The sequence below is a fragment of the Escherichia sp. MOD1-EC5189 genome (assembly GCF_002966045.1).
Lineage (GTDB): Bacteria > Pseudomonadota > Gammaproteobacteria > Enterobacterales > Enterobacteriaceae > Escherichia > Escherichia coli_F.
In genome coordinates, this window is record NZ_PTRX01000004.1 from 1 (window position 1) to 57,671 (window position 57,671).

Here is a 57,671-nt window from a genome sequence, read left to right on the forward strand (position 1 = left end):
CTAGTCTAAAAACTAGTATTAAGACTATCACTTAAATAAGTGATATTGGTTGTCTGGAGATTCAGGGGGCCAGTCTAGTGTCTTTGGCAACCGATAGCTGTATTTTATCTTTTTTGTATAATGTCTCCTGTGAAAAATCTCTTTCCACATTATTTAAATAAACAGAGATCCAGATTAAATACCTGAGTATAAAATCTCTTCTGATGTTTGATTGATTTGAATGTTCGTAAGCTATATCACTTACTCAATCCATTTTACCCAGAGTCATAAAATAGAGTGTCTGTTGATCTCATTTTCATATTCCTTTCAGACTGAAGTGCATTTTCATCACCCGATGTGAAAGAACTGAAGTGATGTTTGCCATAGATTACGAGATGCCCAGTCTCATTGACTATCGTGGTGCACCTTTATACCTGTTATACCAGATCAAAAATCACGCAATCCATACAACAAAACCAGATTTGCAATTCGCGTCACAAAATATGTCGATCTTTTTCTAAGAGGAAGATGCCATGTGAAGCCAGACGAACACTTGCGGTGGTCTTCAAAAACTAAAGGTTTTCTTTTAACCATCTGTTTTATAGATAATTTATTTAGAATCTAAACAAGGAAAGCTTTGCAAGCTAACTCAGTGAGCTTGGTGAAAATAAGTGTTTACCCGCCATCAGGCTGAGCATAATTCTCATCATGAAATATGTTTCCAGGTTTGTGGCTTGTAACTGGTCACTTCTGAAGTCGATCTGGAGAGGCTTGTTGATGATGGTGTTTTCAGGATGATGCTTCACTTAGTTTGTTTGCCGTATCGCCCGGCGAATAGCTGTGATTGAGGAAGGTTTAAGTCGTAGTGACCAAAGCCATATTTACCAATGAATGTAGATGAAAAAGCGTCGCCTGCTTTCCCCCATATCTCCATGATAAAAAGGAATATAACAATCTCATGGCGTGAGTTGACGAACCAGGCAGGAATAATCGCTAGGGACCTAAGAATTAGCATGATAATAGACGCTAAGAAATTACTGCGTTCCATGAAATAGCCATTTTGTGGCAAATGCAGTTGACTAATAATGTCATATGTGAGACGGCTAGTTGAACGAATATTAAATTTTGCTGAATTTTTTATGTTGATTTTACTTGTTACAGAACATATCACATGATATATAGATAAGATTAGTTGCATTAATGATGAGGGTTATTATTAGATTCGTATCACATTGATAAATATATAAAGGTACATAGCATGCAAGAGCATGGCGTTTGTATGGCAAAGTTATTATAAGTAACTATCGCTACTCCATTTAAGTTCACTCAGAAGAACTGGTCCACTTACGTTAATTATTAAGCAAACGTTCGCTTTTATAAACATAATCAGGATTAAAATGTTGGATTATTGCTAACCCAGCACAGCTAGTGCGCGTCTGTAATTATAAGGGAAAACGATGAAGAATAAGGCTGATAACAAAAAAAGGAACTTCCTGACCCATAGTGAAATCGAGTCACTCCTTAAAGCAGCAAATACCGGGCCTCATGCAGCACGTAATTATTGTCTGACTTTGCTTTGTTTTATTCATGGTTTCCGGGCGAGTGAAATTTGCCGATTGAGGATTTCGGATATTGATCTTAAGGCAAAGTGTATCTATATCCATCGATTAAAAAAAGGCTTTTCAACAACGCACCCGCTATTGAACAAAGAAGTTCAGGCTTTAAAAAACTGGTTGAGTATACGTACTTCTTATCCGCATGCTGAGAGCGAGTGGGTATTTTTATCACGTAAGGGGAACCCGCTTTCTCGGCAACAGTTTTACCATATTATCTCGACTTCTGGTGGTAATGCTGGGTTATCACTGGAGATTCATCCGCATATGTTACGCCATTCGTGTGGTTTTGCTTTGGCGAATATGGGAATAGATACACGACTTATCCAGGATTATCTTGGGCATCGCAATATTCGTCATACTGTCTGGTATACCGCCAGCAATGCAGGGCGTTTTTACGGCATCTGGGATAGAGCCAGAGGACGACAGCATCACGCTGTTTTATAGAGATAGATGAGATACCAGGGATGGTGTTAAAAAATACATTATTCTTACGATATATCAAAAATGATTAACCATTTATTAATTGATGTTATTGTAAGTGTGATTCTTAATTATCATAATAAACATTAAGTTAACCATATCCATACAAAATACAATGGTTTATGTTCTTCAAAATAAATAAACAAAATAATTCATAAATTTACACATCACTCAAGTTCTCCTGTTTCTGCACTTTTTTCTTTATTTTTTAAGCAACTGGAAGTTAATCCGCTGCAATCTATTGTTATATTGAATCAAATCAATGAAAATAGATGTTGTCACATCAGTGATATTTTATTTTTGTATGATATTTAATGTAATTGACTGATAGCCACATAACTTCCTGTGTGGTTATCTTTTTATCTATTGGGCTAATTTTAACCGATCGAGGTTTCCTATAGGTATTCATTCAAATATATCTCAGTCAGGAGTACTACTATTGTGAGTAAACGTCGTTATCTTACCGGTAAAGAAGTTCAGGACATGATGCAGGCGGTTTGTTACGGGGCAACGGGAGCCAGAGATTATTGCCTAATTTTGTTGGCATATCGGCATGGGATGCGTATTAGTGAACTGCTTGATCTGCATTATCAGGATCTTGACCTTAACGAAGGTCGAATAAATATTCGCCGACTGAAGAACGGATTTTCTACCGTTCACCCGTTACGTTTTGATGAGCGTGAAGCTGTGGAGCGCTGGACCCAGGAACGTATTAACTGGAAAGGCGCTGACCAGACCGACGCCATATTTATTTCTCGCCGCGGGAGTCGACTTTCTCGCCAGCAGGCCTATCGCATTATTCGCGATGCCGGTATTGAAGCTGGAACCGTGACGCAGACTCATCCTCATATGTTAAGGCATGCTTGCGGTTATGAACTGGCGGAGCGTGGTGCAGATACCCGTTTAATTCAGGATTATCTCGGGCATCGAAATATTCGCCATACTGTGCGTTATACCGCCAGTAATGCTGCACGTTTTGCCGGATTATGGGAAAGAAATAATCTCATAAACGAAAAATTAAAAAGAGAAGATGCCTGATGTAACTTATTGATAATAATATGAAAAGATAAAGAAATATAAGACAATTGGGGCCATTTTGACTCATAGAGGAAAGCATTACGCACGAACTTTCTTAGTTTATTATTTGGATTTATATTCTGTTAATACATTATTTTATAGATTTTTATATTGAACGCGGTAGTTTTTGGAGAGATGAATGAGGAAGTTGCTTCGAGACACAGAAACGTTAGCTTTACCTATAGCGGAGGTGATGTGAAATTAATTTATAAGAGAAACAATTTACATATCAAACAGTTAGTTGCTTTATGTCGTTTTTTTATATTTTTATGCTTGAGAACAAATACAAAACTTTTTTATGATATGGACAGTTTGGCCCCAAATGTTTCATCTTTTGGGGAAGAACTGTGCAGTGTTGGCAGTCCAATTCGTTTCAAAACAAAGTGTACAGAACGACTGCCCATGTCGATTTAGAAACAGTTTTTTTAAAGGAAAGCAGCATGAAAATTAAAACTTTGGCGATCGTTGTTCTGTCGGCTCTGTCCCTCAGTTCCGCAGCGGCTCTGGCCGATACTACGACGGTAAATGGTGGGACCGTTCACTTCAAAGGGGAAGTTGTTAACGCCGCTTGCGCAGTTGATGCAGGCTCTGTTGATCAAACCGTTCAGTTAGGACAGGTTCGTACCGCTAGCCTGAAGCAGACTGGAGCAACCAGCGCTGCCGTTGGTTTTAACATTCAGCTGAATGATTGCGATACCACTGTTGCTACAAAAGCCGCTGTTGCCTTCTTAGGTACGGCAATTGATGCTACGCATACTGATGTACTGGCTCTGCAGAGTTCTGCTGCAGGTAGCGCAACAAACGTTGGTGTGCAAATTCTGGACAGAACCGGTGCTGCGCTGGCGCTGGACGGTGCGACATTTAGTGCAGAATCAACCCTGAATAACGGTACTAACACCATTCCGTTCCAGGCGCGTTACTTTGCAACCGGTGCCGCAACCCCAGGTGCTGCTAATGCGGATGCGACCTTCAAGGTTCAGTATCAATAACCTACCCAGGTTCAGGGACGTCATTACGGGCAGGGATGCCCACCCTTGTGCGATAAAAATAACGATGAAAAGGAAGAGATTATTTCTATTAGCGTCGTTGCTGCCAATGTTTGCTCTGGCCGGAAATAAATGGAACACCACGTTGCCCGGCGGAAATATGCAATTTCAGGGCGTCATTATTGCAGAAGCTTGCCGGATTGAAGCTGGTGATAAACAAATGACGGTCAATATGGGGCAAATCAGCAGTAACCGGTTTCATGCGGTTGGGGAAGATAGCGCACCGGTGCCTTTTGTTATTCATTTACGGGAATGTAGCACGGTGGTGAGTGAACGTGTGGGGGTGGCGTTTCACGGTGTCGCGGATGGTAAAAATCCGGATGTGCTTTCCGTGGGAGAGGGGCCAGGGATTGCCACCAATATTGGCGTAGCGTTGTTTGATGATGAAGGAAACCTTGTACCGATTAATCGTCCTCCAGCAAACTGGAAACGGCTTTACTCAGGCTCTACGTCGTTACATTTCATCGCCAAATATCGTGCTACCGGGCGTCGGGTTACTGGCGGCATCGCCAATGCTCAGGCCTGGTTCTCTTTAACCTATCAGTAATTGTTCAGCAGATAATGTGATAACAGGAACAGGACAGTGAGTAATAAAAACGTCAATGTAAGGAAATTGCAGGAAATAACATTCTGCTTGCTGGCAGGTATCCTGATGATCATGGCAATGATGGCTGCCGGACGCGCGGAAGCAGGAGTGGCCTTAGGTGCGACTCGCGTTATTTATCCGGCAGGGCAAAAACAAGTACAACTTGCCGTGACAAATAATGATGAAAATAGCACCTATTTAATTCAATCATGGGTAGAAAATGCCGATGGTGTAAAGGATGGTCGTTTTATCGTAACGCCACCTCTGTTTGCGATGAAGGGGAAAAAAGAGAATACCTTGCGTATTCTTGATGCCACAAATAACCAATTGCCACAGGATCGGGAAAGTTTATTCTGGATGAACGTTAAAGCGATTCCGTCAATGGATAAATCAAAATTGACTGAGAATACGCTACAGCTCGCAATTATCAGCCGCATTAAATTGTACTATCGCCCGGCTAAATTAGCGTTGCCACCCGATCAGGCCGCAGAAAAGTTAAGATTTCGTCGTAGCGCGAATTCTCTGACGCTGATTAACCCGACACCCTATTACCTGACGGTAACAGAGTTGAATGCCGGAACTCGGGTTCTTGAAAATGCATTGGTGCCTCCAATGGGCGAAAGCACAGTTAAATTACCTTCTGATGCAGGAAGCAACATTACTTACCGAACAATAAATGATTATGGCGCACTTACTCCAAAAATGACGGGCGTAATGGAATAACGCAGGGGGAATTTTTCGCCTGAATAAAAAAAATTGACTGCCGGGTAATTTTAAACCGGAGGAATAATGTCATATCTGAATTTAAGACTTTACCAGCGAAACACACAATGCTTGCATATTCGTAAGCCTCGTCTGGCTGGTTTTTTTGTTCGGCTCTCTGTTGCCTGTGTTTTTGCCACACAGGCACCTTTGTCATCTGCTGAACTCTATTTTAACCCGCGTTTTTTAGCGGATGATCCCCTGGCTGTGGCTGATTTATCGCGTTTTGAGAATGGTCAAGAATTACCACCAGGGACGTATCGCGTCGATATCTATTTGAATAATGGTTATATGGCAACGCGTGATGTCACCTTTAATACGGGCGACAGTGAACAAGGGATTGTTCCCTGCCTGACGCGCGCGCAACTTGCCAGTATGGGGCTGAATACGGCTTCTGTCTCCGGTATGAATCTGCTGGCGGATGATGCCTGCGTGCCATTAACCTCAATGATCCATGACGCTACTGCGCATCTGGATGTTGGTCAGCAGCGACTCAACCTGACGATCCCTCAGGCATTTATGAGTAATCGCGCGCGTGGTTATATTCCTCCTGAGTTATGGGATCCCGGTATTAATGCCGGATTGCTCAATTATAATTTCAGCGGAAATAGTGTACAGAATCGGATTGGTGGTAACAGCCATTATGCATATTTAAACCTACAGAGTGGGTTAAATATTGGTGCATGGCGTTTACGCGACAATACCACCTGGAGTTATAACAGTAGCGACAGTTCATCAGGTAGCAAAAATAAATGGCAGCATATCAATACCTGGCTTGAGCGAGACATAATACCGTTGCGTTCCCGGCTGACGCTGGGTGATGGTTATACTCAGGGCGATATTTTTGATGGTATTAACTTCCGCGGCGCACAATTGGCCTCAGATGACAATATGTTACCCGATAGCCAAAGAGGATTTGCCCCGGTGATCCACGGTATTGCTCGTGGCACTGCACAGGTCACTATTAAACAAAATGGGTATGACATTTATAATAGTACGGTGCCACCGGGGCCTTTTACCATCAACGATATCTATGCCGCAGGTAATAGTGGTGACTTGCAGGTAACGATTAAAGAGGCTGACGGTAGCACGCAGATCTTTACCGTACCCTATTCGTCAGTCCCGCTTTTGCAACGTGAAGGGCATACTCGTTATTCCATTACGGCAGGAGAATACCGTAGTGGAAATGCGCAACAGGATAAACCCCGTTTTTTCCAGAGTACATTACTCCACGGCCTTCCGGCTGGCTGGACAATATATGGTGGAACGCAACTGGCGGATCGTTATCGCGCTTTTAATTTCGGTATCGGGAAAAACATGGGGGCACTGGGCGCTCTGTCCGTGGATATGACGCAGGCTAATTCCACACTTCCTGATGACAGTCAGCATGACGGGCAATCGGTGCGTTTTCTCTATAACAAATCGCTCAATGAGTCAGGTACGAATTTTCAGTTAGTGGGTTACCGTTACTCGACCAGCGGGTATTTTAATTTCGCTGATACAACATACAGCCGAATGAGTGGCTACAACATCGAAACACAGGATGGTGTTATTCAGGTTAAGCCGAAATTTACCGACTATTACAATCTCGCTTATAACAAACGCGGGAAATTACAGCTCACTGTTACTCAGCAACTCGGACGCACATCAACACTGTATTTGAGTGGTAGCCATCAAACTTATTGGGGAACGAGTAATGTCGATGAGCAATTCCAGGCTGGATTAAATACTGCTTTCGAAGATATCAACTGGACGCTCAGCTATAGCCTGACGAAAAACGCGTGGCAAAAAGGACGGGATCAGATGTTGGCTCTTAACATCAATATTCCTTTCAGCCACTGGCTGCGTTCTGACAGTAAATCTCAGTGGCGACATGCCAGTGCCAGCTACAGCATGTCACACGATCTCAACGGTCGGATGACCAACCTTGCGGGCGTATACGGTACGTTGCTGGAAGACAATAACCTCAGCTATAGCGTGCAAACCGGCTATGCCGGGGGAGGCGATGGTAATAGCGGAAGTACAGGCTACGCCGCGCTGAATTATCGCGGTGGCTACGGCAATGCCAACATTGGTTACAGCCATAGCGATGATATTAAGCAGCTCTATTACGGAATCAGCGGTGGGGTATTGGCTCATGCCAATGGCGTAACGCTGGGGCAGCCGTTAAACGATACGGTGGTGCTTGTTAAAGCACCCGGCGCAAAAGATGCAAAAGTTGAAAACCAGACGGGGGTGCGTACCGACTGGCGCGGCTATGCCGTGCTGCCTTATGCCACAGAATATCGGGAAAATAGAGTGGCGCTGGATACCAATACCCTGGCTGATAACGTCGATTTAGATAACGCGGTCGCTAACGTTGTTCCCACCCGTGGGGCAATTGTGCGAGCAGAGTTTAAAGCGCGTGTTGGGATAAAACTGCTCATGACGCTAACCCACAATAATAAGCCGCTGCCGTTTGGGGCGATGGTCACATCAGAGAGTAGTCAGAGTAGCGGCATTGTTGCGGATAATGGTCAGGTTTATCTCAGCGGGATGCCTTTAGCGGGAAAAGTTCAGGTGAAATGGGGAGAAGAGGAAAATGCTCACTGTGTCGCCAATTATCAACTGCCACCAGAGAGTCAGCAGCAGTTATTAACCCAGCTATCAGCTGAATGTCGTTAAGGGGGCGTGATGAAAAGCAAACCTTTTTATCTTCTGTGCGCTTTTTTGTGGCTGGCGGTAAGTCACGCTTTGGCTGCGGATAGCACGATTACTATCCGCGGCTATGTCAGAGATAACGGCTGTAGTGTGGCCGCTGAATCAACCAATTTTACTGTTGATCTGATGGAAAACGCGGCGAAGCAATTTAACAACATTGGCGCGACGACTCCTGTCGTTCCATTTCGTATTTTGCTGTCACCCTGTGGTAATGCCGTTTCTGCCGTAAAGGTTGGGTTTACCGGCGTTGCAGATAGTCACAATGCCAACCTGCTTGCACTTGAAAATACGGTGTCAGCGGCTGCGGGGCTGGGAATACAGCTTCTGAATGAGCAACAAAATCAGATCCCCCTTAATGCGCCATCCTCCGCGATTTCGTGGACGACCCTGACGCCGGGTAAACCAAATACGCTGAATTTTTACGCCCGGCTAATGGCGACACAGGTGCCTGTCACTGCGGGGCATATCAATGCCACGGCTACCTTCACTCTTGAATATCAGTAACTGGAGATGCTCATGAAATGGCGCAAACGTGGGTATTTATTGGCGGCAATGTTGGCGCTCGCAAGTGCGACGATACAGGCCGCCGATGTCACCATCACGGTGAACGGTAAGGTCGTCGCCAAACCGTGCACGGTTTCCACCACTAATGCCACGGTTGATCTCGGCGATCTTTATTCTTTCAGTCTCGTGTCTGCTGGTGCGGCATCGGCCTGGCATGATGTTGCGCTTGAGTTGACTCATTGTCCGGTGGGAACATCGAGGGTCACCGCCAGCTTCAGCGGGGCAGCCGACAGTACCGGATATTATAAAAACCAGGGGACCGCGCAAAACATCCAGTTAGAGCTGCAAGATGACAGTGGCAACACATTGAATACTGGCGCAACCAAAACAGTTCAGGTGGATGATTCCTCACAATCAGCGCACTTCCCGTTACAGGTCAGAGCATTGACGGTAAATGGCGGAGCCACTCAGGGAACCATTCAGGCAGTGATTAGCATCACCTATACCTACAGCTGAAGCCGAAGAGATGATTGTAATGAAACGAGTTATTACCCTGTTTGCTGTACTGCTGATGGGCTGGTCGGTAAATGCCTGGTCATTCGCCTGTAAAACCGCCAATGGCACCGCTATCCCTATTGGCGGTGGCAGCGCCAATGTTTATGTAAACCTTGCGCCCGCCGTGAATGTGGGGCAAAACCTGGTCGTAGATCTTTCGACGCAAATCTTTTGCCATAACGATTACCCGGAAACCATTACAGACTATGTCACACTGCAACGAGGTTCGGCTTATGGCGGCGTGTTATCTAATTTTTCCGGGACCGTAAAATATAGTGGCAGTAGCTATCCATTTCCTACCACCAGCGAAACGCCGCGCGTTGTTTATAATTCGAGAACGGATAAGCCGTGGCCGGTGGCGCTTTATTTGACGCCTGTGAGCAGTGCGGGCGGGGTGGCGATTAAAGCTGGCTCATTAATTGCCGTGCTTATTTTGCGACAGACCAACAACTATAACAGCGATGATTTCCAGTTTGTGTGGAATATTTACGCCAATAATGATGTGGTGGTGCCTACTGGCGGCTGCGATGTTTCTGCTCGTGATGTCACCGTTACTCTGCCAGACTACCCTGGTTCAGTGCCGATTCCTCTTACCGTTTATTGTGCGAAAAGCCAAAACCTGGGGTATTACCTCTCCGGCACAACCGCAGATGCGGGCAACTCGATTTTCACCAATACCGCGTCGTTTACACCAGCACAGGGCGTCGGCGTACAGTTAACGCGCAACGGTACGATTATTCCAGCGAATAACACGGTATCGTTAGGAGCAGTAGGGACTTCGGCGGTAAGTCTGGGATTAACGGCAAATTACGCACGTACCGGAGGGCAGGTGACTGCAGGGAATGTGCAATCGATTATTGGCGTGACTTTTGTTTATCAATAAAGAAATCACAGGGCTTTGCTAATGCTGGTACCTGAGGCGCTACGCTATCAGACCTAAAAAACCTGCACGTTAGCCCTTTGTAGGCCAGATAAGACGCGGCAGCGTCGCATCTGGCATAAACAAGGCGAATCTGAACAGAGCCTGCCATTGGCAGGCTCTGGTGTTCTTTTACGCTACCATGCTAATAATCAACACAATAATCAGCCCAACCACGGAGTTGACCAGCTCCAGCAGACCCCATGTTTTCAACGTGTCTTTTACTGACAGGTCAAAGTAACCTTTGAACAACCAGAATGAGGCATCGTTAATGTGGGTGAGGGTGTTGGAACCCGCAGCCGTCGCCAGTACCAGCAGCGCCGGATTCACGCCAACCAGTTGACCGGTTGCTGGATCAAGGATTGCAGCACTGATAATCCCGGCGGCAGTCATCGCCGAAACCACACCTTGACCCGTCGCCAGACGAATTAGCACAGTGATCAGCCATGCCATGATGTAGGGCGAGATATTGCCGTGGGACATCAACATGCCGATGGTGTCACCAATGCCGGTGTCGATGATGGTCTGCTTCAGCACGCCGCCCGCGCCAATGATCAGAATCACCATCGCAATGCTTTTTACCGCGCTTTCAAAGGCGTTCATCACCCACTGCATGTCATGACCACGCGCGGTGCCAAAGAGTACGAATGCAACCACCATCGCAATAAACATTGCAATCGGCGATGAACCTATAAAGTTAACGACTTCCCACGCAGGGGTGCCTTTGACCAGCCAGATATTGGCGATAGTGGTAGAGATCATAATGATCGCCGGGATCAGCGGTACCAGAATCGAAACGCCGAAAGAGGGGAGATTATTCATATCCACCGGTTGATCCGCTTTGAGGAATGATGGCGTTGGGCGCTCAAGATTACCGAGGAACTTCGGCAGAATCAGGCCTGCGCAGATTACGCTTGGGATTGTCACCAGTACACCATAGATATAAACCATCCCCATATCTGCACCATAAGCATTCACCAGCGCCACCGGACCCGGCTGCGGAGGGAAAAGTGAATGTGCGGTGGTAGCAGCCGCTACTGCCGGAATAGCCAGTTTCAGGAACGGAATTTTAGCTTCGGCGGCAATGACGATAACCAGCGGCGCTAACATGATAAAGGCCACTTCATAGAACATCGCCAGACCAAAAATCAGGCCGATGATAATCACCGATATCTGGACATAGCGCAGGCCGAGACGCGCCAGCAGCGTATGCGCTATCTGATGGGCCGCGCCGGAGTCGACCATCAATTTACCAATGACCGCACCGAACACAACAATGATTGCCAGTTCCCCCAGCGTGTTGCCGAAGCCCGCTTTCATGGTGTGCAGCAGCGACATCAAATCCATGCCCGCCAACATCCCGACGGACAGCGCCGCCACTAGCAAAGCCACCATTGAATTGATTTTGAACTTCAAATTCAGTACCAGCATCAGGCCGATACCGAATACTACCCAAAGAATGTTAAGCACATGCATAACGTTTTACCTTACCTGGTTGAACCGTTGTTATTTTGGGCGACATGTTATGTAAATTGGTCAACCATTGTTGCGATGAATGTCACACCCTCTGATTAATAACTATCAATTACCCGTTGCTGCAATTTGCAGCAACGAGCGTGCGCGTGAAAATCTTGTGATGTGGTTAACCAATTTTAGAATTCGGGTTGACATGTCTTACCAAAAGGTAGAACTTATACGCCATCTCATCCGATGCAATGCCACGGCTGCGGTCTGGTTGTTCATCCGGATACCTAAACAACTCCGGGATTCCGCGTTTTTTTGCTGTGGAACCCACTATGTGAAAGAGGAAAAATCATGGAACAGACCTGGCGCTGGTACGGCCCTAATGATCCGGTCACTTTAGCTGATGTACGTCAGGCGGGCGCGACTGGCGTGGTTACCGCTTTGCACCATATCCCGAACGGGGAAGTGTGGTCAGTAGAAGAGATCCTCAAACGCAAGGCGATCGTTGAAGACGCAGGCCTGGTGTGGTCTGTCGTAGAAAGCGTGCCAATTCACGAAGATATCAAAACTCATACTGGCAACTACGAGCAGTGGATCGCTAACTATCAGCAAACTCTGCGCAATCTGGCGCAGTGCGGCATTCGCACCGTGTGCTACAACTTCATGCCGGTGCTCGACTGGACCCGTACTGACCTCGAATACGTGCTGCCAGATGGCTCCAAAGCTCTGCGCTTCGACCAGATCGAATTTGCTGCGTTTGAAATGCACATCCTCAAGCGTCCAGGCGCGGAAGCGGATTACACCGAAGAAGAAATTGCTCAGGCCGCTGAACGCTTCGCCACTATGAGCGACGAAGACAAAGCGCGTCTGACCCGTAACATCATTGCCGGTCTGCCGGGCGCGGAAGAAGGCTACACCCTTGACCAGTTCCGTAAGCACCTGGAGCTGTACAAAGATATCGACAAAGCCAAACTGCGCGAAAACTTTGCGGTCTTCCTGAAGGCGATCATTCCAGTTGCGGAAGAAGTTGGCGTGCGTATGGCTGTTCACCCGGACGATCCGCCGCGCCCAATCCTCGGCCTGCCGCGTATCGTTTCCACCATTGAAGATATGCAGTGGATGGTTGATACCGTAAACAGCATGGCGAACGGTTTCACCATGTGCACCGGTTCCTACGGCGTGCGTGCTGACAACGATCTGGTTGATATGATCAAGCAGTTCGGTCCGCGTATTTACTTCACCCATCTGCGTTCCACCATGCGTGAAGATAACCCGAAAACCTTCCACGAAGCGGCGCACCTGAACGGTGACGTTGATATGTACGAAGTGGTGAAAGCGATTGTTGAAGAAGAGCATCGTCGTAAAGCGGAAGGCAAAGAAGACCTGATCCCGATGCGTCCGGACCACGGTCACCAGATGCTGGACGACCTGAAGAAGAAAACCAACCCAGGTTACTCCGCGATTGGTCGTCTGAAAGGCCTGGCCGAAGTTCGCGGTGTCGAAATGGCGATCCAGCGCGCTTTCTTTAGCCGTTAATATCCACCGGCATGGCTGCGCGCCGTGCCGGTTCCTTCTTCCTTGCCGTCACTCTCTGAAGACGGATTCTGGAGTTTACGATGACTACTATTGTTGACAGCAATCTGCCGGTTGCCCGCCCGTCATGGGATTATTCTCGTCTGGAATCACGCATTGTGCATCTCGGTTGCGGGGCGTTTCACCGCGCGCACCAGGCGCTGTACACCCATCATCTGCTGGAAAGCACGGATAGCGACTGGGGGATCTGCGAAGTTAACCTGATGCCAGGCAACGACCGCGTGCTGATCGAAAACCTGAAAAAACAGCAACTGCTGTACACCGTGGCGGAAAAAGGCGCAGAAAGCACCGAGCTGAAAATTATTGGCTCGATGAAAGAAGCGCTGCACCCGGAAATAGACGGTTGTGAAGGTATTCTCAACGCAATGGCGCGTCCGCAGACGGCGATTGTCTCCCTGACGGTCACGGAAAAAGGTTACTGCGCCGATGCGGCGAGCGGTCAGCTGGATCTCAATAATCCGCTGATTAAGCACGATCTGGAAAACCCGACTGCGCCGAAGTCGGCGATTGGTTACATCGTCGAAGCGTTGCGTCTGCGTCGTGAAAAAGGGCTGAAAGCGTTTACTGTCATGTCCTGCGACAACGTGCGTGAAAACGGTCACGTGGCAAAAGTTGCCGTTCTGGGGCTGGCTCAGGCGCGTGATCCGCAACTGGCGGCATGGATTGAAGAGAACGTCACCTTCCCGTGCACCATGGTTGACCGTATCGTTCCCGCCGCTACCCCAGAAACGTTGCAGGAAATTGCTGACCAGCTGGGCGTTTACGACCCGTGCGCCATTGCCTGCGAACCGTTCCGTCAGTGGGTCATAGAAGATAACTTCGTTAATGGTCGCCCGGACTGGGATAAAGTGGGCGCACAGTTCGTTGCAGACGTTGTGCCGTTCGAAATGATGAAGCTGCGTATGCTGAACGGTAGCCACTCTTTCCTGGCGTACCTCGGTTACCTCGGCGGCTATGAAACTATTGCCGACACCATGACTAATCCGGATTATCGCAAAGCGGCCTTTGCCCTGATGATGCAGGAACAAGCGCCAACGCTGTCGATGCCGGAAGGTACGGACCTGAACGCCTATGCGACGCTGCTGATCGAGCGTTTCAGCAACCCGTCTCTGCGTCACCGTACCTGGCAGATTGCGATGGACGGCAGCCAGAAGTTACCGCAGCGCCTGTTGGATCCGGTGCGTCTGCACCTGCAAAACGGCGGTAGCTGGCGTCACCTGGCGCTGGGCGTGGCTGGCTGGATGCGTTACACCCAGGGCGTGGATGAGCAGGGTAATGCCATTGACGTGGTCGACCCGATGCTGGCGGAGTTCCAGAAGATCAATGCGCAGTATCAGGGCGCAGACCGCGTGAAAGCGCTGCTGGGCCTGAGCGGTATTTTTGCCGATGATCTGCCGCAGAATGCCGACTTTGTTGGCGCGGTGACGGCGGCATATCAGCAGCTGTGTGAACGCGGTGCGCGCGAGTGTGTGGCTGCGCTGTAACTAACTGATTACCCTACAGACTTACTGGTCAATCAAACGCATATTTGGTTGACCAGTTTTCGTTTTTTGCCCACCTGTACGTGCCAACTTCCAGTGCTAATGGTATAGTTTGAGATTGACGGGTGCCGTAAAATCGCCCGTTGTAGGCCGGATAAGGCGTGCACGACGCATCCGGCAAAAATTTGATTAACTGCACCTAACGGACACAACACCATGAAATCTGCCACCTCTGCGCAAAGACCTTACCAGGAAGTCGGGGCGATGATCCGCGATCTGATCATAAAGACGCCGTACAATCCTGGCGAGCGGCTGCCGCCGGAGCGTGAAATTGCAGAAATGCTTGATGTCACGCGGACGGTGGTACGTGAAGCGCTGATCATGCTGGAGATCAAAGGGCTGGTGGAAGTGCGCCGGGGTGCCGGTATTTATGTTCTTGATAGCTCAGGCAGCCACAACACAGACAGTCCGGATGCCAATGTCTGCAATGATGCGGGTCCTTTTGAGCTGTTACAGGCGCGGCAGTTGTTGGAGAGCAACATCGCGGAATTTGCCGCTTTGCAGGCTACGCGCGAAGATATCGTCAAAATGCGCCAGGCATTGCAACTGGAAGAGCGTGAGCTGGCTTCCAGCGCGCCGGGCAGCAGCGAAAGCGGTGACATGCAGTTCCATCTCGCCATTGCCGAAGCGACGCATAACAGCATGCTGGTGGAGTTATTCCGTCAGTCCTGGCAGTGGCGGGAAAACAATCCGATGTGGATCCAGTTGCACAGCCATCTGGATGACAGCCTGTATCGCAAAGAGTGGTTGGGCGATCACAAACAGATCCTCGCCGCGTTAATCAAAAAAGACGCCCGAGCGGCGAAGCTGGCAATGTGGCAGCATCTGGAAAACGTTAAACAACGTCTGCTGGAATTCTCGAACGTTGACGATATTTATTTTGACGGCTATCTGTTTGATTCATGGCCGCTGGATAAAGTCGACGCCTGACTTATTATGATAAGCGCAAGGGTAAACGTTCCTTGCGCTTTGTTAAATTAAGAAGTTGCAATGAGTATTACTTTGTAAATTGCAGGGTATTGTTTAACTATCTGTATAACCTGAATATTAGTACTCATTCTTCCCAGTGGTTATTTACCAATATAATTCCATTCACCATTTTTTAATTCAAACAGTTCTGGAAGAGATGACGGTTGCAGAGTCATGCGTTTGAGTGGCTCATCTTCATCACCGGGGATAACTTTATATCCCATTTTTGCATGGATCTCCGCGGTACCTGGATAAGCTTCTATACCAATTATTGGGTCATTTCCCATTCCAATATTAGCATTAAGTAATGCGGCAAGGGCGAATCCGGAAGAATTTGCTACCCCTGTTACCGTCATTATCTGATCAATATAGATATCAATCCTTGGCTGCTCATTGGTCCATCTTTTTGCCTGAGAAGCTGGAAGGGTTGAAATATATCCTATCGTGGTTCCAGCATAACCTGGAACATTGCAACCAGGGCCTAATGTTATTTCATGAACTGTATATTCCTCAACAGGATCGAAAGGGCTCTTCATAAATAAATTTAGTTGTAATCCTTCCGCTAACTCTGTGGCAGCATGCGCCTTTTTACATATACCACCATATATTTCGTCTAAAGCTGAGGTGATTTTCAAGTTTCGATAGAGCATACGTCCTGTTGTTGTAATACCATTGAATTCTCTGCATGTTTCTGTCACATAATTAAATGGCCAGGACTCTTTGCTAATATTAAGTTTTCTAATTTCGACAACGCTTTTTCCATCGTAATTATGGTTATTGCCACGAGCAAGAGGCAGAAGATAGATATTTTCCGTATCCATGCGTGCATATTCATATTCACGTGTTAACTTATTGTCGACTTTTGGATGATGAAGGAAGTGATTATCTGTAATAATTTGGCTCTGAAGGGCATTGCTTAATGGCATAGACATAGTAGTTACCTTTATGAGTATTTCACTGATGCTTAGAAAAATAGATAAATTTTTCTGTAGTAAAAAGAGAAGTAAACAAATGACATGCATGTTTCTGTTGTAGTGATATCAACTCTACACGGTCATATTAAAGGGTGGGAAACACTCTAAAGTATCAAAAAACGCTCATTTAAAATTATTTGCATGCAATTAAAAAGCATATCTTATTACTAATTGGAATTTGATGTTGTTATATTGATGTCTATATTAATAATGCCTGTGAATGGTGTTTTTGATGTATTTGATATGTTATCAATTTATATTATTTGCAAACTAATTGTTTCAAATAATACATGGTTGATTATACGAAAATAAATAATCTCCCGCCGGGATTAAGTAGCGGCGGTGACAAGTATTTTCATCTACGTAACTATTCGGAATATTCAGAATATACTAGCAGTTTTTTTTTGAGTTTGATGATTTTTATCAAATCATGACTTTTTTCCTGAAAAGTCAGTAGATATTCATAGGCAAGTAAGGTTTTATACTTTGCTGACAGGATTCAGGCCTGTCTCAGACTGACATGGATGTAATGAACAAAAGGGAATGGCTATGGAAAATGAGCATCAATACAGTGGTGCCCGGTATTCAGGGCAAGCCACATATGTTGCTAAACGTCAGGAGTGCGCAAAATGATGCGCCAATCACTTCAGGCTGTTTCACCTGAAATTTCAGGCAATAAAACGTTATCACTGCGTAAATCGGTATGCAGCGATCTCCTCACTCTTTTTAATTCTCCTCATTCGGCATTACCTTCATTACTTGTTTCAGGTATGCCTGAGTGGCAAGTGCATAACCAGAGCGACAAACATCTCCAGAGCTGGTATTGCCGTCAACTACGTTCTGCACTGTTATTTCATGAGCCTCGGATTGCGGCGTTGCAGGTCAATTTGAAAGAAGCGTACAGCCACACGCTGGCGATCAGCCTTGAGATAATGCTGCACCACGACGATGAACCGCTAACGTATGATCTGGTCTGGGATAGTGGTGGTTGGTGTAGTGCGACGCTGGAGAATGTCAGCTAAGCACAATCTCCAGCTCGCGCAGTTCGCGCCAGAAGCGTTCGGCCACGGGATTCATACGGGTATTCATCCGGTATGCATAGGCCTGAATCGGGATCACCAGTTCGTCCCGATTCAGAACGATAAGCTTCCCGCTGCGAATTTCTTGTTGGATGGCGTACTCCGGCAGCCAGGCAATCCCACAGCCGTCCAGGGCAACCTGCTTTAAAAGCTCGCTCATCGACGAGACAAAAAAGGTGCTGAAACTTAACTCATTGTGGCGCGTCAGGGTACGGTTAATCAATCGCCCCATGTAGGAGTTGCGGCTGTAATTCAGTAACGGAAAGTGTGGCTGTGCGAGGTTAAAAAGTGCTTCTCCGTGTTCGTCACTGGCGCAGACGGGGAACAATTGAGATTCAAATAAGCGAATGTGGTCAAACGGCGCTTCCAGCAAATCTTCGTCATGAAAGGAAAAAATACAGTCGCTTTGCCCTTCACGCAGTTTATCGACCGCTTCATCAACATCAATGGCTTCAATCGCCCAGGTAAAGAGCGGCGGCATCTGGCTGATAATGGACGGTAAAAGACCGAGAGAAAGAGAGTGTGCAGCGGCTACCTTGATTTTACGTTGCGCGTAATCGCTGCCGCCACGCAGTTCTGCAAGGTTGCTCTCTAACTGTTGCAGCAGATGGCGGATCTGCGAATGGAAGATTTTCCCTTGTTCCGAGAGTTGCAGAGGTGTCACCTGGCGGTTAAACAATTCAACGCCAATCGCCTGTTCCAGCGCGCGGATGCGACGGCTAAATGCGGGTTGTGAGACGTTGCGACTGACTGCCGCCTGGGAAAAGTTGCGGCATTTTTCCAGGGTCAGAAAATCATAAAGCCATTTTGTTTCAATATTATGCAAAACCGCACCACAGTCATCCATTACGTTTTACTCTGTCAGCCGCCCTTGCGGGCATTCTACGTCCATTCGGGCGGCTGACAACCGTTTATGCCGTTTCAAACGTTCCTTTCACGCAGGCTTTGCCGTCTTTAACCATCAGTTTGCCGCGGGCGTATACCTGTTCAATGCGCAGTTCTGGCGTCATGACCAGCAAATCTGCGTCATTGCCTGGCAGAATTTCGCCTTTCCCGGTCAGGTTAAGGAAACCGGCCACGTTACTGGTGAGTGGGCGCAGGGCATCGCTGATGCTGAAATCGTAGTCTTTGACCAGCATCTGTACGGTTTCCAGCAACGTTTCAAATCCCGCAACGCCGATATGGGTTAAATTCCCTTCGTCGTCGAAGAACGGCTGACTACCGTTACCATCGGAGCTGAGGGTGACGCGTGTCAACGGAATACCGGCCTGAACGGCGCGGGCAATACCTTCGGCAGGGGCGACCGGTTCATCGATGCTGCTGGTGATATCAATGGTACCGCCTTTGCGCGCAAACTCCAGCGCCTGCTCAAACAACGGTACGTTGCGGTTAACGTGGGTCGGCAGCAACTTATTGATGGGAACATCGCAGTTTTCCAGCAGGTCATAGATAGGCTGCAATGCCTTTTTACTGTCGCCCATGTGGAACACTGTGACGCCAGGCTTACCGCCGAGCAAACCGCCAACGCGGGATTCCGCCGCCATATTGGCCAGGTGATAAACGTCCGGTGCGGCAGAGCGGTGATCAGAGATAGCGCATTTCACGCCAATCACGCGATCGATAATTGCCACGTCTTTTTCCACGGAACCTGTAATGGTGCGGGAAGGTACATGATAAGCGCCGGTCAGCATCCAGGCGCTGATGCCTTCCTCATTGAGCGCACGGGTCTTGGCGAGCAGGGATTCCGGGTGGCGAGAGACAGAGTCGGTGCCCAGCAGTCCAACCACTGACGTGACGCCCGCTTCTGTCAGACGACTTAACGCCACTTCCGGCGTACGCGTAGTGGGGCCAGCTTCTCCGCCACCGCCAATCAAATGGACGTGTTGATCAATAAAACCAGGGCAGAGGATCTGCCCGCGGAGATCGACGACCATGCAGTCAGGTACGATGTCAGAAGGGATATTGCTGGCAACGGCGATAATTTTGCCGTTAGCGACGAGGACATCGCAAATTCCCCGATCTTCCGGCGCATACAAATGCGCTCCCTGCAGCAGGGTAAAACCGGCTGCGGAATAATCAATCATGATAACTCCTTGTTAAACAATAAGCTGCATAACCCAGATCGACAGCAATGCGTTAATGACGCAGACCGTAATGATGTGCGGGTAATATTTGGCATTCACTTCGGCTGTCCCCAGGCAGCGACCGACATTTTGCACCGGGTTGCCCATTAAATACATTGCAGGCAGTAAAACAGTGACATCGTGGCCGGTTAATGCGCCAGCGGTCGCGAGACTGGCGGCAACACCGACTGCGCCGCCCATACTCATTAATGCGGCTAAAAGGACAGTTGCCGCTTCACCGGGCAATCCCCACAACGCCATTACGGGTTCACAGATATGCCCCACCCAGTCGAGCAGGCCGGTAATTTTCAGCGCCTGAATGATGACAAATGCCATCACCACGTTCGGCAGCAGGTTGGTGGTGGCGATAGTAAAGCCACGGCGTGCGCCATCGATAAACATATCCATGACATTTTTGCGGACCTGAGTTGTCATGCTTGCGCTCCTTGCGTTGTGTTGCGACGTTCTTCGAAGTTAAGCCAGACGCGCAAAATGTTGGCTCCGACAAATTTAAACACCAGGATGACGGCTAAAGGTACGATTACGGACGTGCCCAGAAAGGCAAACACCGCGACGCCGGAAGAGAAGTAGTTGGTGATGATGGCGCTACCGCTGGTTTGATATGCGGCGAAAATCACTTTATCGCGTTCGGTAATTTCACCTTCCTGCGCCAGCTCTTTGGTCATACCGGCGGCGGCATCGGTGTTTTGTAGGTTAGCGATCAGCGCCAGCGAGCAGATTCCTGGAATGCCCAACAATGGTTTTAGCACTGGCGTCATTAACTGCTGCGCGGCGCGTAATCCGCCAAGACCATCGGTAATTGAAATAATCCCCAGAGAGAGAATGACTGACGGTGCCAGCTCCAGCGCAAAGAGAAAGCCATCTTTAGCCCCCGCGCCACCCGCTCCGCGAAACGAGGTGGTGGCTCCGTTCGCACCAGGCAGTTGCCCAAACGATCCGTTCAGAACGGAAAAATCAAAAACGCGCCACCAGCTGTCTGTCCCGGAAAAAACACCGGAAAAAAAGATTATGGTAAGAAAAAAAGCCAGATACCCTTTAATGCCCACTTTTTCTGTCGCCAGCTCCCCGGCTACAGCATCCCCTTGTTGTGTCATAACAATCCCCATTGTTTTTTTGTGTTTGTGTGTTGCTTGAGCCAGGAAAATTCCTGGAGCTGAAAAACCTTATCAGCCATGTGGGTATGGGGAAAATGCAAGTATGTTTCTGGCTATGCGTTTTTTGCATAGCGGAAAAATTACGCTGTTTGAACAAGATGCTGCGAAGGATTTCGTTGCAGAAAATTCATAAATCCAGTGACAATGACGTGAGTAAATAAAAACGGAAAATCCAGGGACGAAAATGCGATGGCAAAGTACAACGAAAAAGAGCTGGCGGATACGAGCAAGTTTTTAAGTTTTGTTCTCCGACATAAACCGGAGGCGATTGGTATCGTACTTGACCGTGAAGGATGGGCGGATATTGATAAGCTCATACTTTGTGCACAAAAAGCAGGTAAGCGGTTAACCCGTGCATTACTGGATACCGTTGTCGCCACCAGCGATAAAAAGCGTTTTAGTTATTCCAGTGATAGTAGGTGCATTCGCGCGGTTCAGGGGCATTCGACTTCGCAGGTCGCCATTGCCTTTGCCGAAAAAACACCGCCACAGTTTCTCTACCACGGTACGGCAAGCCGCTTTCTTGACGAGATAAAAAAACAAGGGCTGATTCCAGGAGAGCGTCATTACGTGCATCTCTCTGCTGATGAAGCAACGGCACGCAAAGTGGGAGCAAGACACGGATCGCCGGTTATTTTAACCGTCAAAGCACAGGAAATGGCGAAACGAGGCATCCCTTTCTGGCAAGCGGAAAACGGGGTCTGGCTGACATCAACGGTTGCTGTTGAGTTTCTTGAGTGCCCGAAGAAAAGAGCTGATTAATGTTTGCTCGTGCCAGATGCGGCATAAACGCCTTGCGCTCCCTACAAAAGCATAAAAATTCAATATATTAGAGAGATAGTGTAAGCCTGATAAGCGTAGCGCATCAGGCAATTTGGCTTTTGTCATGAGTCTGAAAGGATACCCTCGCAAAAGGGTATCCTTTAATAACTACTTCAGAAATTAAAGTGATTTACGGCAGGCAGTTAGTTGAGCGCTGGAATCTGCGTCGCTTCCAATCCTGCCCGTCAGCATCTGCACATAGACGTGACTATTGTAATCATCCTGTTGATTGGTCCAGTAAGCACCCGCGGTAAATTGCGAATCACTGGAAAACTCCCCAACGTTCCCCCACTCACCATATAGCGATCCCAACGTGCGTTTGTTTTCGCCAGACGTTAAATGTGCGACGCCAGGAAGATTATATCCATCACTTTTCGCGTTGCAGAACGCATTGGCAGTTAGCCAGATATTGGTTTGATTCCCATGATTCACCCACCAGCCTTTCAGCTTAATTAATGTCTGGTAGGTTGTACCTCCTTGTCTGGGAACAGCGCTTATTACGACTGAAGTTTGGTCGCCGGTATTTGTGAAAGAAACTTTACCTGAAGCATCGACAGACACCCAACTCTGTGAACTTGTGAACATATAATCACTAACGGTTTTACCCGCTTCAAAGTTGTCATCATTAAGTGTGTAGTACGCCCCTATAAAACCTTCACTGGGGAATGTTGCCGTTGTGAAGGTATGGTTGTTGACTGTTACATGACCGTGCATGTCTTTTATTGAGCGGACAAGATCCAGTGATATGCTTAAGTTTGCTTGATGAACACCGTTCAGCATAGGAATGAGAGTCGCTCTGCCCTCTACGCCGCCAGTGACAGTGACGGTGTACTCGCCATAATTTCTTTGGCTGTAATCAATATTGCTCAACTTCAGGAGGTTCACGTAGGCACCTGACTGGACAAATTCCAGATGATCAGACGTCACTATCGGGTTACCGTACTTGTCTTGCAATATTAACGTAAGTGTCGCGCTCTCCTGGAAGTCAGCCATAAAAGAGCTAACGCTAGATTTCAATGTTGATTTACTTTCATCTGCCGTACCAGGAATCAATGTAATGGCTGCGGATTTGTGGACTGTGCCAGGGACCTGAACATTGACAATTAGAGCTTCTGCCAATGTACCTGTTATTGTCGCCGTGACTTGCCCGGACTGATCGGTACGCGTAGTTGGATTATTAATCACCGGGCTGCCTTTGGTGTCTAAGCTGTAACTAACGTCGACACCTTCAACCGGGAATCCATAATCATCTTCTACTCGTGAAGTGATGGTGCTGCTATCAACCCCGTCGGCGATTATGGTGTCAGGAGAAGCCACGACACTCACAACATGTGCCGTTTTAGCATCAGCCTTAACCGCAACCGTCACCTGGCTCTGAACGGGAACGTCTTTGCCCATTGTGGCCGTAACGGTATATACATTGACTTTGTCACTGGTCAGCGTCACTTTGGCCTGACCTGACTGATCAGTCAGGATTTCCCCTGTATTGCTTAGCGTTGCACCATCAGGTGTTACGCTAAAGGTGATAATTTGCCCCGGCATCAATTCACCCTGAATATTTCTTGCCGTTGCGGTCAGTGTAATACCTTCACTGTTATGGACCGTGGTTTCTGGCTTCGATGATGTTAACTCGAGTTTGCCCTTTGCCACACTCACGTCAACTTTACGACTACTGTTATTGTCCAGCGATGCTGTCACCTGATAGACCCCAGGCTGGGTGCTGATAAGGTTAACGTACGCATAGCCGTTATTATCGGTGTAAGCCGTATCGTCTATCGTAATGTTAGCTGTTGGCAGCGCACTTAATCTGACGCGTTGACCGGCTATGACGTTATTAAACGCATCCTGTACGTGTATTCGTAGCGTGATGTTTTCGCCAACCATTATCGTTTTTTCGGCTCCGGTTATACTTATTATCTTCGCCGAACTTTCATCCGGGAGCACTGATAAACTAAACGTTTTATTATCGGATGATTGCGCTTTCCGGCTCACCACTACGTTATGTTGTCCGGCAATATTGCTGGTCATTATTACCGTCGCTTGACCCTGCGTATTGGTGGTGACTTCTGTTCCGCTTAGTGTGACATCGTTACTCTGGAAAGTGACCTGTTGGTCTTTAAGCGGATTTTGGTAAGCGTCCAGGATCGTTGCTGTCAGGGTACTCCCCGTACTGTTGCCAGCAACTATGGTATTTAATGAGGCAGTCAGCGGCTGGAGCTGCGCGCTGCTTGTATCCCCAATAAAATAGACTAGCTGATTAGCACTGGTATTATTTCTGCTCAGTGTCGCCGTCACTGTAAACTCACCCGCTTTTGTGCCTCGCAATGTGACCACGGCATTGCCGTTTGAATCGGTGCGAGCGGTGTCACTACTTAGCGTGAAGTTCCCTGTCATAGATGCTGGCAAGGTAAATTTCACATCCTCATCCGGTAGTGAGTGTCCATAAACATCTTTCACACTGGCAGTCAGGGTAACGGTATCTGTATTGTTAGCAATCGTACTGCCCGATCCGGCATTCAAAATAATTACCGATTGTTCCCTGTTTGGGACCACGGTAACCGTAACCGACTGGTGAATATTTTTATCCGCCTCAAGCGAGGCATCGACGGAATAGCTACCAGCTTTTGAACTGGTCAGGTGCACCCGCGCAATCCCGGACTGGTCAGTTGTGGCGGTCGTGTTGTCCAGTTGCGAGTCAGTTGGTGCCACAAAATTCACTTTCATATCTTTTAACGGGTTGTTATGAAAGTCTGTGACGGTGGCGGTCAGGGTACTACCCTGGCTATTACCAGCACTAATGGTATCTGGCGCGGCAACCAGTTGTTTGAGTTTTGGCGTATTCGAATCGCTAACAAATTTCGCAGTTACCCGTTGAGTAGAACCATTTGGCAGCGTAGCGCTAATCGTATTTTCTTCCGCAACCTGACTTATCATGTTAATTGTGGCAACACCATGTGCATCAGTATTTTGCTGCGTCGGTTCTACAAATTCCGCGCTTCCTTTCTCATTCTTAAAGGTGACCTGATGATTTCTCAGGGGATTATCACTCTCATCAGTGACGTTAATAGTGATGGTATTAAACGTCTTTTTATCGGCGTAAACGTCATTATTCGTTGCGGATAATGTGGCGACGTGAGCCTTATTCTGGTTTGCTTCGATATTATAAATATGCGATTGCAGAGGAGTATTCCAGTTGTGAAGGCTAAGTTGTGCCCTCAGGGCTGCTCCTTGCTTATGGGCCGGATAATTCGCTGCATAAACGCCCGGATGCTCTTCGTGCCAGACAACCGTGGCGCCAGGTTTGCTGTTCTCGACAGTGACGGCTTTTACCAACGCGTCTTCTTGATATTCAACCGGTTTATTTTTGTCGTCTTTCAGTTCTACCCTGACTTTGATGTCGTCTCCGGCATAATACAATATGTTATCTATGGATATTGAAGAATGGTCGCGGGATGAGACAACAGGGACGATATTAACGACGATGGATTCTTTTACCGCACTCTCACCGTTAAGTTGCGGTGTCAGTGTTACTGAACCTGAAGTCGTTCCTGCAGTCAGCATCTGTGTGTAGCTACCATCCCCGTTATCTGTCCAGTCAGACAGAGTGATATCCTGAACACCTTCACTGCGGGTTTGCAGTGCCAGCCCCGGAACCGGGGTACCGTCGGAATCGTGCGCAGTCACAGTCAATGTGGTAGTCGATTTTTTATCTGCTGCCAGGGTTAGCGGATTAACGGATAACAGAGAATCTTTCTGGCTTAATGCCGGAGCCTGGATGACGACCATGCTTTGCTCACGATGTGACAGATTACCTTTTACATCCTCAGCGGTAACGTCTATCGGCCACGTATTATCGGTTTCCGGGGTGTTAGTGAAGCGGTAACCAGGCAGCGTGACCGTGATATCTTTTCCGGAAGTGCTGACTTTTCCTCCAGCAGATTCCAGCGCAGCAGCGTCGATTTTATAGCCTTTCAGGGCATATTTGGTCTGTAGCGAGGAAACCAGCGATTTTATTTCTCCCGATTTCCCTTTCACTGGGTCCAGCAGACTCAGGCGGATAAGCTCTTTCTTGCGGTATTCCAGAACGATGTTGTTGTTGCGATCAATCAGGTCATAACGACTACCGGCCAGACTGCGCCGTCCGGCCACTTCGTCCGGGTTAAGCTGTTTCTGCATTGAGCTGCTGGGTTGCCAGGTCAGATCAACGGCAAACCGTGAGTCATTTTCACCTTGTTTCCCCTGACGCTGTTCTGCACTGAGAGTCAGAAGCGGGAAGGGGGTATAGTTGAGGCCTGCGGTAATAGCATGGGGATTACTTTGACGATCATTCTTGTCAAACAGCGCCACTTCATCGCCATAGTATTGTTCATAGACCAGTTTTCCACCCAGATGCGGCCAGGCAGGTAACCAGCCTTCTGCGCGTAAATCCCAGCCGTTAGTCGGGCGGGCTTCGTAGTCATTATTCAATTCTGGTGCGCTACGCCAGCCGGTCAGGCCGATATAAGCATTGCTGCTCAACTTCAGATAGTCACGCCAGTATTCTGCGCCAAGTCCCGCGCGGGAGTGATAGCGGCTCAGGTCGTGATCAAAAAACAGGTTGATGCCTGACATCCAACTGGGGGTGAAGTAACGCCAGCCTAAACCGGTGTTGATCTGGGTGCGATCGTCCGTTCGATGAAGGGTATGCTGGCTGAAGAGCAGATAATCGGGTGTGTCATACCATGGATGCAGGAAGTCGAATTCCGAATTTTTCAGGCTAAAATCTTCATCCACGCCCAGAGAGATTTTCGCGGTGCCAAAGTTATTTAACCAATCAGTCATCGTGCCAGAGGCTTCTGAAGACGCCCAACCACGCGCCATGCTGCTCGCCTGCTCACTATTCATACCTTGTGAAAGCAGAGTGCCAACTCGCTGTGAAGTACTGGCTATTTGATTCTCCAGTGTGTTTTCGGCATTCGCCGGTGATACGGCATTTTGTAGCTCATGACTTCTCTGCGAGGTTGTTGCCGGAACATCCAGTTCTTCACCCTGACGCACGTTATCAAAGCCGCGAGCAAAAGTACGAAACTGATTAAGACGACGAAGCTCTTCCAGTGAAATACCAAACCGGTCAGCAACACTTTGCGCTGATTCCAGCGCGCCAAGCGTGTAAGGTACGGTTTTATTTTCTGTAAGAGGGGGAGGAGATGAAACTGTCATCTGGGGTTTAGCGTGTACCACATTTTGTGCCGTCGCCATGACGGGGAAAAAAATTTGTGTGAATAAACAAACTCCGGCGGCCAGGCGGCGTATTTTGTCACCCAGACCGCATAAAGAGTTTTGATCATTATTTTTTATTTGCTGCGCATTTGTCGAAGCCATAGTGACCTTCCGTGAAAAAACAGAATTAAACGTGTTTTTTCTAGCACGGAGGTATAAAACGATCCTGACTATAATATGACCAGAAATAATGAATTAGCCGTAAATTTGCTAAACCATGAATAATAGTGGCGGTGGCTGAGCACCGCCAAAGAACAAGGGTGTTTTAGTTATTTTACGTGCTGTACTGAAAAGTTAAATTCATTAAATCAACTAAGAGTAATTCGTATGTATTTTGAATATTTGCATCCCGCAGATTAACGCTGCGATAAATAGCGCAGCTGCGCCGCAGAGCGTGGCACTGGCGAGCGCCGACGTTCCGTTGCCGAGCATGCTGGTCAGCACCGGGCCAAGAATTTGCCCGATACCATAAATAAGTGTCACAAAGCCCAAAAGATTAAGATTTCCCGGCACGCTAAGCTGGCGAGCGATGGTCATCACCAACGAGGTAGTCCCCATAAAGGTGCCGCCAAAACCAATACTGCTGATGATGAGTAATAAAGGAGAGCTACTGGCGAGGGTTAACAGCACGCAGACAGCCTGCACCAGCAAATTTGCGGTCAGGCAAGGTAATGCTCCCCACCGTTTGGCTGCCCATAGCCAGCCAAAGCAACCTGGGACAATCGACAAGCCAACCAGTGTCCAGAGGTGAGCCGTCAGCACAGGTTGGCCCGCGTCTTTCGCCATGAGCGGCAGGTACGTGGCGACGATGATATAACCGAAACCCGCCAGACCATACAGAATCGCCAGTAACCACCAGCTCATGGGTTGTCGGGCAATTTTTGCCAATGGCGCTGGTGCGATAATATGTTTCTTCGACGGAATGAGCAGCGCCAGAACAAGCAATATTATGGCAGAAAGTGCCCCGGCACCTTGCCACAACGTTTGTGAAGAGAGGGAAAAATGCAGGCCTGCCAGTACATATTCATTACCCAGAGCAATACCGACGCCAACGCCAGAAAATAGCGCCGCAAGAACAAAGGGATGGCGGGTGTGTTGCATGATAAGCGTCGAGCCGAAAATCAACATCCCGGCGCTGGCGACCCCTGCCAGAAAGCGAATGATGAAAACCAGAAGAAACGGCGGCAACCACGCCATCGCGAGGATTAATAATCCGGTTGCGAGGGCGGAAGTTAACAGGAATGGGCGCAGGCGTGAGGGCAAATGAAACGCGCCGAATGAAAACAGCAGGCTCCCCGCCAGATACCCGGCATAGTTACCACTGGCGATCCACGAGAGTTCGCTAAAGGAAAACTCGCCTTCCGCCAGCATGACTGGCAGCATCGGCGTATAGAGAAAGCGGCCTAAACCCATACCTAGGGTCAGAACCAGCATCCCGAATAACGCGGTGCTGAAAGAAAAACGTTCTACGGGATGCGATGTCGAATTCATGTTCTTCCTTGTTTGTATTATTTTGAGTTAACAAGTTAATAACAAAAAAGGAGAACCTGCCAGACTGTTATCGTGATTTTGTCGACGTAAAGCGATAAAAAAGATTGGGTTCGCCAACGATATAGATGTCGCCACTGGCATCCATCGCTATCCCTTCCGCCTGCTTGATGTTATGTGAAAGGCCATAGTTGCCTTTGGTTAACGACATTTCGCCGATAACGTCACCTGTCACGGTCACTTCCTGCAGGGCGCGTGACTCATGTGACAACACCAGTAGCGTATTTTTCTGTGGGTTAAATTCCGCACCAGAAACATCATCCAAAGTAAACTGACGCTGCAACGCTTTATCTTTGCTGATATGCAACTCATCGCTACGCAATAGCCCGGTAACTTTGTAGACCTCTATCGGATTTTTCTCTTTAAAAAACCAGAAGGTCTGGTCCTGAGAGGAATAAGCCAGCCCTTCAAAGCCACAGTTGGTTGGCGTTTCCTGCAATGGGATTTTAATTTTTTTGAGGATGCTCACTTCCGAATCAGCGTTAAGTGAAATCACATAAATGGCATAATCACGTTCATCACTGATGACAAATTTATTATCACCAATGTATTCAATCGTCTCGAGATCCTTAACGAAATCGAGCGGAATGGTGCGGATCAGATCGCCCTCGGTCGTCATTTCAACGATGGTTGCAGGTTTGTTGATAGTGCTAAACAAGGTATTGCTCTGCGCAGACCAGGTCAGTGAGGAGATATTTTTAGTTACTCCTGTAATCTCTTTACCATCGATAGTGGCCTGATAATTCTGAAACCCTGCGACATGCTGGCTTTTACGGACGCAGGATTGCACAAAAAACAGGCTTACCGCCACGATGGCGCAAAGAAAAACGATAAAGGTGATGCGCTTTTTCAACTTGTTGCTCCTTATTATTGCTTTTTTTCTCATCGAATTCAGTGCGATAGGTAAGGAGTATACGGATGAAGCTTAAAGAATTCTTAACGCGGGGCGATGAAATAGTAAACGCCGCAGGGGAGTTGCGGCGTTTGTCTTTGGATGGCGGAACATTTTCAGCTTACATCGACTGATAAATGCGCCTCATCCATGAATGATAGATGAGGCGGTTAACAATTTATATCCTCTGCCATACTCACTCTGTTTGGGTGATTATTGAACTATTCGTCAACTATATACGTTGGCTGATAAGACGTTAAACCCGGAATGGAAAAACTACTATTCACTTCTTTCTTTAAACGGGCTTGATTAAAACTGTTACTGTCCTGTTGCTCGGTACTGTTCTTGGCTTGTTTATCGGTACTGTCATTGGTTTTTTTATCGATATTATCATTGTAAAGATATGCACTCTTAAGAGAAACATTATTCACTTTGGCATTGAAAAAACAGGCATTTTTAAAAATCGTATCTATAAATATCGTATTGAACAACCATGCATAGTTAAATAGAATATTAGAACCTTCTGTACCAGTGAAATTAGTATTGTTAAATTTTGCAGCCGAAAAGTTTGTATTAAACAGTTTGCATTTTGTTAAATTAGCGTTTGTAAAATTGGTAAATATGCAGACAGTACCAGTAAGATCATATTCTGAAAGATCTTTATCCGATAGATCGGAATAATTTAGTATTGCTCCAGTAAGAATTACTTTAGGTGTACCAGGTATTCGAGGTGTTGCAGGTATTTTAGGTGCTCCAGGTATTTCAGGTATTTTAGAAGTATCAGATGTTGCAGATGTTGCAGATGTTGCAGATGTTTCATATAGAATGACTGATGTGAAATCTATGTGTTCAAGATAAGCCTTACTAAGGTCACTTCCAGTAAAATTAACGCCAGTGAGAACTTTTCCGCTGAAGTTACAGTTTCGTAGATTTGCGTTTTTGAAATTTACATAAGTCAAGTGGCGAACTTTACGAAAATCATTATTTTCTAATGTGGCATTTTCGAATTTTGCATTACGCAGATCACAATCTGTAAAATCCACGCCTTCACAGATCGTACCGGAGAAATCCGCTTTTCTAAGAATGCTGCCATTAAAATTGACATTCCTTAGAGCCATTTTAGACAAGTCTATGCCGGTTAAATCCATTCCCGCTAAATTCAACCCTTTGATACACCGTTGACCCGTTGAATCTTTAGGAATAGCAGTGCTAATAGTATTGATAACAACATCACCTATCGTGAAGGTCATTGTAATTCCTGCATCAGAGACAGAGAGTTTTCGTGTAAGACGTTCACTCTTATCTCCAGTGATACTCTTCTGAGCAACGTAAAAGCGCTCGCATGTATGACAAAATCTTTTCCAGCTCTCATTTGGTGTCAGATTATTGTCCGGGAGGAAGTTAGCAATGCTATAAAGATCGTTCAGAACGCTATTTCTTATCTCAGGAGAGGCGCACTCTATAATTTCAGAGGTGGATATTGTATTTTTTATTTTATCTCTATTATCCGTGAGATTTCGTGATCCTGCTATATTTGGCTGCTGGTGATTTTCTCTGTAGTATTGCAGCACATTTTCCCATTGTAAGTTTGTCAACGAGATAGTTTCAGTCTCGTTATTATTATCCCGTATGGTTAATTGACTTTCTACTGGGTCAAAAGAAATCATGAAGTTATTCAGATGTCGATATTGATGAGTGGCATCTAATTTCACTTCAAATGAATTTGAACTTTTGCAGGCATGTTTTAAAAACTTATCATAGGGAAGGTATTGATCTTTATCTGCATGTTGTGGGTCATTGTGCAAAACAGAGCAAATACTCTCTTTCAAATTGTTCTTGTCAATATAGATTGGTAGTTGCGCTTTTTGTTCCATTATTTTAATAAACTGCTGCAGTTGCTCGGTTTTAACATTGCAACTATGACTTATATCTTTGTGGTAAACAGTTAATACGCTTTCATTATCATCTTGTCGATTAAATATTATTTTTAGATCGTTAATTTCAAACTCATTTAAACCATTTCTTTTGGTTTTGGCGATGATTTGTTCTGTTGTTGATGAATATCGATTTAAGGTTAATTCGAGATTGTCGGGATTAGAGATAAGGTGAATAAAAACATTCAGTACACGCTTAATAAAACCATCATTCAAATGATTTATATCATAATTAATTTGTTTTTGTATGGTTTCAATTTCCGTGTTAATGTCAAATGGTTGGTTGCTTTTTTTATGGCAAGGTTTTAGTCCCGAATACATGTCGAGTGTTGGAAGAATATCGCCGTATATGTTAAATGTGGAGCCCATATTTTTATCCTTGAATTGTGAAATGTTCTTCTAAATCTAAAATAATTATGGGGGGTAAAGATAAGCTTCACACTGAAACTTATCTTTATCATTACCACACCCGGTAATCATTTTATTGCTCTATGTATAATTATGGGTTTAAGTATAATACAATGTATATTGTATTTTAGACGCGCAATAGCAAGGTGCTATCAAAAATCGCTCATTTTGTGGATGGGAAATATTTCACAGCAGGCGAGATATTTAATACAACTTCCTTCATGCAGGATTATGTGCAGCCAAATATCCGGGCGTTATATTTAAAGATCTTATTGCCTGGTTGACGCTTCTGAATCGTAATGCACCACGCACTGCCAGTTGCTGCCCTGTTGGCAATATATCGCTTCGGTCTGCCCAGGGATCACCCATTGTATTTCCTCGCCGGGCAGACAGGTCAGCCAAATGCATAACCCGCAGCCGCCGCGTAAATCACGGGGAATATCGCTGACGCGAAAAGTCATGCCCGCTGCCTGCAACGCCTTGCGGGTTTGTATGACGCCGACCGTGGAGTGAAATAAAAACAGATACTCTTTCATGTGCGTTTTCTCATTCGTTGACCAATTACCGCTGCGCCAATTGCGCCAGCAAATTGCGCATCAGGATGGGTATTTACCGGCATTCCCAGATGAGATTCCAGCATCCGGGCAAACGTCTGGCAATGACTAACGCCACCAGTAAACAGAATCGGCGCTTCACAGGAGAGACGAGCAATGAAATTAGCGCTCCGCCGCGCCATCGCGTTAATCACTCCGGCGAGAATCGCTTCTGGCGCGACGCCCGCTGAGCGCAGGCTGATCACTTCCGATTCGGCAAAGACCGTACACATACTCGTGATAGCGTGCGGCGTGATATTTTCCGTTATGCAGTCGAGCTGCTCGACGCTGGTGCCAAGCGTGCGCGAGATCACCTCCAGGAAACGCCCTGTTCCTGCCGCGCATTTGTCATTCATCAGGAAATCGCACAGGTTACCGTCGTCATCAAGCTGAATCACTTTGCTGTCCTGACCACCGATGTCGATTACCCCGCGCGTTGCTGGCGCAAGAAACCGTGCGCCCAGCCCGTGACAGGAGATTTCCGTCACCTGTTTATCGGCAAAATCCACCAGTTGCCGCCCGTAGCCGGTGAGCGTCAGAAACGGCGTTGTTTCTAACCCTTCGCGCAGAGTTTCCCAGGCTTCAGTAATTGCTGTTGCCGGGCGAAAGGGTGTTGGAACGAGGAAACGGCGCGTAATCACGCCGTCTGCCAGTAAGATCCCTTTGGTGGCGGTTGAGCCGGAATCAATGCCAATCGAATATGCCACTGCCACTCCTTACAGCATCTCAATAAAGGCCGCGACACGGGTGCTGAGCTGCCCGACATCTGAGGTGGAGTAGTCTGTTTCAATAGCGATATAAGGAATGTTGTGCTGCTGACGCACATGACGTTTAATCGCCAGCGATTCCACCGCGTAGGTATGGCACGCCTGCAAAATCACATCAACTACGCCATCGACCTGATATTCTTCCACCATCTGGCTGAGCATTTGCAGGCGCTGATCGTTCGGCGAAACACAGGAGCAGCCAATCGCCAGATATTTATCCGCCAGCGCGTCGTAGACATCGCCCGTTTCTGCCACGCATTGCTCGGTCGCTTTTGCCCCGGTGCAGTTTTCATAACCGACAACCCAGCCGCCATTCTCTTCAATCGCGCGCACCACTTTCTCTGCTGCGCCGCCAATTGGGCAGCCGGTGATTAAAATGCGTGGACGCGGGTCCAGTCGCTGGCCTTCTTCCCACTGCTGACGAACGCGGGCGGTCATTGCATCCAGTTCGTCAACCAACGCCTCTTTATCGAACCGGAAGGTTGCGCCGTAGACCACTTTCAGAATGTCGCTGCCGCTAAGCGCTGGAGGATTTAACTGCCCAAGATGATAAAAATTGGCCAGTGCGCGACGTTCGCGGTTTTTCAGCGCAATGGCATCGCGCAGAGCATCTTCGCTAATCTCGTGTCCAAAACGTTCCTCTACCGCTTTTTGTAAGCGCAGCATCTCAGCTTTCCATAATGCACGCGAGGCATCGTCCTCAACGCTGTTTGGCAACTGCATCACATGAACGGGCTTAAACTCCGCCATGTATTCATACATTTTCTTTTTGCCGTCGCAGGTGGTTTCACCGACCACCAGATCAGAAAAGTAGAAGTAGGGGCATTTATCGGTTTTGCCGAAGCCATAGCTGCTTTTAATCAGCGGGCAGAGGTTGCGCGGCAGATCTTTCTCGGCTTCTTCAATGGTTTCATCAGAGGTGGAACAGAGCGAAACCACAACCGCGCCGGCTGCCATCGGGATCTCTTGCGGCATAAAGGTGCAGTAGGTGCCAACCAGCGGAATGCCGCGCTCCTTGAGATCCATGACGGTGAGAAAGCCTTTCTGGCGAGCTTCAGAGAACTGAGCGAAAATGGCGGGTAGATCGGTGACAAGTGACATGATTTTCCTTCCCCGTACCACGGGAGATAATGAAAAGAGGCCACATTATTACCATTCTTTTAGTGTGGTTTATTTGATCTCTCTCGCGGTTAGCCACTTAGTTTTTCATGGATTTCTAAAAATTGCCGAGGGGAAACAAGGCCGGGAGCTGCGACAGCAAATATAAAATCAGCCCAATACATCCGCCAACCAGCGTACCGTTAACACGAATAAACTGCAGATCTTTGCCGATATTTAACTCGATTTGCCGCGACATATCCCTGGCATCCCAGCTTTTTACCGTATCGCTGATGTGGCGCGTCAGGAATGCGGAAAACTCAGGCGCAACGCGGTGCGCGGCTTGTTCCAGATGACCATTTAACGACGCCCGCAAGGCATCATCGGCAATTAACGTTTCGCCAAACCATTGACCCGCTCGTGCGATACGTTCTTTCACACGAGAATCTTCACTGTTGATATCCGCTTTCAGCCATTCCCGTAAATCCCCCCACAATTCACTGAGATAGCGGTTAAAAGCTTCATCTTCTTTCAGATAGCTTTTTACGGCATCGGCTCGCGCTGCCATTTCCGGATCGTTTTTCAGCTTGTCGATCAGGGCGAAGGTGGCGCGATCAAACGCATGGCGGATCTGATGCGCACGATCGCGACTAATATCATCAAGCAAAGAATTCACCGCGTCAGAAACTAACTCCGCGCTATGTTCGCCCAGCCATTCAGTGGGCAAAATTTTGGCTTTTAGCGGATGCTCGCTCTCCAGCCAGCGAACAATTTGCTGGGCGATAAACTTGCGCGATTTATCGCGCTGAAGCAGGGCGATCAACTGTGCGATCAGCGTATCCAGCAGCACCTGATGGCGATCGTTTTTGGTCATACTCTCCAGCATCAACGCACTGGTGCCGGAGAGATCGACCTTATCAATCGCCCGATGGACTGCGCGCTTAAGCAGGCGCTGAATGCGCGCATCATCGGTCAGTTCAAGAAAACCGCTCATGATCTGCAACAGATGCTGACCAACGCGGCGGGCGTTTTCCGGCTGACTAAACCAGTTGCCAATCAACAACGCCGGTTCGTGACGTCGAATCAATGCCACCAGCGACTGGGTATCGAGAAATTTTTCCTGCACGAACTGGCCGAGATTTTCACCAATTCTGTCTTTATTACGCGGGATAATCGCCGTATGACGAGAAATGATCGGAATCGGCACGCGGCGAAATAGCGCCACCACCGCAAACCAGTCAGCCAGCGCGCCGACCATCGCCGCTTCAGCAATCGCCTTCACGCCGCTCACCCAAAAATTGGGCGGCAAAAACAGCGTAACGACAAAGGTAGCAGCGGCGATAAGCAGTAAAGAGAGCGCCAACCTTTTGGCGCGTCTGAGTTCGATGAGTTTATTCATAACGTTAAGAATAGAGCCTGACGGCAGGATCGCGCAAAAATCACTGCTCCTCCACTAGCTCGGCTGCCTGATGCTGGCGCACGCGATTGAGCAATCCCGCCAGGGTGAAAACGACGATAACGCCCGCCACAACGGCTAACAGATGAAACGGCAAGCGACCGCCGTTAAACCATAGCCAGCGGCCGATTTCGACCGAGACCGACATCACCATCAGGATCACCATATTTAGCGATGCGGAGACGGTCCCTTTCGGTAAGTTATTGGAAAACAGCGTAAAGCGGAATAAGGTCGGGAAAATCAAACCAATCCCGAAAGCATACAGACTGGTGCCCAGCACCGACCACAGCCAGACGTGCGGCGACAGCAGATTGCCGACAATCAACAGCGAGAGGCCGACCAGTTGAATGGGTACGGCACGCCAGATAAACCGCGGTTCGGTCGGATCTTTAACAAAACGCGCCACGATGGCATTCGCAACAATCACCGCGCCGAACACCGGAACCTGTGTCCAGGCGAACTGCGAAGTTGTTAAGCCGCCTGCATCGATAAGGATCACCGGCGAGACAGCCACCCAACTCATCATCGGGATATAGCTTAAAGAGATGGTTGCTGCGCCAAAGAGGAACAGCCGATTGCAAAAGACATTACGAAAATCGCGCAAGACGCTTTTGGCGCTAAACGGAACCGCGCCGCGCTTCACTGTCTCTGGCATCGCCAGCAGTAAGCCAACAAATGAGATAAAACCCATAATCGCAATGATGGCAAAAAGGACTTTCCAGTGCACAAAGTGCATCAGAGCTGCGCCGGAAAGCGGGCCGATAATTGGCGCAATCAGTACGATGGAGGTGATAATCGCCATCAACTTGATCCCTTTTGTCTGCCCGAACGCTTCCTGCACCGTGACATAACCGACGGTAGCAATAAAACAGATACTGGTGCCCTGAATTGCACGCGCGATAAGAAATTGTGTCATTGACGTTGTGAACATTGTCGCGGCGCAGGCAAGGGTAAAAATTAGCGCCCCGGTAATCAGCACCGGCCTGCGGCCAATTCTGTCGGAAAGTGGCCCCAGTAGCCACTGTAACGCCATACCGCCAGCAAGATAGAGACTGACGGCAGCAGGGGCCAGACTGACATCGGCATTAAAATCACGTACCACATTAATAATCCCTGGCTGGATTAGATCCGTCGACAGGTACGCGGCAAAGTCATACAAAATCAACGCCATCGGGAAAAACAGCGTGGCGGCATGGCGGGCAAAAAAACGTGGCATAACAAACAACTCCTTGTCCGGAGAACCCCAACGGGGAAAACGAAATTCAATACCGTCGGTAATGACGAAAGGCAGGTGAGAATGGCAACGAGACTGCAAATGTACTGAATTTCATGTAATCAACCACACTGCCTGTGAACACACAGACAGAGAAATACTTTCTGACTTCGGGTCAGAATGTATAACGATTACAAATAGTCATCAGCACATTACACCTCTTTAATTGATGGGTTGCATAGAAAATATACACCTTAAGTGTAATTAAAATTTGCGGTTAATCAAAAGAGCGCGGTGGAAAGGGGAATATCTGCCGGGTACAGGAAATGTAAAATGCGAGCCTGTTTCCGGAAAAATGTATCGTTTGCAGAAGAATAAAAATAGCCTGGAAATCACCTCGGGGAATGGGAAATTGCCGGGTGAGAATGGTTTTGTTAGTCGCTAAAGTCGGGCCATCTTATCAACAGGTGACGGATCGCCATGACAAACTTCACGACCAGTACGCCGCATGACGCATTATTTAAATCCTTTCTCACCCACCCTGACACCGCGCGGGATTTTATGGAGATCCACTTACCAATAGATTTACGTGAACTGTGCGATCTCGATAGCTTAAAACTGGAATCCGCCAGCTTTGTCGATGAAAAATTACGGGCGCTACATTCCGATATTCTGTGGTCGGTAAAGACCCGTAAAGGCGATGGCTATATCTATGTGGTGATTGAACATCAGAGCCGTGAGGATATTCACATGGCTTTTCGGCTGATGCGCTATTCCATGGCGGTGATGCAGCGCCATATAGAGCATGATAAACGCCGACCGCTACCGCTGGTCATTCCGATGCTGTTTTATCACGGTAGCCGTAGTCCTTATCCCTGGTCTTTGTGCTGGCTGGACGAATTTGCCGACCCGACTACCGCACGGAAACTTTATACTCTAAATAATTCAAGTTGCAGGAAGGCGACAAGTGAGTGAATCCCCAGGAGCTTACAAAAGTAAGTGACTGGGGTGAATGAACGCAGTCGCAGCACATGCAACTTGAAGTATGACGAGTATATACCGCTGCGTTCCCGCTGGTGGATGTCACTATCGTGCCGGATGACGAGATTGTGCAGCATCGCAGAGTCGCCCTGTTGGAGTTGATCCAAAAGCATATTCGCCAGCGCGATCTAATGGGGCTTATTGATCAACTGGCAGTATTACTGGTTACAGGGTGCGCTAATGACAACCAGATAACTGCGCTGTTAAATTACATTTTACTGACTGGCGATGAAGCGCGTTTTAATGAGTTTATCAGTGAACTTACCCGTCGAATGCCGCAACACAGGGAGCGAATAATGACGATTGCAGAGCGAATTCATAATGATGGATGGCTGTTGGGAAGGGAGAGGGGGAGGAAAGAAGGGAAAGAAGAAGGGGAAAAGAGCCTCCTCCGATTGTTGTTGCAGAATGGGGCGGATCCTGAATGGATACAACGATATACCGGACTTTCGGCAGAGCAAATGCAGGCATTAGATCAGCCCTTGCCTGAAAGCAAGCGCGATCCATGGATCGAGTACTAATCAGAGACTGATGACAAACGCAAAGCTGCCTGATGCGCTACGCTTATCAGGTCTACATAACCCATTAAATATATTTAACTTTAAAGATTTTGTAGACCTGGTAAGGCGTTCACATCGCATCCGGTATGAACAAAGCGCATTTTGCCTAAGCCATGCAGGAACGTGGAGATGACCCTGCAAAGATAAAACGAGTCACACGCTATTCGTGAGAGGAAATCAGGCGCTTCGCCACTATTTCGAATTCATTCCATTGCCCGATACACGGCTTCGCCAATTTGCTTTAGTGCTTCGCGATAGGTTTCGCTGAGCGGCAAAGCGCAGTTGATGCGCAGACAATTACGGTATTTGCCGGAAGCCGAGAAAATCGAGCCTGCCGCTACCTGGATTTTCATGCGGTACAGCTGCCGCGCGACGCAGACCATATCGACCTGTTCAGGCAATTCTATCCACAGTAAAAATCCGCCTTTCGGGCGCGTAATACAGATTTCGCAGGGAAAATATTCCCGTATCCAGCAGGTATAAAGCGCCAAATTGCGCTGATAGATCTGCCGCATCCGCCGGATATGGCGATGATAGTGACCTTCCAGCACAAACGTTGCCGCCGCCATTTGCGTGGACGGTACATTAAAGCTGCTGATGGCATATTTCATATGCAGCAGTTTATCGTGATAGCGCCCCGGTGCGACCCAACCCACGCGCAGGCCTGGAGCAATACTTTTACTGAACGAGCTGCACAACAGCACTCGCCCGTCGATATCCCAGGAATGAATGGTCCGCGGGCGCGGATACTCCGTCGCCAGTTCGCCGTAGACATCATCTTCAAAAATCACAATATCATGACGCTGAGCGAGAGAGAGAACGGCCCGTTTGCGTGCGTCCGGCATAATAAATCCCAGCGGATTATTACAGTTTGGCACCAGAATGATGCCTTTAATCGGCCACTGTTCCAGCGCCAGTTCCAGCGCTTCAACGCTGATGCCTGTTTCTGGATCGGTTGGGATTTCAATCACTTTCACGCCCATGCCGCGCAGCATCTGCATCGAACCGTAATAACAGGGGGATTCGACCGCGACAATATCGCCCGGTTTACACACCGCCATTAACGCCAGCGACATCGAATTATGGCAGCCGCTGGTAATGATGATGTCATCGGCGGTGACCACCGAGCCGCTGTCGAGCATCAGGCGGGCAATCTGCTCGCGCAATACCCGCTGGCCGGCTAACAAGTCATAACCGAGAACGGTTTGCAGATTATGCTGTACCACCCGGCTTAGCTCCCGCCAGAGTGGTTTCAGGCTGGGCGTTTCGACATCCGGCGTGCTTTTGCTTAACGGAACAATGGAACTGTCGCTATGCGCCTCCAGCATATCCAGTACCTGATCCCACTGGGTAATTTCCACCGGGCGCTGCACCGGACGCGTCATTGGTGGCACTGGCGGCTGGGCTTTACGTTGTGCGACAAAATAACCCGAACGCGGCTGCGGAGTGATGAGGTTCATCGTCTCCAGCATCTGATACGCCTGCTGCACGGTGCTGATGCTGACGCCGTGCTCTTGACTCAAGCTACGCACCGACGGCAATTTCTCCCCGTGACGATACAGCCCTTGCTCAATCCGCCTGGCAAGTAGAGTCGCCAGATGTTGATAACGCGTCATGCTGTATTCCTTATGTGGACCATACAGAGAGAAAAACCGGTACAGATGAGGCTAAAAAACCGGATGCAGATGCTGTTTTAACCTGTCTGTATGTTAAATAAAAGTAATATTTGAATCTGTATTGTGAGCTGCCAGAAGGTGGATGATGAAGCCTCTGAAAGATGAGGAGGTAGCAGATGGAATTTCACGAAAACAGAGCTAAAGCGCCGTTTATCGGCCTGGTGCAACTCTGGCAGGCGGTGAGGCGTTGGCGGCGGCAAATGCAGACCCGACGCGTGTTACAGCAGATGAGTGATGAGCGGTTGAGAGATATTGGGTTACGCAGGGAGGATGTGGAGTGAGGGGGCATTTCGCCGCGGAAAACAGGATTTCTCTATAACCTCCACAAGGAAGTGGTTATTATTGCGAAATCATCGCTTCACGGATAGACGTCAGAATGAAAGCTACAGAAGCCCGCTTACTCGATTTTTTAAAACGTTCGCAGCAGTTTGTTATTCCCATTTATCAACGGACTTATTCATGGACAGAACAACAATGTCGGCAACTTTGGGACGACATCATTCGTGCCGGAAAGCGTGACGATATATCAGCGCATTTTATCGGTTCGGTTGTTTATATTGAGCAGGGGTTGTATCAGGTTTCTGGTATTTCTCCGTTGCTGGTCATTGATGGTCAACAGCGGCTGACGACCGCAATGTTGCTGATTGAAGCTTTATCGCGCCATCTTGGTGAAGACGAAGTGTTTGATGGCTTTTCGGCAATGAAATTGCGTAATTATTATTTACTCAATCCTTATGAGTCCGGCGAGAAAGGATTTAAATTACTGCTGACCGAGACTGATAAAGAAAGTTTGCTGGCGTTAATAAAACAAAGACCGATGCCAGAAAACTATTCCTATCGAATAATGGAAAACTTTACTTTCTTTGATGAACAAATTGCCAAACTCGGTGATGACTTGATCCCCTTATGTCGTGGGTTAGCAAAGTTATTAATTGTCGATGTGGCGCTTAATCGTGGTCAGGATAATCCGCAACTGATTTTTGAAAGTATGAACTCCACCGGTAAGGCGTTAAGTCAAGCCGACCTGGTGCGCAATTTTATTCTGATGGGTCTCGAACCAGAGTATCAAACCCGGTTGTATGAAGATCACTGGCGCCCCATGGAAATCTCTTTTGGTCAGCAAGGTTACAGCGAATATTTTGACAGTTTTATGCGTCATTATCTGACGGTAAAAACGGGGGAGATCCCTCGGACAGATGAAGTCTATGAGGCTTTTAAACTCCATGCCCGTAGCCAGAGTGTTGCTGAAAAAGGCGTAGATCGGCTGGTTGAAGATATTCACATCTACGCGGAGTATTACTGTGCAATGGCATTGGGAAAAGAAAGTGACAAATCGCTTGCCACGGCTTTTCAGGATTTGCGCGAGTTAAAGGTCGATGTGGCGTATCCTTTCTTACTGGCGCTTTATCATGACTATAAAAATGGCGATTTGTCTCACGAAGATTTCCTGAGCATAATTCGTTTAATTGAATCTTATGTTTTCCGCCGTGCAGTATGTGCGATTCCGACGAATTCTTTGAACAAGACATTTGCCACTTTTTATAAAGTCATTAATAAAGAAAAATATCTGGAAAGTATTCAGGTGCATTTTCTGAACCTACCTTCATATCGTCGTTTCCCCAACGATGATGAATTTAAACGGGAATTAAAAGTTCGCGATCTCTATAACTTCCGCAGTCGCAGTTACTGGTTACGACGACTGGAAAACGATAAACGCAGAGAGCGCGTGGAAGAGTTTACGATTGAGCACATTATGCCGCAGAACGAAAATTTGTCGGCTAAATGGCGTGAAGAGCTGGGAAGTGACTGGCAACGCATTCATAAAGAACTGTTGCATACGTTGGGGAATCTCACATTAACGCGCTATAACTCCCGCTACAGTGACAGACCTTTCGCGGAAAAACGCGATATTGAAGACGGCTTTAAACATAGCCCGCTCTATTTGAATATCGGTCTTGGACAGTGCGAAAAATGGGATGAAGCCGCCATTCACGCCCGTGCCGATCGTCTGGCAGAGCTTGCAATTCAGGTCTGGCAAGCGCCTTCTCTTCCTGAAGAGGTTTTAGCTGTTTATCGGGGGAAGCCTGAAAACAAAACCAATTACAGCCTGAATGATTTTCCTTTTCTTGCTGATGGTTCGCATAGCCGGGTGTTATTCGATCATCTTCGCGATGAAGTTATGCGCCTGGACGCAGGGATCACGCAGGAAGTATTGAAGCTCTATATTGCGTTTAAAGCGGAAACGAATTTTGTTGATGTTGTGCCGCAAAAAAGCCGACTGCGATTGTCGCTTAATATGCAGTTTCATGAACTGGTCGATCCGAAAGGTATTGCCAAAGATGTGACAAATGTTGGGCGCTGGGGCAATGGCGATGTAGAAATTGGTTTCAGCGACCTCGCACAACTTCCTTACATTATGGGATTAATTCGTCAGGCATTTGAAAAACAGATGGAGAGCGCGTTGGTATAACGTAGCGAATAATACCCGGTAGCACTGGCGCTACCGGGTCAATGTATCAGGCGACTTTCTGTTTACCGGCAATCACTCCAATAAACTCCTGCACCTGCTTCTGTTTACGTGCCGACAGCTTGCACACCTGGCGTAGCGACTGCATCAGTTCGCTCTCTTCGGTGGTGGGTGGTTGGGCGGTGAGGACAATACAGCCTTCCATCACTTTGACATCTACCGCCGTGCCGGTGGCAAAACCGGCGGCTTCCAGCCACTGACCTTTCAGGGTGATGGCGGGAATACGGCTGTAATCCGGGTAGCGACTCGCATAACTCACGGTTAATTGACGGTTATTTGCCGGGGAGACTTCTGCTTCGAACGGTTGTGCAATAGAATGCGTGTCAGTCATAACTGCTATTCTCCTGAAATAGTGATTGTGATGAGCGGTGCGGGTGTGTTGGCGCACATCCGCACCGCGCTAAATACCTGTATATATCATCAGTAAATATGGGGAAAGTCCAGCTAAAAATAGAATAAAATGGGCAATTTCTGGAATGATTTAAATATATTTATGTGGGTTATGATTGGCGTGAAATAATAAAAAGCGCACCGGAAAGGTGCGCCAGAAAATAATGTTCAGGATTTTTTACGTGAGGCTTTTTTACCCCCGCTAGCTGCGCGTTCAGCTTTGATTTTTTCCAGCAACGCGGCGGCGCTGTTTTCTCCGCTGATCGAATCCGGGTTTTCGGCCCGCCACTGGGCGGTAAGTTCACCACGGAACGCTTTTGCCAGGATGGATTGCGTCAGGTTGTTGACGCGGGCTAAGGCGTTGTTGACCTGTTTTTCTATGGTGTCGGCGTAGGCGAAGAGTTGCTCGACGCGGCGAACGATTTCGTGTTGTTCTTCAACCGGAGGAACAACTATTTCTATAGAATATATTTTTGCTCCACTTATAACAGGTTGAGCTGAGGAGGATGTATCTACTCTTAAATTTGTAGCCTTAAGTAGCCAATATGCGAACTTCTCTGTGATTAAATCTCTATTGAAATCAACAAGTAATGCGTTATCAGTTATCCACGATTTTTCAGGAGTCAAATGAACTGAACCACAATAATATCCTACTCTACCAATAACAATGGTTGATTCTTCAGTATTATACTTATCATGGTAACCTGTAATACCATTGCCTCCGTAAACAGGGATATCTCCTGAGGAATTCATTTCTTTAGCCGTAAGGCCATCACCTGATTTAACATTAAAAATATGCCCAATATTACAACGTAACCACGTATTCTCCTCACAGGGTTCAGCGATATTTTTGGCTTTTAATTTTTTTCCTTTTGTTAATTCATAATATTTATGCAATGAGATATTAAATGAATTATGAGTCCTCCATGTCTCAGAAAGCTCTCCTCTCATTGCCGCAGCAAGCACCGCCTGACGAAAACGTTTCAGGATTTGTGGGATTTGCTCAAGACGTGCTTTGGTGCTGTCTACCTGCGCCAGCAGCGTATCGAGTTTTTCTGCGATGATTTTTTGCTCGGCGAGTGGAGCTAATCGTAACGGCGCTTTGAGGCCATCAGTTGTTCCCAGACGGGGCATATTTACGCCATAGCTAACATCATTCACATAACTTAAAAAGGTCGAACTCTTCAGCCAGTAAAATAGATACTTATTAAAACAAATTGGCTCTGCGTTAATAGGAATAATTTCAGTGGTGCATACGCCATCATCGTTTGCAATGATAATTTTATTGAGATAGGGACGAAGTTTACCGTAGAGAATATCTCCTTTCCGAAAACTATTTTTCGTACTTTTGAAAGGGCGTTCACTAGCAGTTACTTTATTAAGAAGCTTTGATGAAGCTTTCTCAATATCTTCTAGTTCCAAAATCCATGTGTCGTCATTAACTTCAGATAAAACTTTTTTAGATGTTTTACCATAATCAACAACATTACCTAATTGAGTGTCAACCCACCCCTCCGGCAATTTCCCCGCACTCATTCCTTCACCCCACCAAACGCTTCTTCCAGCAACTGACGCTGCGCATCCGCCTCATCGCTCGCCCCCAGTTCACGCATCAGCGCATCCAGTTCACCCAGCGCCTGCACCAGTTCGCCCATTGCTTCTGCCGCTAATACATCCGGCTCCGGCAGGTTGTCGGCGTCGATGCTGTCTTTATCTTTCAGCCAGGATATATCCAGCGAATCGGATTTCGCGGTGCGGATCCACTCGCGGCTGAATTTGCGCCAGCGACTGGTGGCCAGATGCTGATCGGTGTTTTTGTTCTCTTCGCTGTCGGCAACTTCCGTCTCTTCGGCGTTAAAACTCCATTCACCTTCAGTGCGCGGGCTTAAACCGTGCGGGTCTTCGCCATACACGCGCTCAAACGGCTGCAAATGCTCGTCGGTAAACGGCGTGCGCTTGCCGAAGCTCGGCATATTGGTACGCAGGTCGTACACCCACACGTCGTCGGTACAGTTCTTATCCTGATGCGGGTTCGCCACCGTCCCTTTGGTAAAGAACAGCACGTTGGTTTTCACGCCCTGCGCGTAAAAAATACCGGTCGGCAGACGCAGAATGGTGTGCAGATGACACTTATCCATCAGGTCACGACGGATGTCGGTGCCTTTGCCGCCTTCAAACAGCACGTTATCCGGCACCACGACCGCCGCACGACCGCCGGGATGCAGCGTTTCGATAATATGCTGCATAAAGCACAACTGTTTGTTGCTGGTCGGGTGAACAAAGGTGCGGGTAATGTTGGTGCCTGCGGCGCTGCCAAACGGCGGGTTAGTGGCGACAATATGCGCTTTCGGCAGGTTTTCACCGTCGCTGCCCAGGGTGTTGCCCAGACGGATTGCGCCGCCGTGGTCGAGGTTGCCTTCAATATCGTGCAGCAGGCAGTTCATCAGTGCCAGACGACGGGTGCCGGGCACCAGTTCGAGGCCGATAAACGCGCGGTGGATCTGGAAATCCTGCGTGTCGCCATCAAGGTCGTCCAGATCATTAGTTTGCGACTTAACATAGCGGTCGGCTTCAATCAAAAAGCCCGCCGTACCCGCTGCCGGGTCCTGCACCATTTCACGCGGCTGCGGTTTCAGCAGATGAATAATGGTTTTAATCAGCGGACGCGGGGTAAAGTACTGGCCCGCGCCAGACTTGGTTTCATTCGCGTTCTTCTGCAACAGCCCTTCGTACATATCGCCGAAGTCATCGCGCGACTTACCGTGCGCGCCGTTGTACCAGTCCAGCGAATCCATATTGCTGACCAGCTCGGTCAACTGTTTTGGCTGGGTAATGGTGGTGTTGACGTTCTGGAACACCGCCTGCACGAGCTTTTGATTGTCTGCGCCCAGATGTACCAGCAGGTTACGGTAGAACTGCAACTGCTCCTGGCCGATGCGGGATTTCAGGTCATCCCAGCGGTAGCCTTCCGGCAGGTACTCCGCTTCCTGTCCGGTCTCTTTACACATTTTCAAAAACAGCAGCGAGGCGAGTTCATTGACGTAGTTTTGATAGGAAACGCCACCATCGCGCAGGTTGTCGCACAGCTTCCACAGCTTGGCGACCAGATCGTTATTGTTCATTGTGAGTTCCGTAAATTAAGCAGCGGCCCGCATTGTTTGGGGCCGCAGAAGAAGAAATTGCCGAGGGTAATATACACAAAATCATTCAGGTTGCATCAAGGCGGCAAGTGAGTGAATCCCCGGGAGCGTACAGAAGTACGTGACCGGGGTGAACGAGCGCAGCCAACGCAGAGGCAGCCTGAAGGATGAAGTGTATACGTGTCAGGCCAGCTCGTCCCAGATGTAATCGCTGAATTTGCCCAGCAGGGTATCGAGATTATCGTCAAAGGTTCTTTGCAGCATCGCCTTCCCGCCGCGACGGTGGAAGTTACCGGTTTTGAAGACATCGTCGTCGAGCACCACTTTCTCTTTCAGCGCCTGCGCTAAACGATCGAGCCAGTTTAATTGCTCGCTGCTCCAGTCGTTTTCGCCCTTGATACGCGTCAGCGCGTGATCGACACGTTCTTCAAACGGTTTCAGCGCATCGCCCACCGCAGCACGGCGAATATGTCCAATCAGCCGGGCGGCGATATCTTCATTGCGCGTCTCTTTCCACGCTTTGCGCAGGGAAGATTCCTCAAAGTGCTGGCGGTCAAACCACTCCTGGAGTTCGACCAGCCCTTTACGGGTGAGATCGCGCGGGCGATTGATCACCGCCTGCAATGCCGGTTGCGCGTTCGGGGAACGTTGCACCAGCGAGTCAAAGGCTTCGAGGAAATCCTGCGGCGTGTCGTAATCACCGTACAGCGATTTTACACTCACCACTTCATCGTCGATATCGAGGAAGATCGGCGCATCATTCAGGTTGTTGATGTCCGTTTTCAGCTTTTCCAGACGGGCGATAAAGCCAGGCAGTTTGTTAAAGACTTCTGCGCTCCAGTGCGGCCCTTTTTCCCGCAGGCGCGAGGCGAAGCCGTTAAAGTTCACGCCCGCCGCGTCCTGGCATAGCTCATCCAGACGACGCACCTGTTTATCTATCGTTTCGCTGCGGTCACGGTTAAACGTGGCCAGACCGATGATACGCTGGAGCTTCGCCACCAGTTGTTCATGGCTGTGCTCGGCAAAACTGCGGCCATCCGCTTCGGTGATTTTATAAGTTTCTGAATCGGTAATTTCATTGACCAGTGTTTGCAGTTCCACCTTCGGGCGCACCACCACCGGACGCATGGTGTCGACGCTCTCCAGCGTGCTGTAGATATCGACACAGTCAAAAATCTTAAAGCTGGTTTTATTCACCTCCGGGCATAAGCGTGTGGCGCGGCCTTTCATCTGTTCGTACAGAATGCGGCTGCGTACTTTACGCAGGAACACGATATTACAGATCGACGGAATATCGACGCCGGTTGTCAGCAGGTCGACGGTCACCACGATATTGGGCAGCCGCTCTTTATTGAAGCGGGTGATCATGGTCTGCACTTTGCGCGCGTCTTTATCGGCATCACCGGTGATCTTGATGATCGCGTCGTGCTCCAGTTGCGGATACTTTTTCTTGAATGCGGTACGCAGCTCTTCCACCACCATATCGGCATGGGCATTGGTGACGCAGAAGACCAGCGTTTTTTGCGATCCGGTCGGGTCAAGATAATTGGTGAGTTCGTTACAGACGGCGCGGTTAAACGCCGGGATCACCAGGCCACGGTTAAAGTCGGCGACTTCAAAATCCTGATCGTCTTCCAGGGTGTCATTGATCACTTCTCCCTGCGGGCTGATGCGCTCTACCTGCTCGCCTTTGGAGAGATAAACCCCCTCCTGGGCGTTGCGGGTGGTGATTTGGATCGGCGGATCCTGGTCGATCAGAAAACCGTCGATAACCGCGGTACGGTAGGTATAACGGTAAACCGGCTCGCCGAAAATCTGCACCGTATGCAGCGCCGGGGTGGCGGTGAGGGCGATTTTTACCGCATCGAAGTGATCGAGAATGCGACGGTAGGCAGAGACGTAATCCAGCTGGCTGCGGAACTGCAGCTCGCCTTCGGTCTGCTCTTTATCGAGAATATAGCCGCGATGCGCTTCGTCAACGACGATACAGTCGTAACGGGCCACCGGCATCGGTTCATCTGATTGCAGGGTGCGTTTCACCAGCGACTGTACGGTGGCAACGTGAATTTTGGTGCTGTCTTCCGGGAATTTATCCGTCAGACCTTTAATGTCGAAAATGCTGTTGAAGGTGTCGCCGTTAATACGCGTATCTTCAAACGCGCCCAGCGCCTGCTCGCCAAGAGAACGGCGATCCACAAGGAAGAGAATGCGTTTAAAACGTTGGGACTGGATCAGGCGGAACATCATGGCAATTGCGGTGCGGGTTTTACCGGTACCGGTCGCCATCGCCAGCAGGATCTCTTGTTGACCCTTGACGATTGCCTTTTCAACCGCGCGGACGGCATCTTCCTGATAATAACGCAGGCCCAGCTCGCTCATGCCAGGGTTATCGGCAAACCACTGATTCTGTTTTTGCGGTTCACTGCCGAGCATTTCCAGCAGCTCTTCCGGGCGGTGCCACTCGGGTAAGGCTTTCGACATATTGCGGGTATCACGCACGTCGCGATACCAGATGCCGCTTTTGGTCTTCATTGCTGCGCGGTATTCGCGCCCGTTGGTCGAGTAGCAGAAGGGGATTTTAAACCGTTGTTGGCCGCTGGTATCCTGCCAGCTGATTTCATACTCCGGCACCGCTTCATGCACTTCATCCGGTGAGTAGTGCTCAAGCAAGGTTTCCCGCAGGAAGCCATTATCGAAGCATTTGCTGTAGCGATAAGACTCATTGAGCTTGCCGGGAACGTCGATATTGTTACGTTTCGCCTCTACCACCGCGATGGGGTTGAGGCCGACAAACAGCACATAATCCGCAAAGCCCTGATTACCCGTTTCATCTTTTCCGGTCGGCCATTCAGCAATGGCTTTATTGACGCCGGGTTCAGGGCGTGCGCCTTTGGAGAAGCGCAGGGTTTTGCTGTCGGCCTGCCAGCCTGCTTTACGCAGTTGCGCGTCAATCAGGAAGCGATTCTCTTCTTCGCTAAGGTTGAGTGTGCGCTTGATGGCCTGATCGGTAATTTCTTTGTGGTAAGCCTTACGTTCCTGTTCGGTCTGTTTTGCCAGTTCCGCGTTCTTCTCGGCGAGCTGTGCTTCCAGTGCCGCAAGGCGAGCCTGGGTTTGCGCTTCGGTTTCCTGCTGTTTGCCTTCCAGAATGGCGATATAGCCGTTCAGGGCAACCAGCTTCTGCTGTTGCGCTTCCACTTCCGCCTGAGTCTGCGCTTTTTCTCGCGCCTGCTGTTCAAGCTGTTGTTTTAGCGTCAGCACTTCCTGGTGATAGAGGTTTTCACCACGTTCCGGCAACACAAACACCGGCACCGGGAAGTCATAATCTTTGGTGACCAGACGGTAGTACCAGACAGCCAGGCGGAACCCGAGCCGCAGGCACATCTGGGCATCGTCGAGATCGTTATGATATTCGTGTACCGCCTGATTACCAATGCGGCGTAATTTGTGGAATACAGAGAGGATGGAGTCATCAACGAAGGCGATTTTGCCAAGTTCGCGCAGGAGATCGTGTTGATTCTCACAAGGGGGGATGTTGAGTAACAGACCAAGATGTTTCGCTGTGGCTTCGCCAAACATACGCATTTTAATCAGCGTCGTGTTGGGATCATCCGGGTAGTTATTTTCCGCCGCACAGGCGATGGCATAAGTGAAGTCGTTGACGCCCTTCAGGAATTCGAAGTTGGATTTATTCATCATTGTTATTAATCCATTGCTGTGTGGGCCTGTCCAAATATTTAAGGCCCATAACCTCTTATCTTAGCTTTCTGTACCTTTCCGGGCAATGACCGGAGTCACAGCAACTGACTCATTTCTAACGTGTTCGTCTATTTTTGTAGTGCTATAGTAGCCGAAAAACATCTACCTGATTCTGCAAGGATGTACTATGACGGTTCCTACCTATGACAAATTTATTGAACCTGTTCTGCGCTATCTGGCGACAAAACCGGAAGGTGCAGCCGCGCGTGATGTTCATGAGGCTGCCGCGGATGCATTAGGACTGGATGACAGCCAGCGATCGAAAGTCATTACCAGCGGACAACTTGTTTATAAAAATCGTGCAGGCTGGGCACATGACCGTTTAAAACGTGCCGGGTTGTCGCAAAGTTTGTCGCGTGGCAAATGGTGCCTGACACCTGCGGGTTTTGACTGGGTTGCGTCTCATCCCCAGCCAATGACGGAGCAGGAGACGAACCATCTGGCCTTCAATTTTGTGAATGTCAAACTTAAGTCACGGCCGGATGCCGTCGATTTAGATCCGAAAGCCGACTCTCTCGATCATGAAGAACTTGCAAAGAGCAGCCCGGACGATCGGTTAGATCAGGCGCTAAAAGAGCTTCGTGATGCGGTGGCTGATGAGGTTCTGGAAAACTTATTGCAGGTTTCTCCTTCGCGCTTTGAAGTCATTGTTCTGGATGTTTTGCATCGCCTGGGGTATGGCGGCCACCGTGATGATTTGCAGCGTGTTGGCGGTACTGGAGATGGTGGCATCGATGGTGTGATATCGCTTGATAAACTTGGCCTGGAGAAAGTTTATGTTCAGGCAAAACGTTGGCAGAATACTGTAGGCAGGCCAGAATTACAGGCATTTTACGGCGCACTGGCTGGGCAAAAAGCGAAACGTGGGGTGTTTATTACCACTTCTGGATTTACTTCTCAGGCGCGTGACTTTGCCCAATCCGTTGAGGGTATGGTGTTGGTTGATGGGGAACGCCTGGTGCACTTAATGATCGAAAACGAAGTAGGGGTTTCTTCACGTTTGTTGAAGGTGCCGAAACTGGATATGGACTATTTTGAGTGAAATATCAGGCCGGATGCGGCTGCGCCTTATCCGGCCCATAACCCCTTACTTCCTCAACCCCGCAAACGCAGCCCGAATCTCTTCCTCCGGCAGCTGGATCCCGATAAACACCATCGTGCTATGCGGTTTTTCATCGCCCCACGGCCTGTCCCAGTCGGCGCTGTAGAGGCGCTGGACGCCCTGGAACAGCAGGCGGTTAGGTTCGCCGTCAATCCACAGCATCCCTTTGTAACGTAGCAGTTTATCCGCCGACTCCAGCAGCAGGTTTTCCATCACGCGGGAAACTTCGCTGATATCTACCGGGTAATCCAGTTCCACCACAATTGACGAAATATCGTTTTGTTTATCCGCGATAAAGTGGAAACGTGGTTTGGTGCTGACAACGTTTTCTTCCAGCATAAAACCGTTGGTGTTGAACAGCAGACCCAGGTCGATGTCGCCGTGGGTGACGGTGTAGACCGGTGCGCGGGCGTTGATGCGCGCCAGGCGTTCACGCAGTTTTTCTGCTTCGCCTGCGACGTCGGTTTTGGTCAGCAGAATGCGGTCGGCGTAGCCAACCTGTGACTGGGCGATGGTGAACTGGTTCATCTGCTCATCGGCATGTACCGCATCTACCAGCGCAATCACGCCGTCCAGCAGGTAACGCTGGCATAAAACCTCATGGGAGAAAAAGGTCTGAATAATCGGGCCGGGATCGGCCATGCCTGTGCATTCAATGACCAGACGGTCGAACTGAATATTGCCCTTGTCGAGATTATCCAGCAGGTCGAGTAGCGCGTCCTCCAGCTCGTTGGAGCGCGAACAACAGATGCAGCCGTTGGTCAGCGTTTTGATCTGCGTGGCGCGGTCGCCAATCAGTTGATCATCAACGGAGACTTCGCCGAATTCGTTTTCAATCACGGCAATCTTGTAGCCGTGCTGTTCATTAAGAATATGGCGCAGCAGGGTGGTTTTGCCTGCGCCTAAAAAACCGGTGAGTAGGGTAACTGCAATCGGGTTCATGCTCTCTCCATTAACAACAGCGCATACCGCCTTTACCATCGCCGCCGTAGCGCGCGTTCTGGCGTTCGCGGAAGAATTCTTCATAGCTCATGTACGGCTTGTCGGGATGGTTGGTCTTCATATGCTCGACGTAGTTGTCGTAGTCTGGAATGCCAATCAACATCTTCGCCGCTTGGCCGAGATATTTTTTTGCCTGTCCTAAGTTACCAAACATAGTTCACTCTGATAAGAACAAAGCCCCGCCGAAGCGGGGCTAAACACGGTTAGTGGTGCGAAGAGATCTTCACGCCGCCTTCCGGGATTGGAACGTACGGTGTTTCTTTGTCAGTACGTTTGTCGCTGTTACGCACCTTCAGCCAGGTTTTGAAACCGTAGAAGATGATGCTGTACACCACAATCAGGAACAGAATACTCAGACCCGCGTTAGTGTAGTTGTTCACAACGATGTGGTTCATGTTGGCAATCTGCTGTGCCGTCAGGTCAGTACCGTTAGCAATCTTCTCTTTGTACTGGCTTGCCATGTAGAAGAAGCCTTCCATCTGCGGGTTGGTGCTGAACAGTTTCAGGCCCAGCGCCCAGGTGGTGCAGATAAGCAGCCATACAGCCGGAACAACAGTTACCCAGATGTATTGGGTGCGCTTCATCTTAATCAGCACAACGGTGCCCAGTACCAGCGCTACGGCTGCCAGCATCTGGTTGGAGATACCGAACAGCGGCCACAGGCTCTTAACGCCGCCCAGCGGATCAACCACGCCCTGATACAGCAGGTAGCCCCACAGACCCACACAGCCCGCAGTACCGATGATACCGGCAACCAGAGAGTCGGTTTTTTTCAGGAACGGGATGAAGTTACCCAGCAGGTCTTGCAGCATAAAGCGGCCAGAACGGGTACCCGCATCCAGCGCGGTCAGGATGAACAGGGCTTCGAACAGAATACCGAAGTGATACCAGAAGCCCATGTCAGCCATCGGCAGCACTTTATGGAACACGTGAGCGATACCTACCGCCAGCGTCGGCGCACCACCTGCACGGTTCAGGACAGAAGGCTCACCAATGTCTTTCGCGGTTTGCAGGATCTGCTCTGGCGAAATCACGAAGCCCCAGGAGCTGACAGTCGCTGCCGCGTGTGCGGTAACGTCTTTCAGCTGCGCCATGATGATCGGCGCGTTCTCACCACCCATTTCATGCAGGTTAGGCATGGTGATGCCAAGGCCCGCAGGCGGGGTATTCATCGCGAAGTAAAGACCCGGTTCGATGATGGACGCAGCAACCAGCGCCATAATCGCCACGAAGGACTCCATCAGCATTGCGCCGTAGCCGATGAAACGCGCGTCGGTTTCGTTAGCCAGCAGTTTCGGCGTCGTACCGGAGGAGATCAGCGCGTGGAAGCCAGATACCGCACCACAGGCGATGGTGATGAACAGGAACGGGAACAGAGCGCCTTTCCACAGCGGGCCAGTACCGTCAATGTACTGCGTCATCGCAGGCATTTTCAGTTCCGGGTTCAACACCACGATACCCAGCGCCAGGCCGACGATAACGCCGATTTTCAGGAAGGTTGCCAGATAGTCGCGCGGTGCGAGGATCAGCCACACCGGCAGCAGTGCGGAAACAAACGCATAGCCAATCAGCGCGAAGGTAATGGTGGTGTCTTTAAAGGTCAGTGCCGGACCCCAGTACGGATCGTGAGCAATTACGCCACCGAAGTAGATAGAGGCAACCAGCAGCACGATACCAATAACAGAGACTTCACCCACACGCCCCGGACGGATAAAGCGCATGTAGATACCCATAAACAGCGCAATTGGTACGGTTGAGCAAACGGTGAAGACACCCCACGGACTTTCGGCCAGGGCTTTAACCACAATCAGCGCCAGAACGGCGAGGATGATGATCATGATTAAGAAACAGCCAAACAGCGCGATAGTCCCCGGTACTGGCCCCATCTCTTCTTTGATCATCTCACCGAGAGATGCGCCGTTACGGCGAGAGGAGATAAACAGCACCATAAAGTCCTGTACCGCACCGGCCAGCACTACCCCCGCCAGCAGCCACAGCGTACCAGGCAGGTAGCCCATCTGCGCGGCGAGAACCGGACCAACCAGCGGACCCGCACCGGCGATAGCAGCGAAGTGGTGACCAAACAACACGTAACGGTTGGTCGGAACATAGTTCAGACCGTCGTTGTTAATAACCGCAGGCGTCGCGCGCGTGGGGTCGAGTTTCATCACTTTCTGGGCGATGTACAGACTGTAGTAGCGATAAGCCACCAGATACACTGACACAGAGGCGACCACGATCCACAGGGCGCTGACGTGCTCCCCCCGACGTAATGCAACTACCGCGAGGCAGAATGCACCGATGATTCCGAGAATCACCCAGGGTATGTGCTTGAATATCTTTTTAGTATCCATAGTAAAACCTGGCATGTATTGATTAATAGTTGGCCGAAGCCGTTCTAGGTTTGCGTTGCGTTTGAGGAGGTAAATTGACCGCTATCCTGCAGTGATGTTGCCAGAGTTACGCGCGCGTAAAGTAAGGTAAATAACTGAGTGGTTATATTTGGGACGTAAGCGGTCAGGAATGGCGGTGAGCGGTTGGGCAAGAATTATTCGCCGGGTGGATATGTGATTGAGATCACAATAAAAATGCCCCTTCGATAATTAACCGAAGGGGTATTCTTAGAAGAGAGTGTCTAATTCCGCCAGTACGTTGTAGTCGTCATCAGCCAATAACAACGTTTTCCATTTGTCGAAGGTCAGGCACGGATGCGATGTGCCAAACACCAGAATATCCCCCACTTGCACGTCGCTATTAGCTGACAGTTGCAACATGCAGTGCTGATCCATAATGCCTGTACTGCGAATCGCCTGTGGATCAAATGCCAGTGATTTGCCGTTGCGATAGTGGGCGACTGGTTGCGGCAGTCCGGCGTCGAAGGCGCAATCACGCTTACCAAAATTAACCACCGCACGAGCAGCTTCCGGTACCGATTGCACCATGGCGACCAGTTCCAGCGCAGATGTGAGATCGCCTGCCAGATCGCAGGCCACAGGATCGCGGGCAAGCAACTGTTGTTGTGCCGCGTCGTAGATCCCGGTGTCGTGAGTGATGTAGCAGCCAGGGCGAATAACAATGCGGCAGTTATCAGGCTTTTCTGCCGCCAGCCAGATATTGCACACCACGTCATACCAGACCGTGCCTGCTCCGGTGAGAATAAACTCGCCATCAACCAGACTTGCCATATCACAGGCCAGTTGTGCGGCATCCCGCAGCAGAGCTTCTACCTGCGGTTGTGGATCGTCACCGTGTAAAACACCTTCATATAACTCAAGCCCGCGCAGACGTAGCCCTGGTAATTGGGCCGCCTGTTTAGCCAGTGCCAGTGCGGTATCCGTTGAGCGGCAACCACAGCGTCCGCCGGGGACACCCAACTCAATCATCACGTTCAGTGTCTGTTGCTGACTGGCAAAAAAGGCAGACAAAGCGCGGGCGTTCTCAATGCTGTCGATACAGCAGATAAAATCGACCGTCGGGTAATGTTGTTGCAACCGGGCAATCAACTGCATATTCGCCTTGCCGACCAGCTGGTTAACCATCAGCACTCGCTGAATACCGCTCGCCATTGCCGCACCAGCCTGCCATGCGCTACCGACACCTATTGCCCAGGCGCCTGCCGCCTGCTGCGCCTGAAAAATCCACGGCGTCATGGTGGTTTTACCGTGCGGTGCCAGTGAAACGCCGCGCGCGTCAGCGTAGCGTTGCATCCACGTAATGTTGTTCTCCAGGGCCTGCTTTTTAATGATCGCGGCAGGTAAACAGACATCTTCGGCAAGGAGATTTGCGGGCATTTGCATCAGGGCAGATTTATGGGGAACCAGAGGTTCAGAGTGGTATTTCATAACATTTACCTTTTAAGTTTTTCACCGTATCGGATATGAGTATCATTTGTAACTAAATGAAATATAAATATTTAGTTTATTTATCTTATGATTTATGAATAAAAGTATCAGAAAATCATCTGGGTTTTGCGTAGTTTTCCACTGTTTTTCGTCCTTGTAAATGGTTAACTTGTCACCATTGCAGAAATGGAGTGACGAACATGCAGGTTGACTGGTTAATCAAAAATGTGACCGTTATCGACGGTAGCGGCGGCCCTGAATTTCGCGGTGACGTGGCAATAACAGGTGATCGGATTGTCGATATTGCCCCTGCGCTTAACGTTACGGCGCAGCAGGTCATTGACGGGGAAGGGCGGGTGCTGGCACCAGGGTTTATCGACGTTCATACCCATGACGATATCAACGTTATTCGCATCCCGGAATATCTGCCAAAGATCAGCCAGGGGATCACTACGGTGATTGTCGGTAACTGCGGGATTAGTGCGGCGTCGGCGAAAATGAAAGGTGAAGTTCCTGACCCGATGAATCTGTTGGGGGAAGCAGAGCACTTTATTTATCCCACCGTTGAAAGCTATGCCCAGGCAGTGGAAGCAGCCAGGCCGTCACTGAACGTTGGCACGCTGATTGGTCATACGGCGCTGCGTAATAACCATATGGACGACCTGTTTCGCCCGGCGACGGTGGATGAAATTGCCGCTATGCGTGCCGACTTACGTCTGGCGTTGAGTCAGGGGGCGCTGGGGTTAAGTTCCGGGCTGGCCTATGCAACGGCATTTCAGGCGACTACCGAAGAAGTCATGGCGCTGGCGGAAGAATTAGCCGGTGAGAAGGGCGTTTATACCACCCATCTGCGTTCTGAATTTGAACCGATTCTCGATGCCCTGGATGAGGCGTTTCGTATTGGGCGTCATGGCAAAGTGCCTGTCGTGGTTTCCCACCATAAATGCGCCGGGGCGAAAAACTGGGGGCGGACAAAAGAAACGTTGGCTTTTTTTGACCAAATGCGTCAACACCAGGAAATTGGCTGCGATGTCTACCCTTACTCAGCCAGTTCATCAACGCTGGATCTCAAACAAGTCACCGACGAATTCGATATTGTGATCACCTGGTCACAAACACATCCGCAGCAGGCCGGGAAAACACTGGCGCAAATCGCCATCGACTGGCAGATGAGTATGCTGGAGGCCGCGAAGCTGCTAATGCCTGCCGGGGCTATCTATTACAACATGGACGAGCGCGACGTCCGCCGAGTGTTGAGTTATCCGGTCAGTATGATTGGCTCTGACGGCCTGCCCAATGATCCCATGCCGCATCCACGTTTATGGGGCGCCTTCCCTCGCGTGCTGGGCCACTATTGCCGTGATGAAGGCTTATTCCCACTGACCACGGCTATCCACAAAATGACCGGGCTTTCTGCCAGCCGTTTTCGCCTGCCCCAGCGAGGACTGGTGAAAGTCGGTTATTTTGCGGACCTGGTGTTGTTCGATCCACAAACCATTCGTG

At 48.9% G+C, this 57,671-nt stretch carries 46 protein-coding genes and 2 pseudogenes (1 of these 48 running past the window's edge); 24 read left to right on the forward strand and 24 right to left on the reverse strand.

From position 1 onward, the window contains the following. Positions 1–1,436: 1,436 nt before the first annotated feature. The 9 genes from fimB (at position 1,437) to fimH (ending at position 10,188) form a co-directional block, all read left to right on the forward strand. Positions 1,437–2,039: a type 1 fimbria switch DNA invertase FimB gene (fimB, locus tag ATB02_RS04185; RefSeq protein WP_000790582.1), complete on the forward strand. Its 603-nt coding sequence runs from the start codon at positions 1,437–1,439 to the stop codon at positions 2,037–2,039. Between the two features lie 477 nt (positions 2,040–2,516). Next, positions 2,517–3,113, forward strand: a complete 597-nt coding sequence (fimE, locus tag ATB02_RS04190; protein WP_000044720.1) for a type 1 fimbria switch DNA invertase FimE — start codon at positions 2,517–2,519, stop codon at positions 3,111–3,113. Between the two features lie 479 nt (positions 3,114–3,592). Continuing rightward, the gene (gene fimA / locus ATB02_RS04200; protein WP_105271130.1) at positions 3,593–4,141 is read left to right on the forward strand and encodes a type 1 fimbrial major subunit FimA; all 549 of its coding nucleotides are present in this window, start codon (positions 3,593–3,595) and stop codon (positions 4,139–4,141) included. A gap of 64 nt (positions 4,142–4,205) precedes the next feature. Next, positions 4,206–4,745, forward strand: coding sequence for a fimbrial protein (locus ATB02_RS04205; protein WP_000824095.1), 540 nt, complete (start codon positions 4,206–4,208; stop codon positions 4,743–4,745). 36 nt (positions 4,746–4,781) lie between these two features. Then, positions 4,782–5,507: a type 1 fimbria chaperone FimC gene (fimC, locus tag ATB02_RS04210; protein WP_001403893.1), complete on the forward strand. Its 726-nt coding sequence runs from the start codon at positions 4,782–4,784 to the stop codon at positions 5,505–5,507. Positions 5,508–5,573: 66 nt separating this feature from the next. Continuing rightward, complete coding sequence (fimD, locus tag ATB02_RS04215) at positions 5,574–8,210, forward strand: fimbrial usher FimD (RefSeq protein ID WP_105271131.1); 2,637 nt, start codon at positions 5,574–5,576, stop codon at positions 8,208–8,210. Between the two features lie 9 nt (positions 8,211–8,219). After that, positions 8,220–8,750 (forward strand): type 1 fimbria minor subunit FimF, encoded by a 531-nt coding sequence (fimF, locus tag ATB02_RS04220; RefSeq protein ID WP_001355117.1) that lies wholly within the window; start codon positions 8,220–8,222, stop codon positions 8,748–8,750. A 72-nt stretch (positions 8,751–8,822) separates the two neighbouring features. Then, positions 8,823–9,266 carry a fimbrial protein gene (locus ATB02_RS04225; protein ID WP_373569429.1) on the forward strand — a complete coding sequence of 148 codons (444 nt, stop codon included), beginning with the start codon at positions 8,823–8,825 and terminating at the stop codon, positions 9,264–9,266. 19 nt (positions 9,267–9,285) lie between these two features. Beyond that, a complete protein-coding gene (gene fimH, locus ATB02_RS04230) occupies positions 9,286–10,188 on the forward strand; it encodes a type 1 fimbria D-mannose specific adhesin FimH (RefSeq protein WP_105271201.1) in 903 nt (300 codons plus the stop codon). A gap of 168 nt (positions 10,189–10,356) precedes the next feature. On the opposite strand, the gene gntP is transcribed toward fimH, so the two are convergent. Continuing rightward, the gene (gene gntP / locus ATB02_RS04235; RefSeq protein WP_105271133.1) at positions 10,357–11,700 is read right to left on the reverse strand and encodes a gluconate permease GntP; all 1,344 of its coding nucleotides are present in this window, start codon (positions 11,698–11,700) and stop codon (positions 10,357–10,359) included. Positions 11,701–12,039: 339 nt separating this feature from the next. Between gntP and uxuA the strand changes: the two genes are divergently transcribed. The 3 genes from uxuA (at position 12,040) to uxuR (ending at position 15,752) form a co-directional block, all read left to right on the forward strand. Next, positions 12,040–13,224, forward strand: a complete 1,185-nt coding sequence (gene uxuA / locus ATB02_RS04245) for a mannonate dehydratase (protein ID WP_000438605.1) — start codon at positions 12,040–12,042, stop codon at positions 13,222–13,224. Positions 13,225–13,304: 80 nt separating this feature from the next. Beyond that, positions 13,305–14,765 carry a fructuronate reductase gene (locus ATB02_RS04250; protein ID WP_105271135.1) on the forward strand — a complete coding sequence of 487 codons (1,461 nt, stop codon included), beginning with the start codon at positions 13,305–13,307 and terminating at the stop codon, positions 14,763–14,765. A 213-nt stretch (positions 14,766–14,978) separates the two neighbouring features. Then, positions 14,979–15,752 (forward strand): Uxu operon transcriptional regulator, encoded by a 774-nt coding sequence (gene uxuR, locus ATB02_RS04255; protein ID WP_000833686.1) that lies wholly within the window; start codon positions 14,979–14,981, stop codon positions 15,750–15,752. A 140-nt stretch (positions 15,753–15,892) separates the two neighbouring features. Here the strand turns inward: uxuR and ATB02_RS04260 are convergent, their stop codons facing one another. Continuing rightward, positions 15,893–16,723, reverse strand: coding sequence for a DUF2686 family protein (locus tag ATB02_RS04260; RefSeq protein ID WP_088541494.1), 831 nt, complete (start codon positions 16,721–16,723; stop codon positions 15,893–15,895). A gap of 285 nt (positions 16,724–17,008) precedes the next feature. On the opposite strand from ATB02_RS04260, the gene ATB02_RS27055 reads away from it, so the two are divergent. From ATB02_RS27055 to iraD, 4 genes are all read left to right on the forward strand, one after another. After that, the gene (locus tag ATB02_RS27055) at positions 17,009–17,077 is read left to right on the forward strand and encodes a hypothetical protein (RefSeq protein ID WP_446718966.1); all 69 of its coding nucleotides are present in this window, start codon (positions 17,009–17,011) and stop codon (positions 17,075–17,077) included. Further along, positions 17,056–17,199 (forward strand): hypothetical protein, encoded by a 144-nt coding sequence (locus ATB02_RS26875; protein ID WP_270097752.1) that lies wholly within the window; start codon positions 17,056–17,058, stop codon positions 17,197–17,199. Before ATB02_RS27055 ends, ATB02_RS26875 begins: the two co-directional genes overlap by 22 nt. 115 nt (positions 17,200–17,314) lie before the next feature. Further along, positions 17,315–17,398 (forward strand): iraD leader peptide IdlP, encoded by an 84-nt coding sequence (gene idlP, locus ATB02_RS26035; RefSeq protein ID WP_123009414.1) that lies wholly within the window; start codon positions 17,315–17,317, stop codon positions 17,396–17,398. Beyond that, positions 17,395–17,787, forward strand: a complete 393-nt coding sequence (iraD, locus tag ATB02_RS04270) for an anti-adapter protein IraD (RefSeq protein WP_000986226.1) — start codon at positions 17,395–17,397, stop codon at positions 17,785–17,787. The genes idlP and iraD overlap by 4 nt, the downstream gene beginning before the upstream one ends. Here iraD and hypT read toward each other — a convergent pair. From hypT to ATB02_RS04290, 4 genes are all read right to left on the reverse strand, one after another. Further along, positions 17,780–18,691, reverse strand: coding sequence for a hypochlorite stress DNA-binding transcriptional regulator HypT (gene hypT / locus ATB02_RS04275; RefSeq protein WP_105271136.1), 912 nt, complete (start codon positions 18,689–18,691; stop codon positions 17,780–17,782). The two genes, iraD and hypT, sit on opposite strands and share 8 nt — an antisense overlap. A 64-nt stretch (positions 18,692–18,755) precedes the next feature. Further along, positions 18,756–19,928: a beta-aspartyl-peptidase gene (iadA, locus tag ATB02_RS04280; RefSeq protein WP_105271137.1), complete on the reverse strand. Its 1,173-nt coding sequence runs from the start codon at positions 19,926–19,928 to the stop codon at positions 18,756–18,758. Positions 19,929–19,940: 12 nt separating this feature from the next. Next, the gene (locus tag ATB02_RS04285; protein WP_000211971.1) at positions 19,941–20,402 is read right to left on the reverse strand and encodes a YjiG family protein; all 462 of its coding nucleotides are present in this window, start codon (positions 20,400–20,402) and stop codon (positions 19,941–19,943) included. After that, complete coding sequence (locus tag ATB02_RS04290; RefSeq protein WP_105271138.1) at positions 20,399–21,082, reverse strand: nucleoside recognition domain-containing protein; 684 nt, start codon at positions 21,080–21,082, stop codon at positions 20,399–20,401. The genes ATB02_RS04285 and ATB02_RS04290 overlap by 4 nt, the downstream gene beginning before the upstream one ends. 249 nt (positions 21,083–21,331) lie before the next feature. Between ATB02_RS04290 and kptA the strand changes: the two genes are divergently transcribed. After that, entirely contained in the window at positions 21,332–21,904 is a 573-nt protein-coding gene (gene kptA / locus ATB02_RS04300; protein ID WP_032185817.1) for an RNA 2'-phosphotransferase, read from the forward strand. Positions 21,905–22,084: 180 nt separating this feature from the next. Here kptA and iatD read toward each other — a convergent pair whose 3' ends face one another. The 9 genes from iatD to mdtM form a co-directional block, all read right to left on the reverse strand. Then, a complete protein-coding gene (gene iatD / locus ATB02_RS04305) occupies positions 22,085–27,325 on the reverse strand; it encodes an inverse autotransporter IatD (protein ID WP_105271139.1) in 5,241 nt (1,746 codons plus the stop codon). Positions 27,326–27,535: 210 nt separating this feature from the next. Next, entirely contained in the window at positions 27,536–28,714 is a 1,179-nt protein-coding gene (locus ATB02_RS04310) for an MFS transporter (RefSeq protein WP_001089438.1), read from the reverse strand. A gap of 67 nt (positions 28,715–28,781) precedes the next feature. Continuing rightward, on the reverse strand, positions 28,782–29,624 hold the full coding sequence (locus ATB02_RS04315) for an SdiA-regulated domain-containing protein (protein WP_123059828.1): 843 nt from the start codon (positions 29,622–29,624) through the stop codon (positions 28,782–28,784). Positions 29,625–29,884: 260 nt separating this feature from the next. Next, positions 29,885–31,966, reverse strand: a complete 2,082-nt coding sequence (locus ATB02_RS04325; RefSeq protein WP_105271140.1) for a pentapeptide repeat-containing protein — start codon at positions 31,964–31,966, stop codon at positions 29,885–29,887. A 308-nt stretch (positions 31,967–32,274) separates the two neighbouring features. Beyond that, a complete protein-coding gene (locus ATB02_RS04330; RefSeq protein ID WP_105271141.1) occupies positions 32,275–32,541 on the reverse strand; it encodes a DUF3343 domain-containing protein in 267 nt (88 codons plus the stop codon). Continuing rightward, positions 32,538–33,305 (reverse strand): putative 2-hydroxyacyl-CoA dehydratase activator YjiL, encoded by a 768-nt coding sequence (yjiL, locus tag ATB02_RS04335; RefSeq protein WP_105271142.1) that lies wholly within the window; start codon positions 33,303–33,305, stop codon positions 32,538–32,540. Before yjiL ends, ATB02_RS04330 begins: the two co-directional genes overlap by 4 nt. A gap of 9 nt (positions 33,306–33,314) precedes the next feature. Beyond that, positions 33,315–34,466, reverse strand: coding sequence for a double-cubane-cluster-containing anaerobic reductase (locus tag ATB02_RS04340; RefSeq protein ID WP_105271143.1), 1,152 nt, complete (start codon positions 34,464–34,466; stop codon positions 33,315–33,317). A gap of 115 nt (positions 34,467–34,581) precedes the next feature. Then, the gene (locus tag ATB02_RS04345) at positions 34,582–35,862 is read right to left on the reverse strand and encodes a DUF445 domain-containing protein (RefSeq protein WP_001037416.1); all 1,281 of its coding nucleotides are present in this window, start codon (positions 35,860–35,862) and stop codon (positions 34,582–34,584) included. 40 nt (positions 35,863–35,902) lie between these two features. Next, positions 35,903–37,135, reverse strand: a complete 1,233-nt coding sequence (mdtM, locus tag ATB02_RS04350; RefSeq protein ID WP_105271144.1) for a multidrug efflux MFS transporter MdtM — start codon at positions 37,133–37,135, stop codon at positions 35,903–35,905. Between the two features lie 477 nt (positions 37,136–37,612). On the opposite strand from mdtM, the pseudogene ATB02_RS26880 reads away from it, so the two are divergent. Together ATB02_RS26880 and ATB02_RS26885 are read left to right on the forward strand one after the other, a co-directional pair. Then, positions 37,613–38,062: pseudogene (locus ATB02_RS26880) on the forward strand (Rpn family recombination-promoting nuclease/putative transposase); the annotation flags it as partial. A gap of 161 nt (positions 38,063–38,223) precedes the next feature. Continuing rightward, positions 38,224–38,694 carry an Rpn family recombination-promoting nuclease/putative transposase gene (locus ATB02_RS26885; protein WP_428995347.1) on the forward strand — a complete coding sequence of 157 codons (471 nt, stop codon included), beginning with the start codon at positions 38,224–38,226 and terminating at the stop codon, positions 38,692–38,694. Positions 38,695–38,936: 242 nt separating this feature from the next. Here the strand turns inward: ATB02_RS26885 and ATB02_RS04365 are convergent, their stop codons facing one another. Then, positions 38,937–40,349 (reverse strand): aminotransferase-like domain-containing protein, encoded by a 1,413-nt coding sequence (locus tag ATB02_RS04365; RefSeq protein WP_105271146.1) that lies wholly within the window; start codon positions 40,347–40,349, stop codon positions 38,937–38,939. Positions 40,350–40,525: 176 nt separating this feature from the next. Here ATB02_RS04365 and ATB02_RS04370 point away from each other — a divergent pair, with 176 nt between their 5' ends. The 3 genes and pseudogenes from ATB02_RS04370 to ATB02_RS26605 all read left to right on the forward strand — a co-directional run bounded on the left by ATB02_RS04370 (position 40,526) and on the right by ATB02_RS26605 (position 42,879). After that, on the forward strand, positions 40,526–40,690 hold the full coding sequence (locus tag ATB02_RS04370; RefSeq protein ID WP_000394281.1) for a DUF1127 domain-containing protein: 165 nt from the start codon (positions 40,526–40,528) through the stop codon (positions 40,688–40,690). Between the two features lie 95 nt (positions 40,691–40,785). Further along, a pseudogene (locus tag ATB02_RS26600) lies at positions 40,786–41,439 on the forward strand (DUF262 domain-containing protein); the annotation flags it as partial. A gap of 276 nt (positions 41,440–41,715) precedes the next feature. Then, positions 41,716–42,879: a GmrSD restriction endonuclease domain-containing protein gene (locus ATB02_RS26605; RefSeq protein ID WP_241957633.1), complete on the forward strand. Its 1,164-nt coding sequence runs from the start codon at positions 41,716–41,718 to the stop codon at positions 42,877–42,879. Positions 42,880–42,925: 46 nt separating this feature from the next. Here ATB02_RS26605 and symE read toward each other — a convergent pair whose 3' ends face one another. From symE to hsdR, 4 genes are all read right to left on the reverse strand, one after another. Next, positions 42,926–43,267 (reverse strand): endoribonuclease SymE, encoded by a 342-nt coding sequence (gene symE, locus ATB02_RS04380; RefSeq protein ID WP_105271148.1) that lies wholly within the window; start codon positions 43,265–43,267, stop codon positions 42,926–42,928. Between the two features lie 227 nt (positions 43,268–43,494). Continuing rightward, the gene (locus ATB02_RS04385; protein ID WP_105271149.1) at positions 43,495–44,862 is read right to left on the reverse strand and encodes a restriction endonuclease subunit S; all 1,368 of its coding nucleotides are present in this window, start codon (positions 44,860–44,862) and stop codon (positions 43,495–43,497) included. After that, a complete protein-coding gene (gene hsdM, locus ATB02_RS04390) occupies positions 44,859–46,448 on the reverse strand; it encodes a type I restriction-modification system methyltransferase (RefSeq protein WP_105271150.1) in 1,590 nt (529 codons plus the stop codon). Before hsdM ends, ATB02_RS04385 begins: the two co-directional genes overlap by 4 nt. Positions 46,449–46,649: 201 nt before the next feature. Next, complete coding sequence (gene hsdR, locus ATB02_RS04395) at positions 46,650–50,162, reverse strand: type I restriction-modification system endonuclease (protein WP_105271151.1); 3,513 nt, start codon at positions 50,160–50,162, stop codon at positions 46,650–46,652. A gap of 187 nt (positions 50,163–50,349) precedes the next feature. On the opposite strand from hsdR, the gene mrr reads away from it, so the two are divergent. Further along, entirely contained in the window at positions 50,350–51,264 is a 915-nt protein-coding gene (gene mrr / locus ATB02_RS04400) for an adenine/cytosine-specific restriction endonuclease Mrr (protein ID WP_059221697.1), read from the forward strand. 45 nt (positions 51,265–51,309) lie between these two features. On the opposite strand, the gene yjiA is transcribed toward mrr, so the two are convergent. The 4 genes from yjiA to ATB02_RS04425 all read right to left on the reverse strand — a co-directional run bounded on the left by yjiA (position 51,310) and on the right by ATB02_RS04425 (position 56,168). Beyond that, positions 51,310–52,266 (reverse strand): GTPase, encoded by a 957-nt coding sequence (gene yjiA, locus ATB02_RS04405; protein ID WP_001600951.1) that lies wholly within the window; start codon positions 52,264–52,266, stop codon positions 51,310–51,312. Between the two features lie 10 nt (positions 52,267–52,276). Beyond that, on the reverse strand, positions 52,277–52,480 hold the full coding sequence (locus ATB02_RS04410; RefSeq protein WP_000467859.1) for a YbdD/YjiX family protein: 204 nt from the start codon (positions 52,478–52,480) through the stop codon (positions 52,277–52,279). A 49-nt stretch (positions 52,481–52,529) separates the two neighbouring features. Beyond that, positions 52,530–54,680, reverse strand: a complete 2,151-nt coding sequence (btsT, locus tag ATB02_RS04415; protein ID WP_001314407.1) for a pyruvate/proton symporter BtsT — start codon at positions 54,678–54,680, stop codon at positions 52,530–52,532. A 267-nt stretch (positions 54,681–54,947) separates the two neighbouring features. Beyond that, on the reverse strand, positions 54,948–56,168 hold the full coding sequence (locus ATB02_RS04425) for an amino acid deaminase (RefSeq protein WP_105271152.1): 1,221 nt from the start codon (positions 56,166–56,168) through the stop codon (positions 54,948–54,950). Between the two features lie 200 nt (positions 56,169–56,368). Between ATB02_RS04425 and ATB02_RS04435 the strand changes: the two genes are divergently transcribed. Next, positions 56,369–57,671 carry the 5' portion of an N-acyl-D-amino-acid deacylase family protein gene (locus ATB02_RS04435; RefSeq protein ID WP_001605451.1) on the forward strand. 140 nt of this gene lie beyond the right edge of the window, so only the first 1,303 of its 1,443 coding nucleotides appear in the window; it begins with the start codon at positions 56,369–56,371; its stop codon lies off the right edge, out of view.

Coding starts and splice junctions, on each gene's coding strand:
- fimD (WP_105271131.1), top strand. CDS start 5,574: ATGTCATATCTGAATTTAAGACTTTACCAGCGAAACACACAATGCTTG.
- fimA (WP_105271130.1), top strand. CDS start 3,593: ATGAAAATTAAAACTTTGGCGATCGTTGTTCTGTCGGCTCTGTCCCTC.
- ATB02_RS04310 (WP_001089438.1), bottom strand. CDS start 28,714: ATGAATTCGACATCGCATCCCGTAGAACGTTTTTCTTTCAGCACCGCG.
- uxuA (WP_000438605.1), top strand. CDS start 12,040: ATGGAACAGACCTGGCGCTGGTACGGCCCTAATGATCCGGTCACTTTA.
- ATB02_RS04370 (WP_000394281.1), top strand. CDS start 40,526: ATGGAATTTCACGAAAACAGAGCTAAAGCGCCGTTTATCGGCCTGGTG.
- kptA (WP_032185817.1), top strand. CDS start 21,332: ATGGCAAAGTACAACGAAAAAGAGCTGGCGGATACGAGCAAGTTTTTA.
- symE (WP_105271148.1), bottom strand. CDS start 43,267: ATGACTGACACGCATTCTATTGCACAACCGTTCGAAGCAGAAGTCTCC.
- mrr (WP_059221697.1), top strand. CDS start 50,350: ATGACGGTTCCTACCTATGACAAATTTATTGAACCTGTTCTGCGCTAT.
- btsT (WP_001314407.1), bottom strand. CDS start 54,680: ATGGATACTAAAAAGATATTCAAGCACATACCCTGGGTGATTCTCGGA.
- hsdM (WP_105271150.1), bottom strand. CDS start 46,448: ATGAACAATAACGATCTGGTCGCCAAGCTGTGGAAGCTGTGCGACAAC.
- ATB02_RS04285 (WP_000211971.1), bottom strand. CDS start 20,402: ATGACAACTCAGGTCCGCAAAAATGTCATGGATATGTTTATCGATGGC.
- ATB02_RS04205 (WP_000824095.1), top strand. CDS start 4,206: ATGAAAAGGAAGAGATTATTTCTATTAGCGTCGTTGCTGCCAATGTTT.
- ATB02_RS04340 (WP_105271143.1), bottom strand. CDS start 34,466: ATGTCACTTGTCACCGATCTACCCGCCATTTTCGCTCAGTTCTCTGAA.
- ATB02_RS26875 (WP_270097752.1), top strand. CDS start 17,056: ATGGTTGATTATACGAAAATAAATAATCTCCCGCCGGGATTAAGTAGC.
- ATB02_RS04260 (WP_088541494.1), bottom strand. CDS start 16,723: ATGTCTATGCCATTAAGCAATGCCCTTCAGAGCCAAATTATTACAGAT.
- ATB02_RS04290 (WP_105271138.1), bottom strand. CDS start 21,082: ATGACACAACAAGGGGATGCTGTAGCCGGGGAGCTGGCGACAGAAAAA.
- ATB02_RS04365 (WP_105271146.1), bottom strand. CDS start 40,349: ATGACGCGTTATCAACATCTGGCGACTCTACTTGCCAGGCGGATTGAG.
- ATB02_RS04330 (WP_105271141.1), bottom strand. CDS start 32,541: ATGAAAGAGTATCTGTTTTTATTTCACTCCACGGTCGGCGTCATACAA.
- ATB02_RS04425 (WP_105271152.1), bottom strand. CDS start 56,168: ATGAAATACCACTCTGAACCTCTGGTTCCCCATAAATCTGCCCTGATG.
- ATB02_RS04325 (WP_105271140.1), bottom strand. CDS start 31,966: ATGGGCTCCACATTTAACATATACGGCGATATTCTTCCAACACTCGAC.
- mdtM (WP_105271144.1), bottom strand. CDS start 37,135: ATGCCACGTTTTTTTGCCCGCCATGCCGCCACGCTGTTTTTCCCGATG.
- idlP (WP_123009414.1), top strand. CDS start 17,315: ATGGAAAATGAGCATCAATACAGTGGTGCCCGGTATTCAGGGCAAGCC.
- iatD (WP_105271139.1), bottom strand. CDS start 27,325: ATGGCTTCGACAAATGCGCAGCAAATAAAAAATAATGATCAAAACTCT.
- hsdR (WP_105271151.1), bottom strand. CDS start 50,162: ATGATGAATAAATCCAACTTCGAATTCCTGAAGGGCGTCAACGACTTC.
- ATB02_RS26605 (WP_241957633.1), top strand. CDS start 41,716: ATGGCATTGGGAAAAGAAAGTGACAAATCGCTTGCCACGGCTTTTCAG.
- iraD (WP_000986226.1), top strand. CDS start 17,395: ATGATGCGCCAATCACTTCAGGCTGTTTCACCTGAAATTTCAGGCAAT.
- ATB02_RS04410 (WP_000467859.1), bottom strand. CDS start 52,480: ATGTTTGGTAACTTAGGACAGGCAAAAAAATATCTCGGCCAAGCGGCG.
- uxuR (WP_000833686.1), top strand. CDS start 14,979: ATGAAATCTGCCACCTCTGCGCAAAGACCTTACCAGGAAGTCGGGGCG.
- gntP (WP_105271133.1), bottom strand. CDS start 11,700: ATGCATGTGCTTAACATTCTTTGGGTAGTATTCGGTATCGGCCTGATG.
- ATB02_RS04345 (WP_001037416.1), bottom strand. CDS start 35,862: ATGAATAAACTCATCGAACTCAGACGCGCCAAAAGGTTGGCGCTCTCT.
- fimH (WP_105271201.1), top strand. CDS start 9,286: ATGAAACGAGTTATTACCCTGTTTGCTGTACTGCTGATGGGCTGGTCG.
- hypT (WP_105271136.1), bottom strand. CDS start 18,691: ATGGATGACTGTGGTGCGGTTTTGCATAATATTGAAACAAAATGGCTT.
- iadA (WP_105271137.1), bottom strand. CDS start 19,928: ATGATTGATTATTCCGCAGCCGGTTTTACCCTGCTGCAGGGAGCGCAT.
- ATB02_RS04385 (WP_105271149.1), bottom strand. CDS start 44,862: ATGAGTGCGGGGAAATTGCCGGAGGGGTGGGTTGACACTCAATTAGGT.
- fimB (WP_000790582.1), top strand. CDS start 1,437: ATGAAGAATAAGGCTGATAACAAAAAAAGGAACTTCCTGACCCATAGT.
- ATB02_RS04250 (WP_105271135.1), top strand. CDS start 13,305: ATGACTACTATTGTTGACAGCAATCTGCCGGTTGCCCGCCCGTCATGG.
- fimF (WP_001355117.1), top strand. CDS start 8,220: ATGAAAAGCAAACCTTTTTATCTTCTGTGCGCTTTTTTGTGGCTGGCG.
- yjiA (WP_001600951.1), bottom strand. CDS start 52,266: ATGAACCCGATTGCAGTTACCCTACTCACCGGTTTTTTAGGCGCAGGC.